The sequence below is a fragment of the uncultured Veillonella sp. genome (assembly GCF_934230905.1).
Lineage (GTDB): Bacteria > Bacillota > Negativicutes > Veillonellales > Veillonellaceae > Veillonella.
Genome location: NZ_CAKQFJ010000003.1, coordinates 57,672 through 101,407, shown reverse-complemented (window position 1 = coordinate 101,407; position 43,736 = coordinate 57,672). Strand labels below are relative to the sequence as shown.

The following is a 43,736-nucleotide window of genomic DNA, read 5'->3' as shown; positions in this document are numbered from 1 at the left end:
CATTACAGTTAATGGTGGGGGCTTCCTTAATACAGATCATGCTGTGTTAACTACAGGTAAACCAGAATTAGATGATGCTGGAAATTTACAACATTACCGCGTAGAACAAGGAAATATCTCTATCGAAGCTAAAGGCCTTGATGGGAAACGTGCAGATTCTGTGTCTATCTTGGCACGAACTATTGATGTAAATGCAGGTGTTTGGGCAAACAAACTTAATACTCGTACAGGACAAAATCACATTGATGCTAACAACTTAAAGGCTACAGCTTTAGAGGCTTCAACTGTTGAAACAAAACCAACGATTGGTTTGGATGTGGCGGCAGTAGGTGGGATGTACGCGAATCATATTACTATGGTTGGCACTGAAGCTGGTGTAGGTGTTAATCTTAATGGTGTAGTGGCAGGCACTCAGTCTGTTTCAGTAGATGCTAATGGTCATCTATCTGTTAATGGTACACTTCAATCCGATACAAGTCTCGTGGCTAAAGCAAACTCTATACAGAATACAAAAATAATTGCCTCTGGTGGAGAGTTAGCATTAGAAACAAAAGAACTAACAAATACAGGGCATATTACATCTGTTAATAATGGACATATTCAGGTAGAAGAATCCTTAACTAACAAAAATACAATTGCAGCTGGTGCTAACACGCAAGGCGCTGTTACAAGTAAGGGTTCCTTGTCTGTTGTGGCAGGTACCGTTCGTAATACTGATGCAGTGATTGTATCTGGTGGTACTACGACAATTAATAGTAAAGAATTACATAATACAGAGAATGGTCGCATTTATGGTGGGAAGATAGCGATACAAACCAAGGTACTCGAAAACCGCAAGAATGTAGCGTTAGAATCTAAATTAGATGCCGCTATGGCAGATATGAAAGCAGCAGAAGATAAGCTTGAAGCAGCCTATGCTGTAGATACTACAGCTTTTACATCAAAAACTGAACAAGATAACTATTTGAACCGAATTAAAGAACTATCTAAAGTATATGATGAAAAACTAAAAGCTGTTAAGTTAGTACAAGAGGAATTATCTGCTCATAAAGGGAGTACTATTGCAGGTCGAGAAGATGTAACTATTGAAGCGGACTCTATTTTGAATAGAGAAAAATCTCTTATATATAGTGGTAGTACTATGACGCTAGCTGGTCGTGATACATTACACAACATTGGTGGTACTATTGACGGAATGGGCAATGGTGTCATTCAAAGTAAAGACTACCAAAATAAGAACTCGTCATTTACCGCAAAACGTGTTAGTCCTGAAATTGAAAAAGGCCTTTCTGGTGAAAGTAATGACGCTATGCTTACAGCGCAAGAAGACCAAATCTTGATTACAGACAAAGATCATAGCGAGCGAGGTCAAACATTTAAAAAGTCTGAATTTAGCTCGTTAAACAGTGGCTATGGTGCCTATCACAGTCATAGTAGTAAGGCACCAATGCCTATATACGAGGCTGCAGAATATGTTACTGTAGAACAAATTACACCAGAAGAACAAGCGGCTGGTGAAGCGCCAATTCCGGCAGAATATATTGGTACACAAGTACCATCGTATGCCTATAATGACCCTATTTTTAAGGAGTTTGGCATTACATCTATGACGACAGAGCGCCCTCAAACAACAGGTCCTGAACAAGAGGCGTGGGATGCACAATTTAAGCCGATTTTGGCATCATTAAATGATAAAATCAAAGCGCATAATGAAAAGGCTAAACTATATAACCAACAGATTTCTGGTGTGGCTAATGAAAAAATAGACGATTATACTATTATTCGAACTAAAACAATGACCTCTAAAGAAGAGGTGAAAAACAGTACACCAGGTGTTGTGCGCTTTGGTGGGGATGTGTCATTCACCGGAAATGGGACCAATGAAAATAGTCAAATGGTTGTAGGTGGTACATTAACTACTACGGGTGCTATTAATCAAGTTGCTAAAGAAAATCAAGAAGTAACTAATACATTTGGCACTACAGAAGCATCGTATACCTATAAACGAAAATGGCCGCATAAATCTAGACGAAGAGGTTATAAGGGTCAAGTGTTTATGACACCACAAGTGAATAAAGAAAATCCAATATCACTTGAGGTGGCTAAGAAAGAAGATAAAAATGGTAAGGCAAAAGGTGAGGTAGGGGTTAATCACCGTAAAGAGGTACAAGACTTCTTAAATCCATTTGCACAAGATAGCAGTAATGATGCATCTAAACCAACAGCAGGAGCTAATATTTTGGCATTGCCTACAGAATCTTTGTATAGAATACATCCTGAAAGCACTGCTAACTATGTAGTTGAAATAGATCCACAATTCACAAATAAAAAAGCCTTTTTATCATCCGATTATATGTATAAAGAGATGAAGACAAAGCCTGAGAATATTGAAAAACGACTAGGCGATGGCTTGTATGAGCAGACCTTAGTTAGAAATCAGATTGTCTCTGGTACAGGGTATAGATTCCTTGATGGGTATACAGATGATGAAAGTCAATTTAAAGCTTTAATGGATGCTGGTATTGTATACGCTAAGCAACATGGTATTGTTCCAGGTGTAGCGCTGACAGCAGAACAAGCCGCTAGTTTAACTAGTGATATGGTCTGGCTTGTAAAAGATGTTGTTATGGTAGAGGGGAAACCTGTTGAGGTAATCTATCCTAAGGTATACCTTAAACAAAGTCATGGCTTACAGTTGCATAATGATGGAACATTAATAAGTGCTAATACATTGATTATGAATGCAAAAAACAGTATTCGTAATGAAGGTGCTATTCAAGGTAAAACAGTAGTTCTTGCATCTAACCAAGATATTATTAATAGCGGTCATATTAATGCAGACAAGGTTGGTTTGCAATCGGATACAACTATTTACCAACAAGGTCAAATTGTTGGCCGTGATGCTGTAGAATTACAAGCAAAAAAGGATATTACCTTTAGCAATTCTATTGCGCATTTAACAAACCAAGATGTTTTACATAAAACAACAGGTATTGCTGTAACTGGTGATACAGGCGTTATGATTGTATCTGCTGGTAATGATGTAAACCTAGGTGGTGCGACTATCGAAGCGTTAGGCAAAGATGGTGCTATCACTATTACTGCTGGACATGATATTAATAGCACTACAGATACTCTTACTGCTAAAAAAGATATGACTCAAGATGGGGATAATTATTTACGAACCTATCGTCAAACTGAACTAGGAACGACAATAGAGGCTGGCGGACATGTATCTGTTGGTGCCAAACATGATGTTAAAGCTCGTAATCTGACTGTTAGTAGTGATTCCGGTGCTGTAAAAGTGATTGGTGAACATGACGTATCTATTGAAAATGGATATAGTGAATCTAAGGATGCGTTTGCGTTAACATATAAAGAAAAAGGGTTCCTGAATAAAAAAGAAACTAAAATTAAGAATCATGATGAATCTAAACATGCATTAATGAGCAACATTAGTGGTCATACTGTAGTGGTGGGTGCTAATAATGATGTAACTCTTACATCCTCTAATGTGGTGAGTACTGCAGGAACATCTGTATTAGCAGGTCATAATATAACAACTGATGCAGCAGCAGAGCATACGTTAAGTACCGCATCTAAAGATGTAAAAAAATCTGGTATTATGGGTGCTGGCATGGGTATCATGATTGGTAAAAAACAATCTAAAGATAACTACTCTATCGATGAAACTACTCATAAAGCCACTACTTTAGGATCTACTAATGGTGAAGTTACTGTGCAAGCTGGTGATACAGTTCATCTGACTACCACAAATGCGGTTGGCAAAGATGGTGTTATCATTGTAGGTCAAGATATTATATTAGACGGTAAAGATGACGTATATAAACAAGAGGAACGTCATGAACGCAAATCCTCTGGTTTAACAGTAAGTTTAGGTGGCAGTGTTGTTGAGAAATTAGATAGTGCTGTCAAAAAACAACATAGTGCATCTAATAGAAAAAATAATCATTTTAAATCATTAGAAGGCAAACAATCGAGAGATAGGTTGCTTTCTGCCCTTGGTGAAGCCAAACAAATTGTTGATAGAAGTTATAATGGTCAGATGAGGACCATTGAATCGCAATTGGAGCGCGTTAATACTGATATAGTTAATACCCCAGAAACTGATACGACTAAATTAGCTGAGCTTAAAGCTAAACAAGATGTTTTGTTGAAAAAACGAAGCCTTTTAGAAGAGAATAAGGAAAATATAAATAAAGCTACTGATAGAGCCATTGATAGAGCTATTAATATACAAGTAGGTATTGGATCTAGTAAAAGTGTAGCTGAGTCGAAATTAGAACGCCATACGTACTCTGGTGGGACTATTGACTCTGACGGAACTGTTTTAATTCATGCTAATAGTGCAGATTCAATTAAAGGTAATATTACTGCAATTGGTGAACAAATTAAAGGGAAAAATGTACAATTAGCTGCTTCTAATACTATCAATTTAGAGGCCGGTTCAAATACGCAACGTGTTGAAACAAATAGTAAATCTAGTGGATGGAATGTTTCTGCTAATATTGGTATGAGAACTGGTGGGCTCGTAGGCTGGTCGGCTTCTGCTTATAAAGGGTCAGAAAATGGCATAGAAGATACTACTACGCATACAGGAACACATGTTGTAGCTACTAATAACGTATCTATTGAAAGTGGCAGTAATACGAACCTTATTGGGTCTACTATTTCTGGACAAGGTGTAACGGCGAAAGTAGGTAATAATCTGACTGTAGAGAGCTTGCAAGACAGTCAGATCTATCATGAAACATCTAAGAACAAGGGGATATCTATCTCTGGTGCAAACTTTATATCTCAACCTACGATTAATGGTGTTAATGTAAAAGGCAATATTGATAGTACTAATACAAGTGTTACAGAGCAATCTGGTATTCATGCTGGTAGTGATGGTGTAAATATTGTTGTTGGCGATACGACAACATTAAAAGGTGCCACTATAACTAGTAAGGCTACACCTGAAAAAAATAAGATATCTACCAAATCTCTAGTTATGGAAGATATTCATAATGAAGCTTCGTATAAGGCTAAAAAGTCTGGGATAGCTATGAACACATCTGGATTGACAGCAAAGGGTGTTCTCGGTAAAATCAACCCATTGGGGCTATCTCCGGTAGTTTCTATTCCAGTATCAGATGAAGCCCAATCTACAACAAAATCTGCTATTAGTAATGATATATTGGTAGAAGTAGAGCGTAAACCACTTACTGCTATTAACAGCGATACTGAGCATGCACTCAATAGTATTAAACCTATATTTGATAAGGCTGATGTAAAAGAACGTATGGAATATGTCAATGCTGTATCTGATGAAGGCTTTAGGTTAATTGGCGATTTAGCATTTGCTCAAAAGACAAAATACGAATTAAAAGCACAATCAGAGACTGATGCTGCTATGAAAGCTAGGTATGAGAAAGAAGCTAAGAATTGGAGTGAGGGTGGTGTATATAAAGTTGCCTTACATGGTGCTTTTGGTGCATTTGTTTCTAATTTGTCCGGTGGGAATTCTTTAAATGGATTAGCAATTGGTGCAGGGAATGAATACTTAAATAAAGTATTAGATAAGCATAGAGATGGAAATTTACATAAGTGGTTCAGTACAGTTGTTGGAAAATCATTAGGGAGCACAGAAAGTGGGATTGCTTTATCTGCGACCACAAATAATTGGTTAACGCATGGAGATCAGTTGAATTTTTCAATAGATTTTATGTTTTCTAAATCAAGCCAAGACATTTTGATAAAAAAACTTGCTTACTATGATAGTCTGATGGAATTTGAGCATGCTTATAATGGATTCTACAAAACTAGTAATTATTTATCATCAGAGGTTTATGAATCTTTACGTCAAAGTGATCCAGATGTATTAACTTCAGGGCGGCAAACAGCTTTTTCAGATGTTATGTATAATATTCTGCAAAAGTATATTTATAGTCAGGGTGATGCTGTTATAGCTGAATTTGAGGATCAAAAAGCTGTACAAAGTGAAAAAATATTAAGAGATAAATCAGATGTGATTTTTCTAGAGTCTAGAAATAATCGGCCAGCTTCAACTGATTGGCGAAATGATTTAGATAATATTCATATGGAAAAACATAGTGGTAGTGATGGCTATTACTCTAAGCAATATGAAAGAAACAAACCTAAAGTTTATGAAAATGAAGGCGATAGATTTGCTGATGAGGGAGCACATGTTATTACTATTGGCGGGCAGAATTATGCGATAGTTGGTAAAGATAATATAGAATTTCACTATACGACTCGTCCCGCTCAATATACAGAAAAGGAGTTCGGCAATGCCTTGGCTGATCAAATGGTCCCTGTATACCCTCCTAATCCACCCTATATGACTACAAGATATGTTCTTTATGGTGGTAAAGCTTATTCTACAGACAGACTTCCTACTAAAACAATAGCAGGTACAGACCTTGAAGCGATAGGAGAAGCATATGCGTTTCAAAGAGTTGGTAATGTGATTGAGGGAAAACTCAGCGGTAGAATACAAGAAGAAAAAAAGAACACAGGTTTGAATATTGAATATGATATTTTTAAACCTCAAGATGGTGTTCATGTTAATATGGAGTATATTTTGAATACTGGTAAGGAACGACTCTATTACGATAGAGGCGAATGGGGTACTATAGACGGTACTATAAGTAATGTTAATATGGCAGGGAAACTAGATGCTATAATAAAACCTGGGAATATAAATTTTTCAGGGGAAGGGAAATTTAGTCTTCTCGAATTTGAAGGAAGAGCTAGAGCTGGAAATGATATGCTTGCCTTAGAAGGAATCGGGACCGGAGGAATAGGTTTTTCTGCAAAGTATAGTACTAGTGAAAAAGTAGATAAAAGTGGTGGAACTGTTGGTAGTGAGGTATCTAAAAATTATAGGGGTTTTTATGGTAGTGCTGCGTTAAAGATGACTTCTAAGATCTTTAATGAAACAGATTATCTAAAAGATAATAATCAAAATGATAAAGAAAATAAAGACTCAAAATTAGAATCAAGGGAGAAGTAAGAATGTCTGCTAACAATAAAAATTTTTTTAAAGCTATATATATGTTTTTAGTTCTTTTTATATTGGATGCAGCTCTTATATATTCGCTACTTCAATCAGGAGATGGGCCGTATCGTAAGATAGATGCTATAGCATGTTTTGGGGCTATTAATGCAGTATTTATATATGTAAATATTGAGGAAATAAAAGTCGGTTATAGATATATAAAGGAAGGACGGTTTGTGGAAGGTATAAAAAAGGCTATACGTTTATTGAAATATAGTAAAACAAGTTATTTTGCCCGTATATCAAGTATAATTATAGGTATTTGTTTTATTGGTTGGGGCATACAAGTTGAAAGTGGTATATTGATAAAACTAATCGCGTTTACTATTGGTGGTATTAATCTTTGGAGATCAATATAATCATTATTTTAGAACATCTTAAACAATTAGTTACGTATATAGAAGCGTAAATATAATGAGGTTGAACCTCCTATGATATAATTAAGTATCGTATGAATTACTCCATATATTATATTATTTTATAGAAAGAGGTTCTTTATGGCATCCGGCAGATCTGAAAAAGAGTTACAAGGTGTAACGATGTTAGGTCACAAGACCGATTACCCTACTGATTATGCACCACAGGTATTAGAGGCATTTGATAATAAACACCCTGATAACGATTACTTCGTTAAGTTTAACTGTCCTGAGTTCACTAGCTTGTGCCCTATGACAGGTCAACCAGACTTTGCGACCATTTACATTTCTTATGTACCAGATAAGAAAATGGTAGAGTCCAAGTCTTTGAAATTATATTTATTTAGTTTCCGCAATCATGGGGACTTTCACGAGGACTGCATTAACATCATCATGAAAGACCTCATCAGGTTGATGAATCCTAAGTACATCGAAGTGTGGGGCAAGTTTACACCGCGTGGTGGTTTGTCTATCGATCCATACGCAAACTACGGAAAGCCTGGTACAGAGTGGGAAAAAACGGCAAAAGAGCGCCTTCATTTTCACGATATGCAGCCTGAACGCGTAGCGTACCGTTAAGATGAGTTACGAATTTATAGCGGTCATCTCGACATTTATAGTTTGCTTTGTTTTTGGCCTATTGTTGTCCTTACATCCCGCAGCGCTCGTCGTAGGTAGTCATAGTTCACTACATACATACAGTCGATGGACACGGTGGAGTGCTTACGTAGCGTTGATACTATTAGTATTGCAAATCGACATTACTGTAACAGACCGTATGGTACCATCTAGCTGGATGTTTAGTGAATGGTTTCAACTTGTCACTATTGGTATATTCGCTCTCGTCCTATTACAAACACTAGGCTTTGTAGATTTTACGCATGGGGAGCGAAATGTACAGTTTCACTATTGGCAAATTGAGCAAGGTTATAGTTCAAACTCTTGGATGGAACGATATTTACAACAGCATCATGGTCAAGTAGCAGGGGCATTGGTAAATTATTGTTATGTCTTATGGATGACATGGCGCTCTATGTGGCCTGCCATATTAATGTTATTCTGGTATAAACTATGGGCCGTTGAAGTAAATGGCGTGCTTTCCCCAATTATATCTAGAAAAGAGCATATGCCGGATGTGGTTTCTTATTTAGTGTTAGATCCACATATTATAACGTATACGTTAGCTGGTTTTTTATGGGGCCATATTGTATTACATGAACGAAAGAAAATCATTGTATATGGCAATAGCAGGGCCCTTCAGTTTGTGCTTTCTAGGCTTGTAGTTATCGTTGGTAGTCTTTTATGGATTGGAATTGCCGTGGCCATTATGACGATGCCTATTACGTGGGATTTGGTAATTAACACACTTAGTAAGATACGATAAACGCAGTTATTTCCTGTAAACTGCGGGCTTTAAAGGTGCTCAAAATTCTTGACAGATATATTCCTAGGTGTTAGAGTAGGAATATATTTATAGAGTGCACAAATGATTATACCCAGTGTATAGTTTGGTGATCGTTAAAACCGTGACTTACGCCCTTGGGAGTATCCAAGGGCGTTATATTTTTGATATCTAAGAGAGACGGTTCGTATAATGAACGTAGATATGGAGTACTTATGATGCAAGGTTTGCGCGAATTATGGGGCAAAATTCAATATAATATTAAACGCGTCATGGATTCTGATCCGGCTGCCACTAATGTGTGGATGGTTATATGGACGTATCCGCATATTACGGCTTTGTTTTGGCATTTTTTTGCACATCGTCTTTATAAGGCAGGGTGGCCTACATTGGCACGGCGTATAGCGCTTCACTCTCGTCATGTAACGGGTATTGAAATTCATCCAGGCGCTACCATTGGGCGAGGCTTATTTATCGATCATGGCATGGGCGTTGTTATCGGTGAAACCGCTATTGTAGGGGATAATGTAACTTTGTTTCATCAGGTAACATTAGGGGGCATGTCCTCTAAGAAGGCGAAACGCCATCCTACGATTGAGGATGATGTTCTTATTGGTACAGGTACAAAAATTTTAGGGGATATTACGATTGGTGCCCGTACTAAAATCGGTTGTAATCTAGTTATAAAACACGACATTCCGAAAGATATGGTTATCTTTGAAACGGATCCAGAAAATATGTATGTTCGGAAACCTAGACGAAAAGATAAAAATGGGACCTCTAATGATAGCCCATATCCTGAAAACTACATAGAATACTATATATAAGATAGATTGGTTAAGACCTCTTGCTGTTAGATGTATATCTGATGGTAAGAGGTTTTCTGTTTATAAAAATTTCATTGAAAATTACTGTAAAAATATTGACAAGGAAAATCATTATTGTTAATATAATTATGTAATCAATATTGATTACAAATTATATAGATAAATAATAGGTTTAGAAACTGACTGGGTTTATCCTGTGTTAGGATGAATTGTAACTGAGAATTAAATAAAAAAGGAGTTATTATTATGAAAAACGTACAACAAGTAAATCAATATTTAGCAGATCTTTCTGTATGGAATGTAAAATTACACAATCTTCACTTCAATGTAACTGGTCCACAATTCAAATCCATCCATGAATACTTAGAATCCATTTATGATGAAGCCTTTGAATATTTTGATGCCGTAGCTGAACATGTAAAAATGCAAGGTGAATTTCCATTAGTAAATTCTGTTGAATATGCTAAATTAGCAAAAATCGGTGAGCTAGGTCAAGAAGATGTTCCTCAACATAAAGTTATTGAAATTTTACTTCACGACTTCAAATATATGAAGGATCAAGCTGCTGCTATCCGTGAAGCTGCTGGTGAGGAAGATAATTTCTTGCTTTCCAACATGATGGAAGACCATATTGAATATTATGTAAAACAAATTTGGTTTATTGAATCCATGTTGAAATAATTCAATTGACAACGCCTTATTGGGTATGATATGATTACCCAGTAAAGCATGGAGGATTACTCAAGAGGCTGAAGAGGACGGTTTGCTAAATCGTTAGGGCGGGTTACCGTCGCTAGGGTTCGAATCCCTAATCCTCCGCCATGCTGAGACCTCACATCGTCCGATGTGGGGTCTTTTTTATTAACCATACAGTGTAAGGAATGGGAATAGAGTTGACGTATTCATATCTGATTGCTTATAATAAATTGTATAAAATTTAATTTAAGGAGACTTTTATGAATACACAATATACACGTCATTTATCTATGATTCGTCGAATTCTTGGTATTGGGACCCTTTGTTTAGTGGCTTCCTTCGGTGTGGCTCATGCGGAAGACTTTGCAATTCCTAGTGCACGTCCTGTGGTAGATGGTATGAGTACTGATGATGTTAAAGTAGTATCTTCTGCACATCTTGGTAGCGCCAACCTTATTACACCAAATGATTGGACATATAAAGCACTGAAAACGCTTGTAAAACATGGAGCCATTACGGATACTCATGGATTTATATTTGATGATAGCACTAGTTATACGAAAACTGAGTTGATGCCTTTACTTGACGAAGTTGTAGAAAAACGAGAACAAATGAATGATAACGATCGTCAATTTGCATTGCGTATTTACCAAGAAAATATGCGTGATATCATGGATTATCGCATTGAACGAGACAAGAAAAACACCAAAGAACGGGCGTTAACAGATAAACAAATCAAGGAAAAGATGAAAAAATTCAAAATTGATGATTCTCGTGTAAAGACCAATGGTGATGTTCGTATTCGCTATACAGGTTCTAAGAATGGGAAATCTAAAACCGATGCACGTGTACAGACAGAAATGAAGTTTACTCTATAATCCCTATAAGGGAAAAACATGATTAATTTTATAAGGAACAAATTATTTACTGTTCATCAGAATGGTAAACAGCAGGTTAGTGAAGTATTTAAGTATATTGGGCCTGGTATTATTGTAACCGTTGGCTTTATTGATCCAGGCAATTGGGCTGCTAACTTAGCAGCTGGTGCTAGCTATGGTTATGAATTATTGTGGGTTGTAACATTATCTACACTTATGCTTATCTTATTACAGCATAATGTGGCCCATTTGGGGATTGTCAGAGGGCAGTGCTTAGCTGAATGTGCCTATGAATTTTTACCGAAATGGTTATCTCGTACAGTATTGAGTACGGCGGGGATTGCAGCCGTAGCTACGGCACTGGCGGAATTTATTGGGGCTGCTATTGCCTTAAAGATGCTGTTCGGCATCCCGCTTGTCATCGGTAGCGTATTAACGGCTATCGTATGTACCATTATGCTGATTACAAATTCATACAATAAGTTAGAACGTATTATAGCTGGATTCGTATCCCTTATTGCATTGGCCTACCTTGTGGAAGTGAATATGGTCGATGTCGATTGGGTTTCCGCTGGCATTGGATGGGTTAATCCAAGCATACCAAACGAATCAATGCTCGTTATTCTGAGTATCCTAGGTGCTGTTGTTATGCCACACAATTTATTCTTGCATTCCGAGGTCATTCAAAGTCGTCAGTTTAACCGACAAGATAAGGCGATTATGCATCGACAATTGCGGTATGAATTTGTGGATACATTATTATCTATGGGTGTTGGTTGGATGATCAATTCCGCTATGATTTTGTTAGCAGCGGCCGTATTTTTTAGTCATGGCATTGAGGTTACTGAGTTAGAACAGGCTGAGGAACTATTAAGACCTTTAATCGGACCGGCAGCAGGTACTATCTTTGCATTAGCCTTATTATTTGCAGGTCTTGCATCATCGGCAACAGCTGGTATGGCTGGGGCGAGTATATTTGCCGGCATGTTTGGTGAGTCTTATGATATGAAGGACTTTCATAGTCGGTTGGGATTAGGTTTGACATATATTCCGGCATTATTATTAATCTTGTTTATTACGGACTCATTTCAGGCTTTACTTGTGTCACAAATGTTTTTGAGCTTGCAATTGCCGATTACTATATTTTTACAATTATATATGACGAGCAGTCGTCGTGTTATGGGGAATTATACAAATCGCCGATTTACTGGCATTATTCTTTGGAGCATTGGCATTATCGTAACATTGATGAATATTTACTTATTGGTTATAGGCTAATATATACCGCTTGTTTTTGTGAAAGCTTTCACAGAAATAGGCGGTATTTTATTTTGTATGGAATTAGAACAAAATAGATTGAAGAAATGTAGTTATAGTAACGTATAAGCCTTTGAAATATGGTACAATAAAGAATAGAATTTAATTGGCTACTATAGCAGTTTATATATGTTTTGGAGGATTTTATGGCAACAGAAAAAGATTTGAATGAACTAAATGCACCATTACAATCTGATTATAAAGAGGTTGTTCGAGATATTGCAGAGGAATTATTAGCTCGTCTAAATATCGAAGAAGATGGTGCTATTATTGATATGTTCCAGACAGGATCGTTAGATCCTTGGCAGTTGTTCGTATTTTTCTCCGCATTAGAACATGCGCTTATGGAATTTAGAACTGACAAACGTAAAAAAACTGTTATCGTTCATGCTCAACCAGAGGCTCTCGTTGGTACTGGCCCGGTTGTGACTCCTGTATCTACTATGCTTGAACATATTTTAATGTCTCGCGTAAATGATATGAGCGAAGGCCGTTTAGAGACGGGGTTACTTACTGTATCTGGTGAAAGCATTGATTATGAAGGGGTTAATCTTAAGGGACGTCACGTAGTGATTATTTGTGACATTCACGATAATGAATCTCCATACTTGGCAGAATGTATTAAATTATGTAAAGAAATGAAAGCAAGTCACGTTGTGGCTGTGCCTCTCATGTTGTGGAATCCAGATCTTATCGATCATTTGACAGAGGAAAGTATTAAGGCAGAATTATCTCATGAAAATCGTCCTCTCTCCTAGTAAGACAAAAACGATTCTTTCTGCTACCTGTAATGACAGCGAAGTACGTGACGGTCAGTTCCAATCACATATTACGCAAAAGATTGTAAAACATATACAATCTCTCGATGTAGCAGCACTTGGTAAGGCCCTAAAACTAAAAGGTGATAAGGCACAATCTATTTTCGATTTTTATGAAGCGTTTGAGTCTCATCCTGTAGGTTTTGCTTGTGAAAGCTACGATGGCATTGCCTTTAAATATTTAGATTGGGTAGGACTATCTGATGAGGCTAAGGCTTTTGGTGAAACTCATTTGGCTATTATGTCTGCATTATACGGCGTTGTAGAACCTACGATGGGCGTTAGAGACTATCGATTAGATATGGTCGATAAGGTAGGAATTAATTTATATGAAACTTGGCGTGAAGCGGTAGATGCGTACTTTCACAAGGAGGATTGGATCCTAAACTTAGCGTCTAAAGAATATGCAAAAATGGTGAACCATCCAAAGGTGGTAACTGTTGAATTTTGGGAATTACGAGGCGACACATATAAACAGATGAGTACGTCCTCCAAAATGAGTCGTGGTATGATGGCGCATGCATGTTTGATGAATCAAGTGAAGCATGTGCGAGATTTACCACGCAAAATTAATGGATTTATCTGCGGTACTGATATTGAATCTATTACGATACCAAGCGAATCGATGACGATTCGTTATGAAAGGAAGTGATGATTTGCTAGTGCAAGATATTCTCGCAAAAGACCTCGTCGGCGATGAATGGCTGACAGAGGATGAGCTAAGATTTCTTATGACTGTAACTGATGAAGAACAGCTGCAGTTACTCTATAAAAAGGCGTACGAGGTCAAGGCAAAATATGTACAGCCTGTGGCGTACTATCGTGGCCTCATCGAATTCTCGAACCGATGCATTAAAAACTGTAATTACTGTGGTATCCGCCGTGAAAATGATAAGACGGAACGCTTTGATATGAATCGTGAAGATATTATCAAGATGGCACAGTGGGCGTATGATCATGAATATGGTTCCATTACGCTTCAATCTGGAGAACGCTGTGATGATACATTTGTCGATTATGTAGTCAATCTTATCCGCGACATTAAAGCCATCGGCGATGGTTCCCTCGGTATCACGATGTGCGTAGGGGAGCAAAGCGAAGAGGCATACCGCCGTATGCGTGAAGCTGGTGCTAGCCGCTATTTATTGCGTATTGAAACGACGAATAAAGAGTTATATCACAAAATTCATCCTCGCGATGCGTTACATTCCTTTGAAACACGCGTTGAATGTCTACGCCGATTGCGTCGCGTAGGATTTCAAGTAGGTACCGGTGTTATGATTGGCCTACCTGGGCAAACTGAGGATGATCTGGTGAATGATGTTTTGTTCTATCGAGATATGGATATTGATATGATTGGTATGGGGCCGTATGTGGTACACCATGATACGCCATTAGGACAAGAGGCGTTAGCGATAGGGATCGATGATGAGGCAGGTAAGTTGCGTCGCATTCAATTGGGACTTAAGATGATTGCTTTAACACGTCTATTCTTGAAAGACGTAAATATCGCGGCTACTACGGCGTTACAAGCATTAGATCCATTGGGCCGTGAAAAGGGATTATCTGCAGGTGCCAATATTTTAATGCCTATTATTACTATCCCTGAGCATCGTGCAAAATATTTATTATATGATAATAAACCATGCGTAGATGATAATGCAGATAAATGTAAAGACTGCCTGACGCGTCGTGTTATGTCTATCGGCGATACTGTAGGTTGGAAGCAAAATGGGGATTCTAAGCATTATGGCAAGCGGACTGGGTCATTTTAAACGCATTGACATAGATTATCGATTAAATTATTGATAGCGCATATATTTATGTAGAAAGATACATAAAATCCATATATAATAAAGACATAGTTTATTTTGTTTTATTATATGAGGTGATTTTATGGAAACGAAATGGTATTCTGACTTTTGGAATCTACTGACGCAGCCATTTAAGGGCGGTATTGATCAAGTTGTACAGTATGGTACATTGAAAAAAGGTTTCTTAGGAACGGCACTCTTATGGGCTATTCCTTATATCTTGATAGGACTGTTTGGAGCCTTGTTGTTCCCATTGCTTCCAAGGCATGAGTTTACTATGCTAGGTATGCTCATCGGGGCTGGTGCAGGCGTCTTCTTTATTTTAGCTTATATTGCTAGTATCATTTGGTCTTTTGTTATGGTAGCTGTTGGTTCCTATGTATTTAACTGGGTGGCTGTAAAAATGGGTGGTACTGATGATGTACAGTCTGTTATGAAAGTTCAATGGTATCTACAAGGTTATGAAGTATTATTATGTACTTGTGTGTATATAATTGTTTTTATACTTATGGCTATCTTCGGTGGTTTATTTGGTAGCTCTACATTAGCTGAATTTATTTATAGTTTAGGTTCTATAGCAATTTTCGTTTTATCCGTATGGGTAGGCTTAGAATTGATGGCAAGACAAACTATGTTGACCAAGATGAAAGTGTTCATTGCTGGTATTGTAACATCTGTTATCTTCATCGTTATCTCGCTTATTTTCATGGCTCTTCTTGGTGGCTGTGTATCCTTGGTAGGACGATAATATAAATAGTATGAAAAATCCTCTTTTTTCGATAAATATTTTTCGAAAAAAGAGGATTTTTATAATATTACGTCGAAATCATATACCAAGAACTCAGAGTTTCACATAAGGAGGCGATTCCGATGAAAGAATATAGTAGTGATCAGATTCGTAATGTAGCTGTGGTATCCCATGATGGTGCAGGAAAAACTGCTCTAGTAGAATCTTTGTTATTAACCTCTGGTGCTGTTGATTTTGTTGGCCGTGGTCAAGATAATAAGCATATTATGGACTTTGAGCCTGAAGAAATTAAACGTAATGTTACTATTCAGTTGGGTATGGCCCCTTGTGAATGGCATGATCATAAGGTTAATTTTGTAGATACTCCAGGTTATAATGAATTCCATGGCGAAGTTCGTGCCGCTTTGCGTGCCTGTGATGGTATGTTGATGGTGCTATCCTCCACATCTGGTGTAGAAACTGATACAGTTCGTGCATGGGATTATGCCGTAGAATTACAAATGCCTCGCATGGCATTTATTAATAAAATGGACGTTGATGGTGCTGATTTCTTCGGTACGATTGAACGTATGCGTGAATTATTTGGTAAGGCAATTATGCCACTCCAAATTCCGATTGGTGAAGGTGCCAATTTTGAAGGCGTTATAGACGTGGCTAAAATGACTGCGTTTACTTACAAAGACGGCCAACCAACAGAAATCGCTGTACCAGCTCATCTTATCGAAAAGGCCCAAGAAATACGAGAAATGACCGTAGAGGCCGCAGCTGAAGGTAGCGATGAATTGTTGGAGAAATATTTAGAAGGCGAAGAATTATCTTTAGAGGAAATTCGCCAAGGCTTGCGAGAAGGGATGATTAGTGGCCGTGTATGCCCAATTATGTGTGGCAGTGCCACATCTCGTATTGGGTTAGATCAAGTATTGGATCGTATGATTCGGTACATGCCAGATGCTACTAAAAAAGTGATGACCGCAACTGATGCGGAAACTGGCGAACAATGTGTAGTACATGTAGACAAACCATTAACTGCATTCGTATTCAAAACATTGTTAGACCCATTCGCAGGCAAACAAAGCTTTGTACGTATCTTCTCTGGTGAACTTAAAGAAGGCGATCGCCTGTATGATGTAAACCAAGGTGTAGAAGAAAAATGGAGCAAGATGGTTACCCTTATTGGGAAGCAACAAACTCCTGTATCTGTAGCTAAAGCTGGTGATATCGTAGTGATACCAAAATTAGCGAATGCTAAGACTGGTGATACGTTGACATCTCCGGACTTTAAAGTAACATTCGATGCCATTCGATTCCCTCAACCTTTGTATACTGTAGCTATGGAGCCCGTGAAAAAAGGGGAAGAAGAAAAATTAGCTAGCGCAGTACTTAAAGTGGCAGAGGAAGATCCAACTTGTGTAGTTGTTAAAAATGCAGAAGCTCGTCAATTACAAATTGATTGTATGGGCGAGGTGCATCTTGAACATATTCTTAATAAGATGGATCGTAAATATGGCGTACAGGCGAAACTTGTAAAACCATATATTCCATACCGTGAAACTATTAAAGGCTCCGCAGAAACCGAGTCTAAATATAAAAAACAAAGTGGCGGTCATGGTCAATATGGTCACGTTAAAATTCAAGTGGATCCATTATATGATGGTAGTGAATTTGTATTTGTAGACAAGATTTTTGGTGGTGCTGTACCAAAACAATATATACCAGCTGTGGAAAAGGGTGCCAAAGAAACCCTAGAAAAAGGCTTAATTGCAGGATATCCTATGATTGGCGTGCAAGTGACACTCTTGGATGGATCTTACCATAGTGTAGATTCCTCAGAGTTAGCATTCAAAGTAGCTACGTCACAGGCTATCAAGGATGTGATTCCTAAGGCGAAACCAGTCCTATTAGAACCAATTTATGAAGTTAACGTGTTTGCACCGGATACTTTCATGGGCGATATTATGGGGGATTTAAATAGTCGTCGAGGTCGTGTATTAGGCATGGAACAAAGTGAAAGAACAGGTATATCTGTTGTTAAAGCACAGGTGCCATTGGCTGAAATGGCTGATTATGTGACTGCATTGCGCTCTATCACACAAGGACAAGGCGTATTTAATCGTCAGTTCTATTCTTATGAAGAGGTTCCACATAAACAAGCAGAGGCAATTATTGCATCTCATACAGTGAAAGATTAATAATTAAATATATAACTTAAAAGCTCTCCATTTTAGTATGTGTGGAGAGCTTTTTCTATCTTGTAGAATGTAATGGATAGTGCTTTATATATGTGCTACCATAGAAGATATATAGTTAATGATTTTGATGTAGCCTTATTGAACTAGCTATTGGGAAGGAAATATATATGTTTTTCTCAAATATTACAACAGATTATACAAAAATGGGATACCCTAAAGCAATCGTACGAGCTTTAGATTTCTTGAAGACCACAGATTTAAAAGCCTTACCTGTGGGCCGTCATGCCATTGAAGGGGATAGGATGTATGCCAATGTAGACGATGTAGAAACAAAATTATTTGAAACTACAAAACCAGAATCTCATAAGCAGTATATTGATATTCAGTTTATGGTATGTGGTGAAGAAAATATGGGATTCTTTGTAGACCGAGGATTGGTAAACCCGATTGAGTCACATCCAGATAGAGACTGTTATTTCTATCCGAATGAAGCTATTGATGAAGGTGTAATCCATTGTCCAGAAGGTTATTATACCGTGTTTTTCCCATCTGATATTCATCGTCCTCTATTAGCAGTTGATGATAAGCCTATGAAAATTAGAAAGGTTGTTGTTAAAGTACACGTATCATTGCTTGAGGAGTAATATGAAATCTTACAAGCTAATAGGCGTTTTCTTGACCTTGTTTGGCGCTATCTTGTGGGGCATATCAGGTACCTCCGTTCAGTTTCTTAGTCATTATAAACATATAAATTTGGAATGGCTTATCACTATGCGACTTCTTACTGCAGGTGTATTGACAGTTATATATGCATGGTATCATCAAGGGTCCTCTATCATCAAAGTGTTTCACAATCGAACAGACTTGTTGGACCTACTTACCTTTGGTGTATTGGGTATGGCTTTGTGTCAATATTCTTATTTCCAATCGATTGCCCTTGCCGGTGTTGGGGTAGCCACAGTACTACAATATCTTGCACCTTCTATGATTATTGTGTATCTGTTGATTCGTTATGGCAAACGACCATCTAGCGGTGAGAGTTTCTCGGTTTTATTGGCCTTGGTAGGTATCGTTTGCTTAATGGGACATGACGGGCTTTCTGTTGAAAGTATTCCTTATGCTGTTCTACTTTGGGGCCTATTATCTGCTGTTGGGGTAGCTGTATATAGTGTTTCTCCTGTTGCTTTGCTATCTCGCTATGGCACATTACCGATTGTTGGCTTTGGTATGATTTTGAGTGGGATTGTGGCCGCTATATTATTTCATCAACCTCATTCCGATGTCGTATGGGATTGGGAAACTGTGATAGGCTGCTTTAATGTAGTATTTCTTGGTAGTATAGTCTCTTTTAATGCCTATTTAGAGGGGGTTAAACGAATTGGTGCCGTACCAGGGGCTATTTTATCATCAGTAGAGCCTATTTCAGCGGCACTATTTGGATGGGCTCTGTTAGGAAATGAATTCACCCTTGTGGGTATCTTTGGTATGATTTGTATCATTGCTACTGTATTTATTATTGCGTGGGATAGACAACGACAAATTAAGAGAGATGTATTGAATAAACTTAACAAGGAAGAAGTGACATAAGACATATATGATACAAAAAGAACGTTTATTAAAAGATTTTGAAGCAATGGCTACCTTTGGAGGATCTAGGAGTGGTATCAATCGCATTGCCTTTAGTGATGCGGATTGGGCCGGACGCCAATATATCATAGAGCGTATGATTGATGCGGGACTTGATGTTGAAATCGATGGATTTGGTAATGTTATTGGTTATAAGCGTGGTACAAATCCAAATTTACCGATTGTAATGATCGGATCTCATACTGATAGTGTACCGAATGGTGGTAATTATGATGGTGTGGTTGGAGTATTGTCTGCTATTGAGGTAGTTCGTAGTATGATAGATGATGATGTTACACACGACCATACCATTGCAGTAGTATCCTTCATGTGCGAAGAGTCTAGCCGGTTTGGCGCGGCTACTTTGGGTAGTAAGGCTATGCGTGGCAAATTGACAGTACATGATTTACATCGATTAGTCGATACACAAGGTATATCTTTATATGATGCATTGAAAGACCGTCATTTGCAACCAGACGCTATTGAAAGTATGGAATATAAAATACCTGTGAAAGCTTTTATAGAAATGCATATTGAACAAGGCAAAGTGTTAGAACATGAACAGAAACAGATTGGTATTGTATCTGGTATTGCCGGACCTGAACGGTTTTATGTAACCATTCGTGGTCATGCCGATCATAGTGGTGCTACACCGATGAATTTACGTCATGATGCATTGTGTGGCGCCTCAAAGATCATTCTCGGCATTGAAGAGGTTACATCGATGCAAGAGGAACCACCAGTGGTAGGCACCGTTGGTATTGCGGAGGTGATGCCAAGTGCTATGAATGTGATTCCTGGTTCTGTAAAGTTGGGTGTAGATATTCGAAGCATCTCAAAGGTAGCTCGAGATTCTGTGGTATTTCTAATTAAAGAGTTAATTGATGTTATTGCCGAGAAACGTGGCTTATCGTATACCATTGAGCCCATTTCAAAAGATAGTCCAGTGTCTATGGCTTCGTCTATGATTAAGGAGATTGAAAGAGCCGTTACATCTCTACAGTTAGACTATATGATTATGCCTAGTGGAGCCGGTCATGATGCGATGCATTGGGCTGAGATAGCGCCTACAGGGATGCTATTTATTCCTTGCCGTGATGGGATAAGTCATAATTCAGCAGAGTTCGCTGCTATGGATGATATAGTAGCCGGTGCGGAAGTATTAGAAAATGTCATAAGGAATATAAGTCTAGTTGGTAATGCATTAGATTAATATAAAAACCTTCAACAATGATGAAAGTTGATGTATTCATAACATCTATTCTCATATGTTGAAGGTTTTGTTATATCGCATTATTTTAGTTTAACGGCAATCCATAGGGCACTAAGAATGAATAATCCACCACTTACCCAGAATAGTGTAGTGAAACCTAATAGAGCCATAAGGCTAGAGCCACCGATGGCACCAAGGAAATAGCCAAAAAATAAACAAGATTGATTATAGGAGAAAACTTGCCCCGTAAATTCTCTAGGCGTTTTAGAGGATAAATATGTATTTAATGCAGGAAGCATGCCGCCCAACCCGAAGCCTTGTAGGAATCTAATGAGTGCTAGTTGGTAAACGTCCGTTACATAAGCTTGGGGAATGTTGAATAGACCAACATAGATAAGCGATATTACGAGTACCTTTCGTGGGCCCACTTTATCAACGAGTTTCCCTAGAGGCGAACTACTCATCAATTGGGCAATGCCCATAGCAGAGAATACCGCGCCTGCAATAAATGCAAGATTTTCTGTATGACTAGGGACAATACCTTTGATATATACGGAGATGACAGGTTGCAATGACATGATGCATATGGCATAGATAAAGGAGGCCACACAGAGAGCTACAATACTACTAAACTCAGGAATTTGTTCTTTTAATTTACTAATAGATAGCTTTTCAATATTAGGCTTTGGTATATAGTTTTCATGGATAAATGCAGTGGCTAGCAAACCAGCTAATCCCATGAGAAGACCAACGATGATAAAATCATTGCGAATGCCTACCGTATCAGCAATATAACCGCCTAATAAAGGGCCAATAAGTGATCCAGCTAGATTGGCAGAGGCCAATAGCCCTAAGGCCCAACCTGTTTTTTCGAGGGGAGACTCAGAGGCAATCAATGTAATTGATGCTGAGTAAAAACCGCTTACCAAACCTTGGATTAAGCGAATTAAAACAACTCCTTCTGGTGTTGTTTGAAAAGCAATTAATACATTGCAAAGGGCCATGCCAAAGCTAGATCGGATTAATGTAATTTTGCGCCCTTTCCTATCTGCTAGACGGCCCCAAAATGGTGCAGCTAAACAAACAATAAGGAATGTAATGCCTGTAGCTAGACCAGACCATAAGGACATACCTTCTGGCGTATTGACACCTAAATCATGAAAATAGAGTGGCAAGATTGGGCCTAATTGGCTAACCCCAAAGGATGTACAGAATACACAGACTAAACTGATGTATACCGTTCGTTTCCACGTTTCCATAAAAACTCCTATAAAATAAGTCGAATACTAGTATGTAATTTATAGTATAACGTGATATGGTTTGTTATGCATTATAAATATTAGAAAAATAATATATAATTAAAAAAGTTTTCTTGACTTTCATTCTATAGAAAACGTATAATCAAATTATAATTTTATACTCGCCTGAAAGAAACCGATGAGGTGGAGATAAAAATAGGAAATGCACTCACAGAGAGCGGGATTAGCTGAGAACCCGTAGTACGCAGCTTATTAAATGGACCACCGAGGGCGCATGGAACAGAATGGATTTTCATTCCTAGTATGGTGCGACGTTACATGAGCGTTAATTGTGAGGGATATGTTAGTATCCTGCGAAAGGGGAATGCATTGCATTCAAACAAGGTGGTACCGCGATTTATAGCATAAAACATTCGATTGTGAAGATAGAACTATAAACTCGTCCTTGACGTCATATTGTCATGGGCGAGTTTTTTTATTGGTAATACCAGATGGAGGTTCTCATGATGTTTCCTAGTCTTGACCGTGTGAAAGCTATCGCACCGGGCTATGATATTGTACCTGTGTATATGGAAATTTTGTCCGATGTACGCACACCGATTAGCGTGTTAAAAGCGTTAAAACAAGTAAGTAGTCATACGTATTTACTTGAAAGTGCAGATAATAGTAATCATTGGGGCCGCTATTCTTTCTTAGGTTACGATCCTAAGATCGAGCTGTTTTGTAAAAATCATCAAATGACTATCAAAGATGGTACAACTCGTACTTTTGCGTGTTCTGATCCAGCGGCAGAGATTCGTAATATTTTAAATCAATATAAAAGTCCTCGTTTGGAGGAATTGCCAACATTTACTGGTGGATTTGTAGGTTATTTTGCTTGTGAATATATTCGCTATATCGAGCCAACACTTGATTTTCCAACACCAGATAATGATTCCGCTATGGTGAACGATGTAGACCTTATGCTCTTTGATAAGGTGATTGCTTTTGATCATTACAAAAATAAAATATACTTAATTGCTAACATTAGTACAAATGATTTAGAACGTAACTATAATAAGGCTGAGCTTGAATTGAAGGCATTAGCTGATCTTGTAGTGAATGGTAAAGAAGCCAATGTACCTAAAGGTGTACTTAAAACAGAATTCACTTCTGAATTTACAAAGGATGAATTTGAAGAGGTAGTTAAAAAGACACAACATTATATTAAAGAAGGGGATATCTTCCAATGTGTTGTATCGAATCGACGTGAAGCAGAGTTTGATGGTAGCTTATTGAATGCATATCGTGTGTTACGTACGTTGAACCCATCTCCATACATGTTTTACTTGTCTGGTGGCGATGTAGAGCTTACAGGGGCTTCTCCAGAAACCTTGGTAAAATTAGCAGAAGGTAAACTGTATACATTCCCGATTGCAGGTACTATGCGCCGCGGTAAAACCGAAGCAGAGGATCTTGCCATTGAACAAAGACTCATTAATGATGAAAAAGAGCTAGCTGAACATAATATGCTTGTAGATTTAGGTCGTAATGATTTAGGTAAGATTTCAAGATTTGGTTCTGTGAAAGTAGAAGCGTTACATATGTTGCAACGTTTTTCTCATGTTATCCACATTACATCGACTGTAAGTGGTGAAATTCAAGACGGCAAAGATGCTCTTGATGCTATCGGTGCTACATTACCAGCAGGCACTTTGTCTGGGGCTCCTAAAATTCGTGCTATCGAGATTTTACATGAGTTGGAAAAAAGCCCACGTGGTGTATATGGTGGTGCTGTTGGATATATTGATTTCTCTGGTAACATGGATGTATGTATCGGCATTCGCATGGCTATGAATAAAGGCGGTAAGGTCTATGTTCGCGCTGGTGCAGGGATTGTTCGTGATAGTGTTCCTGAAAGTGAATACAACGAAACGTTAATAAAAGGTCAATCTATGATTTCCGCAATTACAGATGCACAGGAGGTAGAATAATGGTACTCCTTATAGATAATTATGATAGTTTCTCTTTCAACTTATATCAATTGGTAGGATCTATCAATCCAGATATTAAAGTTATTCGTAGCGATGAGTTAACAGTTGAAGAAATTCGTGCTTTGAAACCGGACTATGTTATACTTTCACCAGGACCTGGCAGACCGGCTGATGCGGGCGTATACGAAGACCTATTGCGCGAATGCAAAGGTGAATTCCCGATCCTCGGCGTATGCCTCGGGCACCAAGCCATCGGTGAAGTATTCGGTGGCACTGTTTCTTACGCAAAAAAAGTTATGCATGGCAAACAAAGTGTAGCTAAACAAGTACACCCATCCAAAATCCTTAAAGGCGTACCGGAACAATTTGAAGTGGCAAGATACCATTCCTTAGCAATCATTGACGAAACTATGCCTAGTGAACTTATCGTTACATCCATTACAGATGACGGTGAAGTAATGAGCGTAGAGCATAAAGATTATCCAATCTATGGTGTACAATTCCATCCGGAATCTATCATGACACCAAATGGGGAACAAATGATTCGCAATTTCTTAAATTGCTAGTAGATAGGATGATAGGGGCACCCAAGCCGACACGCTACTGCGCTTCGCGGAGCCCGAAGTCGTTTGGGCACCCCTATCGTCCTATCATCGTAGACCTTTAGACATATACGAACCATTTCTTTCCTTAAACGCAAAAGGAAAAGAACGGCACCGCCGTTCTTCTTCCGAGCGCCGCAGAAACATTTTTAAATATTTAATTGTTGTTCATTTCTGGATTTTATATTGAGCACTTGTGATTATGGGGTTATTCATAAATTTTAGCTAATTTGTGTTTGTGAACTGATAGGGTTCTAACTCCGACTTTGGCCCTGCGAAGGCCGCAGGCCGAAGTCAGACCCGGCCGGTGGAGGAGGTAGGTCCCTATCAGTTCACAAGAGTTAATAAGACAACTAACCCCATAATCACAAGATGCATGTAAAATAGAAATGAACAACAAGTAAGGAGTTATAAATGATCCAAGAAGCATTATATAAAGTAACGCATGGTCAAGATTTATCTTACGACCTTGCTAAAGACACAATGAACAAAATTATGAGCGGCGAGGTAGCTGAGGTTCCTATGGCTGGTTTCTTGTGCGCTTTGGCGGCAAAAGGCCCTACTGTAGATGAGGTTACAGCGTTTGCTGAGGTTATGCGTGAGAAGGCTGGTTCTGTTCCTCATGAGCAAACTGTAGTTGAAATCGTAGGTACTGGCGGTGATGAGGCGAATACATTCAACATTTCTACTACGTCTGGTTTCATTATTTCCGCAGCAGGTATTCCAGTAGCGAAACATGGTAACCGTAGTGTATCTAGTAAATGTGGTGCTGCTGATTTAATCGAAGCATTAGGCGCTAAATTAGAGCTTAATGGTGAACAAAATGAGGCAGTCCTTAATAAAGCCAATATGTGCTTCATGTTTGCTCCTGTGTATCATCAAGCTATGAAATATGCGGGGCCTGTACGTAAAGCGTTGGGCGTTCGTACCGTGTTCAATATCCTCGGACCATTGGCAAATCCTGCAGGTGCTACTGTAGAATTAATGGGCGTTTATGATACATCTTTGGTAGAACCATTGGCTCGCGTATTGGCTAACCTTGGTGTAAAACGCGGTGCAGTGGTACACGGCTTTGATGGTCTTGATGAGATTACGGCAACAAATAAAACGTACGTCTGCGAAATTAATAATGGTACTTTCACAAACTACGAATTCGATCCTAAAGAATATGGTTTCGAATACGCTGATAAAACAGAGCTTGAAGGTGGCGATGCTACAGTAAATGCTGAGATTACACGTCGTGTTCTCGGTGGTGAACAGGGTGGTAAACGTACAGCTGTTCTCCTCAATGCTGGCATGGCAATTTATCTTGCAAAAGATGGCATTACATTGGCAGAGGGCATTGAAGAGGCAAAACACATGATTGACTCTGGTAAGGCTCTTGCCACAATGGAACAGTTTGTGAAAGCAACACAAGAGGTATAACCATTGATTTTAGATACAATTGTAGAGGCTACTAAGGTTCGAGTAGCCCAAGAGAAACATATGAAGTCTCCTGAGGCTGTGAAAGCAGCGGCTTTGGAATTACCATCCAATACAGGATTTCCTTTTGAAGCAGCCCTTCGTCAGCAAGATTTTAACTTTATTTGCGAAGTAAAGAAGGCGTCTCCATCAAAAGGCATCATAGCAGAGCACTTCCCGTATTTAGACATCGCTAAAGAATATGAGGTAGCAGGGGCAGCAGCCATTTCTGTATTAACTGAGCCAGATTTTTTTAAAGGCGATAAAAAATATTTGCAAGAAATTGCTAGCACTGTAAAAATCCCTGCCCTTCGCAAGGACTTCATTATTGATGAATACCAAATCTACCAAGCGAAGGTATGGGGAGCTAGCGCAATCTTATTAATCTGTGCATGCCTCGATGTACCTACCTTAACGAAGTTCCGTGAGTTAGCCGATTCTCTAGGTTTGTCTTCTTTAGTAGAGGCTCATGATGAGCATGAAGTACAAATGGCAATCGATTGTGGTGCCCGTATTATTGGTGTTAACAACCGCAATTTGAAAGATTTTACCGTAGACGTACAAAACAGTGTGCGCTTGCGCAATCTCGTTCAAGACGATGTGATTTTCGTATCTGAAAGTGGTCTAGAAACACCAAAGGATATCCAAGTATTGCGAGATAACAATATCGGCGTAGCCTTGATGGGGGAAACCTTTATGCGTTCACCTAATAAGGTTGAGAAATTAGCATATCTCTATGGTTCCACCTACTATACGCCAAAGGTTAAGATGTGTGGTATCTCTAAGGTAGAAACCATTCCTGCCATTGTAGAGGCAAAGCCACACTACATGGGCCTTGTATTTGCACCGAGCAAACGACAAGTGACTGTAGAACAGGCTAAGACATTAGTGGACGAACTTCATAAGCAATACGAAAAAACATATGGTGAAGTTACAGTACCAATGAATACTGATACAGCACAGGATAGTAAGGAATTTGCCCAAGAAAACTCTAATTTTGAGAAGATTAAAACGGTAGGCGTTTTTGTAAATGAAACATTAGATAATCTTGTTGCCATTGCAAATAAGGTTAATCTTGACGCGGTGCAATTGCATGGTGATGAAGATGAGGCTTTCATCAGATCCTTAAAAGAACGTATTAATGTAGAGGTTTGGAAGGCTGTTCAGATTCGTAGTGCTAGCGACGCAGAGACATGGATTGATAGTAGTGCAGACATGCTATTATTTGATGCGTACCATAAGGATGAGCGCGGAGGTACGGGGGAAGTGTTTGACTGGTCTTGTTTAGATGAGTTTGAACGCCCATTTATGCTAGCTGGTGGTATTGATAGCACAAATGTGGCTCGCGCGATTCGTACAGTACGTCCGTATGGTATAGATATTAGCAGTGGTATAGAAACAGACGGTATGAAGGATAATGATAAAATTAAAGCTTTCATAAATGTCGTGAAATATATATAGAAAGGTAAGTTATATGAGTGAACAAAGACATGGCTATTTTGGTGACTTTGGTGGCCAATTTATGCCAGAAACATTAATGAATGCAGTCATCGAATTGGAAGAGGCATACAACAAGTATAAAGATGACCCTGATTTTGTACGTGAACTTGAGGATTTACATAAAACATATACAGGCCGTCCATCCCTTTTATATTATGCAGATCGCATGACAAAGGATCTTGGTGGAGCCAAAATCTATTTGAAACGTGAAGATTTGAACCATACAGGTTCCCATAAATTAAATAACGTAATCGGCCAAATGTTGTTGGCAAAACGGATGGGTAAAACTCGCGTTATTGCTGAAACAGGTGCTGGTCAACATGGTGTAGCAACTGCTACTGTGGCTGCGTTAATGGGTATGGAATGTGAAGTGTTCATGGGTGCTGAAGACTGTGAACGTCAAGCGCTTAACGTATATCGCATGGAGCTATTGGGTGCTAAGGTACATCCTGTAACAACTGGTACTAGTACGTTAAAAGATGCTGTTTCTGAAGCAATGCGTGAATGGACAAATCGCATGTCCGATACACATTATGTGTTGGGGTCCGTTATGGGTGCGCATCCATTTCCTATGATTGTTCGTGATTTCCAATCTATCATTAGTCGTGAAGCACGTGAACAAATTCTGGAAGCGGAAGGTAAATTGCCAACAGCTGTTATGGCTTGTGTCGGTGGTGGTTCCAATGCGATGGGGATGTTCTATAACTTTATTCCAGATGAAGGCGTTCGCCTTATCGGTTGTGAAGCAGCAGGTCGTGGCATTGATACAGAAGAACATGCGGCTACCATGGCAAAAGGTACAGTTGGTATTTTCCACGGTATGAAGTCCTACTTCTGCCAAGATGAAGATGGTCAAATCGCACCGGTATATTCTATTTCTGCAGGCCTTGATTATCCTGGTATAGGACCTGAACATGCATATTTACGCGATAGTGGTCGCGCTGAATATGTGCCTGTAACAGATGATGAAGCGGTGGATGCATTCGAATATTTGTCTCGTTTAGAGGGCATTATTCCAGCTATCGAGAGTGCTCATGCAGTGGCACATGCGCGTAAAATTGCGCCTACTATGAGCAAGGATGATATCATTATTATTTGTTTATCTGGTCGTGGTGATAAAGACGTAGCGGCTATGGCGAAATATAGAGGGGTGGATCTACATGAATAAAATTAAAGACGCTTTCACAAAGGGCAAGGCATTCATCCCGTTCATTAGTGCTGGCGACCATGGTATTGAAAATACAGAACGTTATATTCGCGTGATGGTGAAAGCTGGTGCGGATATGGTAGAAATTGGTATTCCATTCTCAGATCCAACAGCGGAAGGTCCTGTTATCCAAGAAGCGAGTACACGTGCTCTTTCTACAGGCGTAAAAATTAATGATATCTTCGATATGGTTCGTCGTTTGCGCACTGGTGATGATGCAGTAACAGTTCCACTCGTGTTCATGACTTATTTGAACCCAATCTACGTATTTGGTCGTGAAAAGTTCTTTACTCTCTGTGAAGAGGTTGGTATTGCTGGCGTTATTGTGCCAGATATGCCGTTTGAAGAAAAAGGTGAACTCGCTAGTGTGGCTAATAAACATGGCGTTGAAGTAGTATCCTTAATTGCTCCAACATCTGAAAATCGTATTGAAATGATTGCTAAAGAAGCGGAAGGTTTTGTGTACTGTGTATCCTCTCTTGGTGTTACAGGCATGCGTAGTGAAATCAAAACAGATATTAAATCCATTGTGGAAACAATCCGTAAATATACGGATATTCCAGTAGCTGTTGGCTTTGGTATTTCGACACCAGATCAAGCGGAAGCGATGGCACGCGTATCTGATGGTGCTATTGTAGGTTCTGCAATCGTTAAAATCGTAGCAGAACATGGTGATAAGGCTGATGAAGTGTTATTTGATTATGTACAATCTATGAAGCACGCTGTATTAAAAGCAGGCGCATAATCATATCGTTATATCATATATAAGGCTTATAATGATTAAGACCTATCTAGAGAAAATGTAACATAGTCTATCGATGTGGGTATACTATGTTAGAGCTATATTCGCTAGATAGGTCTTAATTTATACATTTTATTATATAATTATTATGTATTTTTTTACTCATTGTAGAATCTATACTATATTTGGTATTATGAATCTAGATATATCGTTTGAGAAAAGGATTTTTAATGATACAACAATTAGTGATTGATACAATAAAAGATAATATTATAGACCGGTATTGTGATTTTTCCGGCACCATTTCTCGGGGCTCATTTTGGCGATTTATGCTCGTTGAGCATTTAATTGTTGGTCTATGCTTAGCCGTGCTAGGTCTATTATCCCTTCATAGTGCTCTATTTATATATACGATAGGCATAGTTTTTGCGCTGTGGTTCATTTCGATTATGGCTCTTACATTGCCTAATTTGGGTGCTATGGTACGCCGTTTGCATGATACAAATAATAGCGAATGGCTTTTGCTATTAGGGTTTATTCCCTATATAGGCATTCTAATCGTTAACGTATTATTGCTGCGAGGTACAAAGAAACATCCTGCTGTTAAAAGAACAGTAGAGCCCTTTGAAGAAGTCGATTTATTTAGCGATGAAATGGGAAACAATATACAAAATCTAGATGGTTCTAGTAATGTGGTACGTACATCGTATAGTAGAACAAGTATTATTGTTACCATTATTCTTACTGTTGTTAGTTGGGGGATTGGGATATATAGTTTTTCCTCTGCTGTAGATAAGGAAATCGATGCGTATTTACAAATGAAACCTGGTGCATTTATGATTATGGCACAAAAGACATTAGGCAGCGATGTAGCACTTGAATCTGCTAAACAGGTGGTAATAGAGTATTATGCTGATCTTAATAAAGGGCAATATCAAGAGGCATATCGACTACTAGCTCATCGAGAACGTGAGAAATATGGCACCTATGATCAATGGAGCAAATCTGTACAGTCTAACCATAATCGTCAAATGAATACGCTCTTTTTAAAAGGAGTATTTATAGATGATGAGGACGTCAATCATATTTCCTTTGATATGACTTTTAAAGAAAAAGACTATCCTAATCGAATGTTTATAAAGATGAGATATGAACATGATACGTGGCGCATTGAATCTATTGTACCGTATGATCAAAAAAATGAATTGAGATAAGGAGGGCCTATGGATCAAAATATGATATATGATGTGAGCTATATGGAGGCCATTAAACGTGGATTTAAACAATATGCGATATTCTCTGGTAGAGCTAGCCGTAGTGAGTTTTGGCGTTTTATAGTGAGTCGTGAAATTGTGTTAGATGGTATGGCGGTTTTCAGTAGTATTGTAGACATGATTCTTGGCAATACATCAGATGTAAGCGACTATATATTGGCACTCATTATTATATTACATCTCATTTACCTTTTGCCGACTCTTGCTATTACGTGTCGTCGATTACATGATGTAGGAAAGAGTGGTTTGACATTTCTCCTTGTTTTTATTCCTATTATTGGTGTTTTTGTGCTCTTATCTAATCTTGTTAAAAAAGGTGATAATGCTATTAATGTGTATGGGGACAAAACAGGATATACAGCTATTACACCTATTATGGAACAGAAAGTGGGATTAGAGCATACACCTACATTACGAGAAGATATATTGATGGGGGCTCTTGCTATTATTTTATATATCTGGATATTTACCCAACAGTTTATTGCAAGTGCATGGATATCTTTTAACTCTAGAGGAGTATTGTAAATGAAACCTCGTTTTACGGTTGCGTAAGACGAGGTTTTTTTATATGAAAATTTTATGAAAGTTTAACTGTCGATTTATTGACTATATTGAAAAATATTGTAAAATGAATGATAGATGAATATAATGATTTTGTTTAGATAGTAATTATTGATATAGATTTATTAGAGAAAGAGGTTTGGCATGCGTGCTTGTCCAAAATGCGGGCAGAGAATATCTATTTCAGAGCGTTATTGTCCGTATTGTAGGCATATGAAAAATATCCCACTGCCACTTGATGCCTATGAATTAGGCTTTATAGAAAATTTCAAAAATTGTGTAGTTCATAAATATGCGGATTTTGAGGGCCGTGCTAGTCGCGGTGAATATTGGCATTTTATGCTTATCTATCAATTAATCGTAGCAATTATATTGTTTATATGTGCTGCTATTAGTTGTGTCACACCTGTATCGGGAACAACTGGCGTTAGTTTGGGCTTGGTTATACTTTTTGTCTTGTCGATTGGGTTTATCATCCCAGGTGTAGCTGTTGCCGTTCGGCGTTTACATGATGTAGGGTGGTCAGGGTGGCCTATTTTATTAGCCCTGGTTCCTTTTGTAGGAATTCCTGTAGTACTCATCTTAATGGCGTTACCTGGTAAAACAGTGAGCAATCGTTTTGGAGCCCCAACTGGAACAGAAATTATTACCAAGCAAATGGCACATAAATATGGTTTTATTGATGCAACACCATCTACAATATTAACGATGGGACTTGTAGTGACTCTCATTGTTTTGTGGATATTAGTGGATTGGATGTTGGCGTCTTAAAAAATATATATAATAAAAAAGTTTGTAACAGAATGTGAAAAATGCATTTCAGTTACAAACTTTTTTTTGTAAAAAACTAAAAGTTATGACAACTCATTCAAAATACATATGACTGAATGCGTTGTATTGAGGTATATAGAAAGCCTTTTAATTGACTAAGCACAGAGTACTTTCTTATAATAGATATATTATAATACTATAGTTTTGTAGTGGGATTATTATACCCTAGTTATATGCAGGAATTATAATGCCTGTTGATATGATTGTGTATAGGAATATATCTCATCAGATATATGTAAGGAGACGATACGATGAAGTTTAATACAAAATGTGTTCACGGTAGTGGTAGACCGGATAGTACAGGAGCCATCTCTCCAGCAATTTATATGTCCAGTACATTTACACATCCTGGTTTAGGTGAAACAACAGGATTCCAATATACGCGTGAGTCCAATCCAACTCGTGATCGTCTTGAAGTACAAATTGCTGGATTGGAAGAAGGTACGGAAGCGATTGCGTTTTCTTCTGGTATGGCTGCTGTTGATGCAGTATTTCATTTGTTCTCGCCAGGAGATCATGTTATTTTAGGGGACGACTTGTATGGTGGCTCCATTCGATTATTCACTAATATTTATGAACAGAATGGTGTTGAATTTACTTATGTAGGGACATCAGACCTTGATGCTGTACAAGCGGCTTTTAAACCTAATACTAAAGCTGTTTATATAGAAACACCGACTAATCCAATGATGGAGATTACAGATATACGTGCGTTAAGTAAAATAGCACATGACCATAATGCACTTGTTATTATTGATAATACATTTTTAAGTCCTTATTTCCAAAAACCATTAACATTGGGCGCTGATATTGTTGTGCATAGTGGTACGAAATTTATCGGGGGCCACCATGATGTGATTTCTGGTTTTACTATTGTGAAAGATGATGATTTGGCAGCTCAACTACGTCTTATTTATAAAACGATAGGTGCTTGCTTGTCCGCATTCGATAGCTGGCTCGTTATTCGTGGTATTAAAACATTGGCACTGCGCATGGAACAGCATCAAAAAAATGCCATTGCTCTTGCAGAGTGGTTGAAACAAGAACCAAAGGTAACAAAGGTGTTATTTCCAGGCCTTCCAGAACATCCCGGTTATGAAGTGAATAAATCTCAAACTACGGGTTTTGGTGGCATGTTATCTTTTGAAGTAGATAGTGAAGAAACGGCAAAACAAGTGCTAGAAGGGATTCAATTGATACAATTTGCTGAAAGTTTAGGCGGTACTGAATCCTTATTGACATATCCTGTTACACAAACACATCCTGACTTAAAACCAGAGGATGCAGAACGTAAAGGTATTACGCGCCGTTTATTGCGTCTGTCCGTTGGTATTGAAGATACTGACGATTTGATTGCTGATTTAGCACAAGCTTTCAATAAATAAAAGGAGGCTAATATGGGCCGATATAATTTTGACAAAATCGTAGATCGTAAGCATACGAAGTCTTTGAAATATGATTTTGCTGTACAACGTGGTAAACCTGCTGATGTATTACCATTTTGGGTAGCAGATATGGACTTTGAAATTCCTGGTGAACTAAAGCAAGTCTTGTTAGAACGTGTTAATCATGGTATTTTCGGATATACAGAGTCAGATGATGCATATTTTAATGTTCTAAAACAATGGTTCGCTAGCCGTTTTAATTGGAATATTGATAAAAAATGGCTGGTGAAAACACCTGGTGTTGTGTTTGCTCTTGCTATGGCAGTGCGTGCTTTCACTAAGGAAGGAGACGGTGTGCTCATTAATCAGCCTGTATATTATCCATTTAGTATGGTGATTGATGATAATGACCGTAACTTGATTAACGTTCCTTTAATTCAAGGCGAGGATAGGTATACCATTGATTTTGAAGGTGTGGAACGGGCTATCATTGAGCATAATGTGACATTGTTTTTGCTCTGTAATCCGCATAATCCTGTAGGACGTGTATGGACTGAAGATGAGTTGAAACGACTTGGTGATATTTGCATTAAACATAATGTGATTATTATTAGCGATGAAATTCATGCAGATTTTGTGTGGAATGGTCATAAGCATACGGTTTTTGCTAATCTAGGTGAAAGTTATGCTGAGCATTGCATCGTTTGTACAGCGCCTAGTAAGTCCTTTAATATTGCAGGATTACAAGTATCTAATATTTTCATCCCTAATGATTCCTTGCGCCGCCGATTTATTAAAGAGATTGATCGTGCAGGATATAGTCAATTAAATACTATGGGATTAGTAGGATGCCAAGGTGCTTATGAAGTTGGGGGACCATGGCTTGATGAATTAAAAGAATATATTCAAGGTAATATTCAATATACTCTTGATTATTTCAAAAAATATTTACCAAAGCTTCACATGTACCGTCCTGAAGGGACTTATCTCATGTGGTTTGATTGCTCTGCATTGCCATTGACGCCAAAGGAACGTGAACAATGGTTGTTAAATGATGCAAAACTATGGTTAGATAGTGGGTCCATGTTTGGTAAAGATGGTGAAAAGTTTGAACGTATTAATGTGGCTTGTCCGCGTGCTACATTGATGGAAGGTTTAGAGGCATTGCGTCGCGCTTATGATGCTAAAGAGTTTTAGGAGGTTTCACAATGCCAATTAAAGTTATTAAGAATTTACCGGCTATAACAAAGTTAGCACAAGAGAATATTTTTGTGATGGATACGGAACGAGCTGAAACCCAGCAAATTCGGCCTCTTCAAATTTTACTTGTTAATTTGATGCCTACAAAAGAAGTTACGGAAACGCAAATCCTTCGTGCTCTTAGTAATAGCCCATTACAAGTGAATCTAACTTTTTTGCACACCGCATCTCGAAAATCCAAGAATGTAGACGAAGAATATTTAGATACATTCTATCGCACATTTGATGAGGTTAAAGATAAGTTCTTTGATGGCTTGATCATTACAGGTGCTCCTGTAGAATTGATGCCTTTTGAAGACGTTGATTATTGGGATGAACTCGTGGAAATTATGGACTGGAGTGAAGACCACGTATATTCTACGTTCTATATTTGTTGGGGCGCACAAGCTGGTTTATATCATCATTTTGGCATTGATAAACAAATTATGGACTCGAAGTTATTTGGTGTTTATGAGCATGATATTTATAATGATCAACCGGTTTTATTGCGTGGTTTTGATGAAAAATTTTGGATGCCACATTCTCGACATACTACAGTTCCATTAGAGCAAATTAACGAGCATCGAGAATTAGAATTATTAGCTGGATCTGATCCTACAGGAGCTGCTATTGTCCGTAGTTTGGATAATAAACATATTTTTGTCTTTGGTCACTCTGAGTATGATTGGGATACCCTTAAACGTGAGTATGAGAGAGATCTTACTAAAGGTGATGATATTGCAGTGCCAGAGAATTATTTTCCCGATGACGACCCTAAACAACGCCCAATTATGAGGTGGAGATCAGTTAGTACATTGTTATTTACAAATTGGTTAAATTATTATGTATATCAAGAAACACCATATATTATTGAGCAAATTCAGAAGATGAAATTTGAACGAGATAAAAATTTTGGTGCTTATATTTAAATACATTAGTATTCGAACCTGTGGGACATCAAAGCCGATATGTTACTGCGCTAAAGCGGAGCCCGAAGTCGTTTTGATGTCCCACAGGTTCTTTATATCAATATTATATTTAAAGGGCGCCAAAATTTTTGCCATAGCTTATAGTTATGGAGAATATATTGTAAAAAGTTGTGGACATATTTTTTAAAACATAGTAATATAATAGGCATAAGAAATGAAGTTTATTCCTTTATATGAATGGGAGTTGAATTTGATGAGCAAACAATATAAATTTGAAACATTACAATTACATGCTGGTCATACGGTAGATCCAACAGGTTCTCGTGTAGTACCTATTTACCAAACAACATCTTTTGTATTTAAAGATGCAGAAGAAGCAGCTGGCCGTTTTGCATTGACTAATCCTGGTGGTATTTATTCTCGTCTTGGTAATCCGACTACTGATGTGTTAGATGCTCGTGTAGCTCAACTTGAAGGTGGTGCTGGTGGTATTGCTGTAGCATCTGGTTCTGCAGCGATTACGTACTCTGTTTTGAATGTAGCAAGTGCAGGTGATAATATCGTAGCCGCTTCTACATTATATGGTGGTACATATAATTTATTTACCTCTACATTACCTCGCTTTGGTATTAAAACTAAATTTGTTAATTCTGACAATTTGGAAGAATTTGAAGCAGCTATTGATGACAATACTAAAGCTGTATATATCGAAACTATCGGTAACCCTGGTATCAACCTTATTGATGTTCAAGCTGTAGCGGATATTGCACATAAACATAATATTATCTTAATCGTAGATAATACATTTGCATCCCCATATTTGTTCCGTCCATTAGAACATGGTGCTGACGTAGTAGTTCATTCTGCTACTAAATATCTTGGTGGTCATGGTACAACTTTGGCTGGTGTAGTGGTAGAATCTGGTAAATTTGATTATAAAGCATCTGGTAAATACCCTAGCTTCGTTGAAGGCGATGAACATTATAATGGTTTAGTATATGGCGATTTACCAATTCCTTTTACTGTAAAAATTCGTGCACAATTACTTCGTGATACAGGTGCATGTATTACACCTCTAGCAGCATGGCAAATTTTGCAAGGTATTGAAACATTGTCCTTGCGTGTAGAACGTCATGTTGAAAATACTCGTAAGGTTGTTGAATTCTTGCATAATCATCCTAAAGTAGCATGGGTAAATTATCCTGAATTAGAAGACAGCAAATATAAAGAATTAGCGAATAAATATTTTCCTAAAGGGGTAGGTGCTGTATTTACATTTGGCGTTAAAGGTGGTAAAGAAGCTGGTATCAAGTTAGTTGATGCATTAGAAATCTTCTCCAACCTTGCGAATGTAGCAGACGCTAAGTCTCTTGTTATTCATCCAGCATCCACAACACATGCACAACTTAATGAAGAACAACAAAAATCTGCTGGTGTAACTCCAGACATGATTCGCTTATCTGTTGGTCTTGAAAATATTGATGATATTATTGAAGACCTTTCCCAAGCATTGGATAAAGCTTAATCTTAACTTCTAAACTCCTTAAAGCATAACTCCATAAAAATCTATAGAACATAAAAAGAAAAACCTGTATAAAAGGCTGTACCGGAATATAGTAATACTATTTGGTACAGCCTTTTTGTCATCTTTTTTTATTCGTAGATATAAGAAAAAGGCCTTGAATTTGATCATTCAAGGCCTTTTAGTATGTGTATATGTGTGTGTGTTAAAAGGGTTTGTTTTATGTGTGTATAGTTTTTATGAGTGTTTAGTTTTATGAGTGTGTTAAGAAATTGGAGAGATATATTATATAGCGGTTAGGTAATCTATATAATATATAGTTTGTGCTTAGTATTTTGTTGTTTTTACTTTAGCACTAAGAACTTTGCCGGAAACAGCATCGATCTTAACGTCAGCTTTTTTGTCGCCACCGTTAGTCATATCTAAGCTGTAAACTACTTTGTTGCCTTCCATTTTCAATTCCCATTCCATTGTTTGGAAATCACTGCCTACGCGTTCGATAGCTTTTGTTTCAGCAGTTTCTGGTGTAATTGTATTTTGTGGATTAAAGCTGTTAGATTTCTTTAATTTGTTCCACGCACTGATGGATTTGGCTTGATTAGAAACAACTTGGCCTGTTGCTTCATCAATTTTCATTTCTACTTTTTGTGTCTTAGTATATGCTTCTACTTCGTAAGTTGGATGATGTTTTGCATCATAGGAAATAGAAGTAACCATTGCATCTGGATAGTAGCGATGTAATGTAGTAACAGCACCTACGTAGTCGATTTCGCTACTTTGCATAGGAGATGCTACACTACCAACGCCATTCCAAGAACTAGTAGTTGGGTAAGCTGGTGCTGCAGATGCTACACCTGCTACTAGTACTGTGCTTACGCCAAGAGCACATAATACTTTAGACAAATTATTTACTTTTTTCATGTTAATTACCTCCATAAAAGGGTTTTGCCTAATAGCAATCACACAAGTAGATTTTGCTCAATCTACTTACGTATAATTTAATACCAAAAAATGAAAACAAAATGAACTAATAGAAATATTTATTTAAAATTTGGAATATACATAATATATTCGACGTAAATAGGGAATATCCTTTTTTTAAGGCTACATTACATAATGTAAACCACATAAAAATACTGTTGGTTGACATAAGTTAGAGAGAATGGTTTAATAACTTTGAAAAGATATGTAGTTTGTTTAGATAGGTTTATTTTATTGGATTAATGGAGGTATAACTATGAGTTCCATTTCAAAGCAACGCTTGAGTACAAGAGAGTTGACAATGACTGCCTTATTTGTAACATTAATAACAGCTGGCGCTTTTATACGTGTGCCACTTCCTAATTGCCCATTTACCTTGCAAATTTTATTTACTACATTAGCAGGTATTATTTTAGGTCGCCGATTAGGGGCTATTAGTGTTGGTATTTATATTATATTAGGCCTTATTGGTGTTCCTGTTTTTACATCTGGTGGTGGTCCCGGATATGTATTTCAACCAACCTTTGGTTACTTAATCGGCTTTATGGTTGGGGCTTATGTTGTGGGGCGTTTTAGTGAACTTTCACCAACTCACTCTGTTAAGATGTTACTAATAGGTGCTATTATCAATTTGTTAATCGTATATGGTTTTGGTATGGTCTATTTATATATGATAATGAATATATATTTAGGTACACCTATTGGCTGGTGGGCTGTTATTTGGTCTTGTTTTTTGATTCCAGTTGGTCCAGATATATTCTTATGTGTTGTTGCTGCTGTGATGGGAAAACGAATTATTGGTCAATTACGATAATGTTTGTAGAGAATATAAAAAAGGGGCTATCACTTGTGTGGTAGTCCCTTTTCTGTATTATGGATATACATACCCTAAAATTTCTTGTGCATCTTTAGTTTTGTTTATTTCTATATATGGTTGTTTTCGCCCGTGAAAGTCTCTCGTCGATACTGTACCTTCTACAGTGATCCATTTCTTATTATTGTAAGAATCACCATCAGTCTTATGCATGGTTAGACCAATGGGGGACACATCTGCTATACAGCATGCCATTGACATTCGTGAAAGTGTAAATTCATTGGACTTTAAGGTATTGTCATCACGATTAACATAACCTGTCATATAAATTTTATAGCCAACATATGCTTCTGGATTTGATCCGAGTGTAACGATTGTACGATAATAATTATCCGAGTTTAATACGATTTCTTTTTTATCTTTAGAAATACCAGGGTCTTTGGCTGTATTGTTAACTGTAATCACATCACCAATATCGTCTTGGGAGAAATCAAAATCATTACGATCGTCTGTTACAGCTGTATTGCCTGTTACTTGTACAGAATTTGGAGATAGAATTGGTGGAACAATTAATAAAACAAGTGGAATTATGATAGGTGTAATGGATTTCCAATTGTGTTTATATTGTTTATTAGGTGACCATAGGATTGAAATAATACCTCCCAATAATAATGTTATGCCCGTTAATAGTAAAAATAATTGGTATCGTGGAGCTATATATGATTTATATTGTCCCGTAATCAGTAGATATAAAAAACTAATACCTAAAGCCGTGTATAGAAGGCCTCTAATGACACAGAGTATATCTTTATTGTGTAGCTTTGATAACATAGACTAATCTCCTTATAGAATATATAAAATTTGAAATAGTAATGTCATGATATACGTGGTAATGGCGATGGTGATAACTAGACGAAGTATAAATGATGCTGAGATATATTGGCGTAGCATATAGACGTTTTTAAGGTCGATCATTGGTCCTAGCCAAAGAAAACCAAGAACTGATGATATAGGGAATAGATTATTTAGGGAACGGCCTATAATGGCATCCGATGTAGAGCATAGAGAAAAGAGAAATGCCAATATTATTAATAATATACTAGCAATAGGTGCGGCTACATCTAGTGAACTGGATAAGAATGTAGGTTTTATCCATACTTGAAATAGTGCTAATGTGAAAGCTGCTGCTGAAAAGTATATAAGTAATTGACTGAACTCTTTTTCTACATGTAATAAAAATACTTTCTTTTTGTTAGATTCCTGAGATGATAAAGTATATTGGTAGTCTTTAGCTAGTGGTAAATTATTAGTGACTTTAGGTAATTGATGTGGCTTCCATTTAAATGTAAGTGATACTATACATGCAATTATAATGCCTCCTAGTATTCTGTATAAAAGAATACTAGGAGTATCTGGAAAGGCATAATACGTTGCTAATAATGCGATAGGATTCATGATAGGGCTAGCTAGCATAAATAGTAAGCCTATATGTTGGGGAATCCCTCGTTTTAATAATGCATTAAACATTGGAATCGTAGCGCAATCGCAGATTGGTAATAACAGTCCACTACCAGCCGTAATACAGTAACTTTTAATAGAGTCACCTTTCAGATAACGCATTAGCCACCTGTCTGGTACAAATAAAGCGATTCCTGTAGAAATGATGGTCCCTAATAATAAAAATGGTATTCCTTCAAATATAATGCCCGATGCAATGGCGAGCACTTGATGGATGGAATAGGAGATACTATGACGAAATACAGTAACGAGTAATATATATAATGTTAATATGGCTATAATACCGTACAATGACCATGGCCATACTGGATGAGACAGTTGATTATGAAAATCCTCGATACTAGGATTGATTAGTATAGAGCATTCTGAATTATATGATTGTAATAAAGTTCTGACTGATTTGGTTTTCCTCGTATCATCAGAATATAAAATAATATGATCTGCACTATATATTTGTGATAACACTCGTTCTCCAAGTGCCTGAATCATGGGTGTTATGTTGTTGGTATTGGCTGTATAGATGACTCGTTCAAGATGACAAAATTCTTTTAGAATAGAGTTAAAAAAGATGTCTTCTAATTGTTGAAATGCGAACATACCATTCCATTCAATCCAGATTTCTTTGGGGTTTGTTGAGGAAATATAATCTTGGATTTGGTGTATAACATGGGGAAGGTCTTCTTCTATATCATCTGGATCAATGGATAGCGGCTCTTTTATACTGTTTGTGGCACCCTCTTCAAAGCAGATGATTTCAGTAGAACCTAGCTTTTTTCGTTCTCGTAATTCTTGGTTGATTAAGGTAGTTTTTCCAGTACCTAATAGACCTGTTACGATATATACAGAAATCATAATGGACGACACACCTTTCTGCTGATAGATGAAATATCTATCTCTGTGCCGATAACCACTAGGTGATAGTCTTTTAATTGAGTGTGAGTCAAGGAATAGCTTTGTGGTGTATATTGTAATTCCATAGGGCCTGATGCAGTAGGAATGATGCCTTTAATCCGTAGTATCGTGGATGGTAACTCATTACAAAAATCGATCCACTGTGTATGTTCTAGGGGTTGTAGATTATGGAATGTGTAGGTAACAAATGGTTGGTGCTCATGATGATGATCATCATCATGATTATGCTGGCTGTGGCCCCCATGATGAGCCGTATTGTGATGTTTGCTATTTTCGCATTCGTGGCAATGGCTGGTTTCAAAATCATGTTTGTAATCTGCATGATTTGCCTGTTCTAGTTGATGTATATCTTGCTGTATTGTGTTTATATCGGTATAAATTGGTGTATGAGGTGCTAGCTTAACAATGAGCTGTCTTGTTTTTTCAACCTGCTTTTCATCCTCTATATGGGTAAGGAGAATGGCATAACAGTTCATAATTTGGTCTTTGAAAAAGGGGCCAAAGTTTTTGATTGCCATTGGTGCCTGCATTGCATCTACAATCGTTATAATCATATTGATATAAGCTTTAGCTGTGATATCTTCATCATTACACGTATATAAAATCTCACTTAATTTACTTACGCCAGAAGGTTCTATATAGATTTGATCGATATCTTGAGTGGATAGAATATCAATTAAGGCATCCTTAAAGTTACCTTGTAGGCTACAGCAGATACATCCAGATGTTACTTCTCGCACGGTTGCACCTGTTGTAGATAATTGTTTCGCATCCAAACTAGTTTCACCAAAATCATTTTCTATGATTAATATACGTTCACTTTGATTACGTTGGTTTAATATATGTTGTAAATATGTTGTTTTTCCAGCACCTAGAAAACCGGATATGATAGTAATTGGTATCATAATGCACCTCCCGTGTAAATGTAAACATAGTATACTACTCTTACTTAACATAAAAAAATACCCTTATAGGTATGAGAAAAGGTTGGGCAGGTCAATAACAATGTGGTTTATTAGAAAATTTGATAATATTATACTCATATGAGTATATGTGAACGTGTTTATATGTTTCTGTATTAATTTTATAAAAAAGCGTATGTCTCATAGTAGTTATATGAGTACATACGCTTATGTGAATAAATATTATTTTGTAAAATTTTGAAAATTAATGTAATTTTTTCAATAATTCTTTGAGAAATACATATACATGTTCTACAGAAGGTAAGTGTACACGTTCCATATTGGTGTGTGGGCTAATAATTGTTGGTCCAAAGCTAATCATTTCTGTATTAGGTAACACATTTTTTAGTAGACCACATTCGAGACCAGCATGGACTGCACTTACACGGGCAGGGGTATCGGACATCGTATTGTAAAGGGAAATAACTTGTTCTTCCAATTTTGAACCTTTATCATATTCCCATGCTGGATAACCACCGCTACGTGTAGCTGAAACACCTAATGTATCAGCGAGGAGTAATAATTTCTTAGCTAAGTATTCTAAACTGTTTTTATTGGAGCTACGAACTGATACGAGGATGTCTATTGTGTGGGTGCTTTCAGAAACGATGGCAAGATTATCTGATGTTTCTACAAGACCTTCGATGGTTTGGCTCATGGAATGAACTCCATCTTCTGCAAGGTAGAGATAAGAGATTAACGCTTCAGATGTATCATCCGCATACACTGTTTCAGGTGTAGGAATTTCTTCAACTACGAATGTAAGATTAGGATCTTTAATGGCGAATTCATGCTTATATTCTTTTTCATAGAATGCGATAAGAGTTTTGATCGCCTCTATATCTTCCTTGCGTACGGACATAGTTGCCACTGCTTTAGATGGAATAGCATTATGTTTAACACCACCTACAAAAGAGGCTAAGTTAAAGGAGTATTGCTTTTCTAAATCATAAAGAACTCGAGCTAGCACTTGGTTAGCATTGGCGCGTTGTTCGATGATTTCAATACCAGAATGACCACCTTTTAAACCTTGAAC

36 protein-coding genes and 1 tRNA gene (1 of these 37 only partly in view) are annotated in these 43,736 nt (G+C 37.6%); 31 read left to right on the top strand and 6 right to left on the bottom strand.

Going from position 1 to position 43,736, the window contains the following annotated elements:
- From Q0E20_RS01440 to Q0E20_RS01360, 17 genes are all read left to right on the top strand, one after another.
- On the top strand, positions 1–7,039 hold a 7,039-nt coding region (locus tag Q0E20_RS01440), incomplete at its 5' end, for a hemagglutinin repeat-containing protein (protein WP_367113247.1).
- Between the two features lie 2 nt (positions 7,040–7,041).
- The gene (locus Q0E20_RS01435; RefSeq protein ID WP_295995209.1) at positions 7,042–7,443 is read left to right on the top strand and encodes a hypothetical protein; all 402 of its coding nucleotides are present in this window, start codon (positions 7,042–7,044) and stop codon (positions 7,441–7,443) included.
- A gap of 138 nt (positions 7,444–7,581) precedes the next feature.
- Positions 7,582–8,079 (top strand): preQ(1) synthase, encoded by a 498-nt coding sequence (gene queF / locus Q0E20_RS01430; RefSeq protein ID WP_295995206.1) that lies wholly within the window; start codon positions 7,582–7,584, stop codon positions 8,077–8,079.
- 1 nt (position 8,080) lies between these two features.
- Entirely contained in the window at positions 8,081–8,884 is an 804-nt protein-coding gene (locus Q0E20_RS01425; RefSeq protein ID WP_295995203.1) for a hypothetical protein, read from the top strand.
- A gap of 233 nt (positions 8,885–9,117) precedes the next feature.
- Complete coding sequence (gene epsC / locus Q0E20_RS01420) at positions 9,118–9,729, top strand: serine O-acetyltransferase EpsC (protein WP_295995200.1); 612 nt, start codon at positions 9,118–9,120, stop codon at positions 9,727–9,729.
- Positions 9,730–9,975: 246 nt separating this feature from the next.
- Positions 9,976–10,410 carry a DNA starvation/stationary phase protection protein gene (locus Q0E20_RS01415; RefSeq protein WP_005375538.1) on the top strand — a complete coding sequence of 145 codons (435 nt, stop codon included), beginning with the start codon at positions 9,976–9,978 and terminating at the stop codon, positions 10,408–10,410.
- Positions 10,411–10,460: 50 nt separating this feature from the next.
- Positions 10,461–10,551: transfer RNA gene (locus Q0E20_RS01410), tRNA-Ser, on the top strand.
- 134 nt (positions 10,552–10,685) lie between these two features.
- Positions 10,686–11,303, top strand: a complete 618-nt coding sequence (locus Q0E20_RS01405; protein ID WP_295995194.1) for a hypothetical protein — start codon at positions 10,686–10,688, stop codon at positions 11,301–11,303.
- 18 nt (positions 11,304–11,321) lie between these two features.
- A complete protein-coding gene (locus Q0E20_RS01400) occupies positions 11,322–12,581 on the top strand; it encodes an Nramp family divalent metal transporter (protein ID WP_295995191.1) in 1,260 nt (419 codons plus the stop codon).
- Positions 12,582–12,766: 185 nt separating this feature from the next.
- Positions 12,767–13,378 (top strand): hypothetical protein, encoded by a 612-nt coding sequence (locus Q0E20_RS01395; protein ID WP_295995188.1) that lies wholly within the window; start codon positions 12,767–12,769, stop codon positions 13,376–13,378.
- Positions 13,356–14,090, top strand: coding sequence for a YaaA family protein (locus Q0E20_RS01390; RefSeq protein ID WP_295995186.1), 735 nt, complete (start codon positions 13,356–13,358; stop codon positions 14,088–14,090). The genes Q0E20_RS01395 and Q0E20_RS01390 overlap by 23 nt, the downstream gene beginning before the upstream one ends.
- A complete protein-coding gene (hydE, locus tag Q0E20_RS01385; RefSeq protein ID WP_295995182.1) occupies positions 14,077–15,213 on the top strand; it encodes a [FeFe] hydrogenase H-cluster radical SAM maturase HydE in 1,137 nt (378 codons plus the stop codon). Before Q0E20_RS01390 ends, hydE begins: the two co-directional genes overlap by 14 nt.
- A 121-nt stretch (positions 15,214–15,334) precedes the next feature.
- Entirely contained in the window at positions 15,335–16,000 is a 666-nt protein-coding gene (locus Q0E20_RS01380; protein WP_295995179.1) for a hypothetical protein, read from the top strand.
- A gap of 122 nt (positions 16,001–16,122) precedes the next feature.
- Positions 16,123–18,189 (top strand): elongation factor G, encoded by a 2,067-nt coding sequence (gene fusA / locus Q0E20_RS01375; protein WP_295995177.1) that lies wholly within the window; start codon positions 16,123–16,125, stop codon positions 18,187–18,189.
- A 167-nt stretch (positions 18,190–18,356) separates the two neighbouring features.
- Positions 18,357–18,833, top strand: a complete 477-nt coding sequence (locus Q0E20_RS01370; RefSeq protein WP_295995175.1) for a YhcH/YjgK/YiaL family protein — start codon at positions 18,357–18,359, stop codon at positions 18,831–18,833.
- A gap of 1 nt (position 18,834) precedes the next feature.
- The gene (locus Q0E20_RS01365) at positions 18,835–19,776 is read left to right on the top strand and encodes a DMT family transporter (RefSeq protein WP_295995173.1); all 942 of its coding nucleotides are present in this window, start codon (positions 18,835–18,837) and stop codon (positions 19,774–19,776) included.
- Between the two features lie 7 nt (positions 19,777–19,783).
- The gene (locus tag Q0E20_RS01360) at positions 19,784–21,028 is read left to right on the top strand and encodes a M20 family metallo-hydrolase (protein ID WP_295995170.1); all 1,245 of its coding nucleotides are present in this window, start codon (positions 19,784–19,786) and stop codon (positions 21,026–21,028) included.
- Positions 21,029–21,108: 80 nt separating this feature from the next.
- On the opposite strand, the gene Q0E20_RS01355 is transcribed toward Q0E20_RS01360, so the two are convergent.
- Entirely contained in the window at positions 21,109–22,287 is a 1,179-nt protein-coding gene (locus tag Q0E20_RS01355; RefSeq protein ID WP_295995167.1) for an MFS transporter, read from the bottom strand.
- A gap of 503 nt (positions 22,288–22,790) precedes the next feature.
- Between Q0E20_RS01355 and Q0E20_RS01350 the strand changes: the two genes are divergently transcribed.
- From Q0E20_RS01350 to Q0E20_RS01290, 13 genes are all read left to right on the top strand, one after another.
- Positions 22,791–24,260: an anthranilate synthase component I family protein gene (locus tag Q0E20_RS01350; RefSeq protein ID WP_295995165.1), complete on the top strand. Its 1,470-nt coding sequence runs from the start codon at positions 22,791–22,793 to the stop codon at positions 24,258–24,260.
- Complete coding sequence (locus tag Q0E20_RS01345; protein ID WP_295995162.1) at positions 24,260–24,826, top strand: aminodeoxychorismate/anthranilate synthase component II; 567 nt, start codon at positions 24,260–24,262, stop codon at positions 24,824–24,826. The genes Q0E20_RS01350 and Q0E20_RS01345 overlap by 1 nt, the downstream gene beginning before the upstream one ends.
- Before the next feature lie 450 nt (positions 24,827–25,276).
- Positions 25,277–26,287: an anthranilate phosphoribosyltransferase gene (trpD, locus tag Q0E20_RS01340; RefSeq protein ID WP_295995160.1), complete on the top strand. Its 1,011-nt coding sequence runs from the start codon at positions 25,277–25,279 to the stop codon at positions 26,285–26,287.
- Positions 26,288–26,290: 3 nt separating this feature from the next.
- The gene (trpCF, locus tag Q0E20_RS01335; protein ID WP_295995156.1) at positions 26,291–27,784 is read left to right on the top strand and encodes a bifunctional indole-3-glycerol-phosphate synthase TrpC/phosphoribosylanthranilate isomerase TrpF; all 1,494 of its coding nucleotides are present in this window, start codon (positions 26,291–26,293) and stop codon (positions 27,782–27,784) included.
- 13 nt (positions 27,785–27,797) lie between these two features.
- Positions 27,798–28,991 (top strand): tryptophan synthase subunit beta, encoded by a 1,194-nt coding sequence (trpB, locus tag Q0E20_RS01330; protein WP_295995153.1) that lies wholly within the window; start codon positions 27,798–27,800, stop codon positions 28,989–28,991.
- Positions 28,984–29,775 (top strand): tryptophan synthase subunit alpha, encoded by a 792-nt coding sequence (trpA, locus tag Q0E20_RS01325; RefSeq protein ID WP_295995151.1) that lies wholly within the window; start codon positions 28,984–28,986, stop codon positions 29,773–29,775. Before trpB ends, trpA begins: the two co-directional genes overlap by 8 nt.
- A 227-nt stretch (positions 29,776–30,002) precedes the next feature.
- Complete coding sequence (locus Q0E20_RS01320; RefSeq protein WP_295995149.1) at positions 30,003–30,986, top strand: DUF805 domain-containing protein; 984 nt, start codon at positions 30,003–30,005, stop codon at positions 30,984–30,986.
- 9 nt (positions 30,987–30,995) lie between these two features.
- Positions 30,996–31,571 carry a DUF805 domain-containing protein gene (locus Q0E20_RS01315; RefSeq protein WP_295995146.1) on the top strand — a complete coding sequence of 192 codons (576 nt, stop codon included), beginning with the start codon at positions 30,996–30,998 and terminating at the stop codon, positions 31,569–31,571.
- Positions 31,572–31,751: 180 nt separating this feature from the next.
- Positions 31,752–32,378 carry a zinc-ribbon domain-containing protein gene (locus Q0E20_RS01310; protein WP_366509621.1) on the top strand — a complete coding sequence of 209 codons (627 nt, stop codon included), beginning with the start codon at positions 31,752–31,754 and terminating at the stop codon, positions 32,376–32,378.
- 311 nt (positions 32,379–32,689) lie between these two features.
- Positions 32,690–33,823, top strand: a complete 1,134-nt coding sequence (locus Q0E20_RS01305; RefSeq protein ID WP_295995141.1) for a PLP-dependent aspartate aminotransferase family protein — start codon at positions 32,690–32,692, stop codon at positions 33,821–33,823.
- Between the two features lie 12 nt (positions 33,824–33,835).
- Positions 33,836–35,020: a MalY/PatB family protein gene (locus Q0E20_RS01300; protein ID WP_295995138.1), complete on the top strand. Its 1,185-nt coding sequence runs from the start codon at positions 33,836–33,838 to the stop codon at positions 35,018–35,020.
- An 11-nt stretch (positions 35,021–35,031) separates the two neighbouring features.
- On the top strand, positions 35,032–35,991 hold the full coding sequence (gene metA, locus Q0E20_RS01295) for a homoserine O-succinyltransferase (protein WP_295995135.1): 960 nt from the start codon (positions 35,032–35,034) through the stop codon (positions 35,989–35,991).
- A 253-nt stretch (positions 35,992–36,244) separates the two neighbouring features.
- Complete coding sequence (locus Q0E20_RS01290) at positions 36,245–37,516, top strand: O-acetylhomoserine aminocarboxypropyltransferase/cysteine synthase family protein (RefSeq protein ID WP_295995132.1); 1,272 nt, start codon at positions 36,245–36,247, stop codon at positions 37,514–37,516.
- A 324-nt stretch (positions 37,517–37,840) separates the two neighbouring features.
- Here the strand turns inward: Q0E20_RS01290 and Q0E20_RS01285 are convergent, their stop codons facing one another.
- Positions 37,841–38,434: a PepSY domain-containing protein gene (locus tag Q0E20_RS01285; protein ID WP_295995130.1), complete on the bottom strand. Its 594-nt coding sequence runs from the start codon at positions 38,432–38,434 to the stop codon at positions 37,841–37,843.
- A gap of 316 nt (positions 38,435–38,750) precedes the next feature.
- On the opposite strand from Q0E20_RS01285, the gene Q0E20_RS01280 reads away from it, so the two are divergent.
- Positions 38,751–39,308 (top strand): biotin transporter BioY, encoded by a 558-nt coding sequence (locus Q0E20_RS01280; RefSeq protein ID WP_295995128.1) that lies wholly within the window; start codon positions 38,751–38,753, stop codon positions 39,306–39,308.
- 57 nt (positions 39,309–39,365) lie between these two features.
- On the opposite strand, the gene Q0E20_RS01275 is transcribed toward Q0E20_RS01280, so the two are convergent.
- The 4 genes from Q0E20_RS01275 to Q0E20_RS01260 all read right to left on the bottom strand — a co-directional run.
- Positions 39,366–40,139: a TIGR03943 family putative permease subunit gene (locus tag Q0E20_RS01275; RefSeq protein WP_295995127.1), complete on the bottom strand. Its 774-nt coding sequence runs from the start codon at positions 40,137–40,139 to the stop codon at positions 39,366–39,368.
- Between the two features lie 12 nt (positions 40,140–40,151).
- Positions 40,152–41,678 carry a permease gene (locus Q0E20_RS01270; protein ID WP_295995124.1) on the bottom strand — a complete coding sequence of 509 codons (1,527 nt, stop codon included), beginning with the start codon at positions 41,676–41,678 and terminating at the stop codon, positions 40,152–40,154.
- Complete coding sequence (locus Q0E20_RS01265) at positions 41,675–42,643, bottom strand: GTP-binding protein (protein WP_295995122.1); 969 nt, start codon at positions 42,641–42,643, stop codon at positions 41,675–41,677. Before Q0E20_RS01265 ends, Q0E20_RS01270 begins: the two co-directional genes overlap by 4 nt.
- A 262-nt stretch (positions 42,644–42,905) precedes the next feature.
- On the bottom strand, positions 42,906–43,736 hold the 3' portion of the coding sequence (locus Q0E20_RS01260; RefSeq protein WP_295995120.1) for an aminoacyl-histidine dipeptidase. It continues 618 nt past the right edge of the window; 831 of the gene's 1,449 nt are visible here — the last part of the coding sequence; its start codon lies beyond the right edge, outside the window — the gene reads right to left on this strand; its stop codon occupies positions 42,906–42,908.

What these genes read in the sequence shown, in the direction of transcription:
- hydE (WP_295995182.1), top strand. Translation starts at nt 14,077, where the DNA reads ATGAAAGGAAGTGATGATTTGCTAGTGCAAGATATTCTCGCAAAAGAC.
- Q0E20_RS01435 (WP_295995209.1), top strand. Translation starts at nt 7,042, where the DNA reads ATGTCTGCTAACAATAAAAATTTTTTTAAAGCTATATATATGTTTTTA.
- Q0E20_RS01265 (WP_295995122.1), bottom strand. Translation starts at nt 42,643, where the DNA reads ATGATACCAATTACTATCATATCCGGTTTTCTAGGTGCTGGAAAAACA.
- Q0E20_RS01285 (WP_295995130.1), bottom strand. Translation starts at nt 38,434, where the DNA reads ATGAAAAAAGTAAATAATTTGTCTAAAGTATTATGTGCTCTTGGCGTA.
- Q0E20_RS01370 (WP_295995175.1), top strand. Translation starts at nt 18,357, where the DNA reads ATGTTTTTCTCAAATATTACAACAGATTATACAAAAATGGGATACCCT.
- Q0E20_RS01315 (WP_295995146.1), top strand. Translation starts at nt 30,996, where the DNA reads ATGGATCAAAATATGATATATGATGTGAGCTATATGGAGGCCATTAAA.
- fusA (WP_295995177.1), top strand. Translation starts at nt 16,123, where the DNA reads ATGAAAGAATATAGTAGTGATCAGATTCGTAATGTAGCTGTGGTATCC.
- Q0E20_RS01345 (WP_295995162.1), top strand. Translation starts at nt 24,260, where the DNA reads ATGGTACTCCTTATAGATAATTATGATAGTTTCTCTTTCAACTTATAT.
- Q0E20_RS01270 (WP_295995124.1), bottom strand. Translation starts at nt 41,678, where the DNA reads ATGATTTCTGTATATATCGTAACAGGTCTATTAGGTACTGGAAAAACT.
- Q0E20_RS01360 (WP_295995170.1), top strand. Translation starts at nt 19,784, where the DNA reads ATGATACAAAAAGAACGTTTATTAAAAGATTTTGAAGCAATGGCTACC.
- Q0E20_RS01355 (WP_295995167.1), bottom strand. Translation starts at nt 22,287, where the DNA reads ATGGAAACGTGGAAACGAACGGTATACATCAGTTTAGTCTGTGTATTC.
- Q0E20_RS01350 (WP_295995165.1), top strand. Translation starts at nt 22,791, where the DNA reads ATGATGTTTCCTAGTCTTGACCGTGTGAAAGCTATCGCACCGGGCTAT.
- Q0E20_RS01320 (WP_295995149.1), top strand. Translation starts at nt 30,003, where the DNA reads ATGATACAACAATTAGTGATTGATACAATAAAAGATAATATTATAGAC.
- metA (WP_295995135.1), top strand. Translation starts at nt 35,032, where the DNA reads ATGCCAATTAAAGTTATTAAGAATTTACCGGCTATAACAAAGTTAGCA.
- Q0E20_RS01400 (WP_295995191.1), top strand. Translation starts at nt 11,322, where the DNA reads ATGATTAATTTTATAAGGAACAAATTATTTACTGTTCATCAGAATGGT.
- queF (WP_295995206.1), top strand. Translation starts at nt 7,582, where the DNA reads ATGGCATCCGGCAGATCTGAAAAAGAGTTACAAGGTGTAACGATGTTA.
- Q0E20_RS01310 (WP_366509621.1), top strand. Translation starts at nt 31,752, where the DNA reads ATGCGTGCTTGTCCAAAATGCGGGCAGAGAATATCTATTTCAGAGCGT.
- trpD (WP_295995160.1), top strand. Translation starts at nt 25,277, where the DNA reads ATGATCCAAGAAGCATTATATAAAGTAACGCATGGTCAAGATTTATCT.
- Q0E20_RS01290 (WP_295995132.1), top strand. Translation starts at nt 36,245, where the DNA reads ATGAGCAAACAATATAAATTTGAAACATTACAATTACATGCTGGTCAT.
- Q0E20_RS01280 (WP_295995128.1), top strand. Translation starts at nt 38,751, where the DNA reads ATGAGTTCCATTTCAAAGCAACGCTTGAGTACAAGAGAGTTGACAATG.
- Q0E20_RS01395 (WP_295995188.1), top strand. Translation starts at nt 12,767, where the DNA reads ATGGCAACAGAAAAAGATTTGAATGAACTAAATGCACCATTACAATCT.
- Q0E20_RS01415 (WP_005375538.1), top strand. Translation starts at nt 9,976, where the DNA reads ATGAAAAACGTACAACAAGTAAATCAATATTTAGCAGATCTTTCTGTA.
- Q0E20_RS01380 (WP_295995179.1), top strand. Translation starts at nt 15,335, where the DNA reads ATGGAAACGAAATGGTATTCTGACTTTTGGAATCTACTGACGCAGCCA.
- Q0E20_RS01300 (WP_295995138.1), top strand. Translation starts at nt 33,836, where the DNA reads ATGGGCCGATATAATTTTGACAAAATCGTAGATCGTAAGCATACGAAG.
- trpB (WP_295995153.1), top strand. Translation starts at nt 27,798, where the DNA reads ATGAGTGAACAAAGACATGGCTATTTTGGTGACTTTGGTGGCCAATTT.
- Q0E20_RS01275 (WP_295995127.1), bottom strand. Translation starts at nt 40,139, where the DNA reads ATGTTATCAAAGCTACACAATAAAGATATACTCTGTGTCATTAGAGGC.
- Q0E20_RS01405 (WP_295995194.1), top strand. Translation starts at nt 10,686, where the DNA reads ATGAATACACAATATACACGTCATTTATCTATGATTCGTCGAATTCTT.
- Q0E20_RS01305 (WP_295995141.1), top strand. Translation starts at nt 32,690, where the DNA reads ATGAAGTTTAATACAAAATGTGTTCACGGTAGTGGTAGACCGGATAGT.
- Q0E20_RS01425 (WP_295995203.1), top strand. Translation starts at nt 8,081, where the DNA reads ATGAGTTACGAATTTATAGCGGTCATCTCGACATTTATAGTTTGCTTT.
- Q0E20_RS01365 (WP_295995173.1), top strand. Translation starts at nt 18,835, where the DNA reads ATGAAATCTTACAAGCTAATAGGCGTTTTCTTGACCTTGTTTGGCGCT.
- epsC (WP_295995200.1), top strand. Translation starts at nt 9,118, where the DNA reads ATGATGCAAGGTTTGCGCGAATTATGGGGCAAAATTCAATATAATATT.
- trpA (WP_295995151.1), top strand. Translation starts at nt 28,984, where the DNA reads ATGAATAAAATTAAAGACGCTTTCACAAAGGGCAAGGCATTCATCCCG.
- Q0E20_RS01390 (WP_295995186.1), top strand. Translation starts at nt 13,356, where the DNA reads ATGAAAATCGTCCTCTCTCCTAGTAAGACAAAAACGATTCTTTCTGCT.